The 41,638-nt window shown below is 73.9% G+C and carries 42 protein-coding genes; 19 read left to right on the forward strand and 23 right to left on the reverse strand.

What is annotated here, in order from left to right; genetic code table 11:
• The first annotated feature begins 315 nt into the window (after positions 1 to 315).
• The 4 genes from ACFVXG_RS42735 to ACFVXG_RS42750 all read left to right on the forward strand — a co-directional run bounded on the left by ACFVXG_RS42735 (position 316) and on the right by ACFVXG_RS42750 (position 4,092).
• Positions 316 to 1,485, forward strand: a complete 1,170-nt coding sequence (locus ACFVXG_RS42735; RefSeq protein ID WP_387935906.1) for an aliphatic sulfonate ABC transporter substrate-binding protein — start codon at positions 316 to 318, stop codon at positions 1,483 to 1,485.
• Between the two features lie 162 nt (positions 1,486 to 1,647).
• Positions 1,648 to 2,451 (forward strand): ABC transporter ATP-binding protein, encoded by an 804-nt coding sequence (locus ACFVXG_RS42740; protein WP_387935907.1) that lies wholly within the window; start codon positions 1,648 to 1,650, stop codon positions 2,449 to 2,451.
• Positions 2,438 to 3,352: an ABC transporter permease gene (locus ACFVXG_RS42745; protein WP_387935908.1), complete on the forward strand. Its 915-nt coding sequence runs from the start codon at positions 2,438 to 2,440 to the stop codon at positions 3,350 to 3,352. The genes ACFVXG_RS42740 and ACFVXG_RS42745 overlap by 14 nt, the downstream gene beginning before the upstream one ends.
• Positions 3,353 to 3,363: 11 nt before the next feature.
• Positions 3,364 to 4,092 carry a sirohydrochlorin chelatase gene (locus tag ACFVXG_RS42750; protein WP_387935909.1) on the forward strand — a complete coding sequence of 243 codons (729 nt, stop codon included), beginning with the start codon at positions 3,364 to 3,366 and terminating at the stop codon, positions 4,090 to 4,092.
• A 32-nt stretch (positions 4,093 to 4,124) separates the two neighbouring features.
• Here the strand turns inward: ACFVXG_RS42750 and ACFVXG_RS42755 are convergent, their stop codons facing one another.
• A complete protein-coding gene (locus ACFVXG_RS42755) occupies positions 4,125 to 4,523 on the reverse strand; it encodes a hypothetical protein (protein ID WP_387935910.1) in 399 nt (132 codons plus the stop codon).
• A 164-nt stretch (positions 4,524 to 4,687) separates the two neighbouring features.
• The gene (locus tag ACFVXG_RS42760; RefSeq protein WP_387935911.1) at positions 4,688 to 5,701 is read right to left on the reverse strand and encodes a hypothetical protein; all 1,014 of its coding nucleotides are present in this window, start codon (positions 5,699 to 5,701) and stop codon (positions 4,688 to 4,690) included.
• Positions 5,702 to 5,818: 117 nt separating this feature from the next.
• Between ACFVXG_RS42760 and ACFVXG_RS42765 the strand changes: the two genes are divergently transcribed.
• Positions 5,819 to 6,667, forward strand: coding sequence for a helix-turn-helix transcriptional regulator (locus ACFVXG_RS42765; RefSeq protein WP_387935912.1), 849 nt, complete (start codon positions 5,819 to 5,821; stop codon positions 6,665 to 6,667).
• A gap of 96 nt (positions 6,668 to 6,763) precedes the next feature.
• Here the strand turns inward: ACFVXG_RS42765 and ACFVXG_RS42770 are convergent, their stop codons facing one another.
• From ACFVXG_RS42770 to ACFVXG_RS42785, 4 genes are all read right to left on the reverse strand, one after another.
• Positions 6,764 to 7,477 (reverse strand): ricin-type beta-trefoil lectin domain protein, encoded by a 714-nt coding sequence (locus ACFVXG_RS42770; RefSeq protein ID WP_387935913.1) that lies wholly within the window; start codon positions 7,475 to 7,477, stop codon positions 6,764 to 6,766.
• A gap of 316 nt (positions 7,478 to 7,793) precedes the next feature.
• Entirely contained in the window at positions 7,794 to 9,536 is a 1,743-nt protein-coding gene (locus ACFVXG_RS42775; RefSeq protein WP_387935914.1) for a DEAD/DEAH box helicase, read from the reverse strand.
• Between the two features lie 169 nt (positions 9,537 to 9,705).
• Positions 9,706 to 9,912 carry a cold-shock protein gene (locus ACFVXG_RS42780; protein ID WP_196949043.1) on the reverse strand — a complete coding sequence of 69 codons (207 nt, stop codon included), beginning with the start codon at positions 9,910 to 9,912 and terminating at the stop codon, positions 9,706 to 9,708.
• Between the two features lie 305 nt (positions 9,913 to 10,217).
• On the reverse strand, positions 10,218 to 12,323 hold the full coding sequence (locus ACFVXG_RS42785; protein ID WP_387935915.1) for an MMPL family transporter: 2,106 nt from the start codon (positions 12,321 to 12,323) through the stop codon (positions 10,218 to 10,220).
• Between the two features lie 610 nt (positions 12,324 to 12,933).
• On the opposite strand from ACFVXG_RS42785, the gene ACFVXG_RS42790 reads away from it, so the two are divergent.
• The 3 genes from ACFVXG_RS42790 to ACFVXG_RS42800 all read left to right on the forward strand — a co-directional run bounded on the left by ACFVXG_RS42790 (position 12,934) and on the right by ACFVXG_RS42800 (position 15,875).
• Entirely contained in the window at positions 12,934 to 13,827 is an 894-nt protein-coding gene (locus ACFVXG_RS42790; protein WP_387935916.1) for a phosphotransferase enzyme family protein, read from the forward strand.
• Positions 13,828 to 13,996: 169 nt separating this feature from the next.
• Positions 13,997 to 15,001: a polysaccharide deacetylase family protein gene (locus tag ACFVXG_RS42795; RefSeq protein WP_387935917.1), complete on the forward strand. Its 1,005-nt coding sequence runs from the start codon at positions 13,997 to 13,999 to the stop codon at positions 14,999 to 15,001.
• A gap of 46 nt (positions 15,002 to 15,047) precedes the next feature.
• Entirely contained in the window at positions 15,048 to 15,875 is an 828-nt protein-coding gene (locus ACFVXG_RS42800) for a DUF1963 domain-containing protein (protein ID WP_387935918.1), read from the forward strand.
• Positions 15,876 to 15,879: 4 nt separating this feature from the next.
• On the opposite strand, the gene ACFVXG_RS42805 is transcribed toward ACFVXG_RS42800, so the two are convergent.
• From ACFVXG_RS42805 to ACFVXG_RS42835, 7 genes are all read right to left on the reverse strand, one after another.
• Positions 15,880 to 16,377 carry a GNAT family N-acetyltransferase gene (locus ACFVXG_RS42805; protein ID WP_387935919.1) on the reverse strand — a complete coding sequence of 166 codons (498 nt, stop codon included), beginning with the start codon at positions 16,375 to 16,377 and terminating at the stop codon, positions 15,880 to 15,882.
• Positions 16,374 to 17,156: an exonuclease domain-containing protein gene (locus ACFVXG_RS42810; protein ID WP_387935920.1), complete on the reverse strand. Its 783-nt coding sequence runs from the start codon at positions 17,154 to 17,156 to the stop codon at positions 16,374 to 16,376. The genes ACFVXG_RS42805 and ACFVXG_RS42810 overlap by 4 nt, the downstream gene beginning before the upstream one ends.
• Before the next feature lie 197 nt (positions 17,157 to 17,353).
• Positions 17,354 to 18,592 (reverse strand): Dyp-type peroxidase, encoded by a 1,239-nt coding sequence (locus tag ACFVXG_RS42815; RefSeq protein WP_387935921.1) that lies wholly within the window; start codon positions 18,590 to 18,592, stop codon positions 17,354 to 17,356.
• 147 nt (positions 18,593 to 18,739) lie between these two features.
• Entirely contained in the window at positions 18,740 to 20,686 is a 1,947-nt protein-coding gene (locus tag ACFVXG_RS42820) for an FtsX-like permease family protein (protein WP_387935922.1), read from the reverse strand.
• The gene (locus ACFVXG_RS42825) at positions 20,683 to 21,435 is read right to left on the reverse strand and encodes an ABC transporter ATP-binding protein (RefSeq protein WP_387935960.1); all 753 of its coding nucleotides are present in this window, start codon (positions 21,433 to 21,435) and stop codon (positions 20,683 to 20,685) included. The genes ACFVXG_RS42820 and ACFVXG_RS42825 overlap by 4 nt, the downstream gene beginning before the upstream one ends.
• A 62-nt stretch (positions 21,436 to 21,497) precedes the next feature.
• Positions 21,498 to 22,025, reverse strand: coding sequence for a GNAT family N-acetyltransferase (locus ACFVXG_RS42830; RefSeq protein ID WP_387935923.1), 528 nt, complete (start codon positions 22,023 to 22,025; stop codon positions 21,498 to 21,500).
• Positions 22,026 to 22,086: 61 nt separating this feature from the next.
• A complete protein-coding gene (locus ACFVXG_RS42835) occupies positions 22,087 to 23,361 on the reverse strand; it encodes an SAV2148 family HEPN domain-containing protein (protein WP_387935924.1) in 1,275 nt (424 codons plus the stop codon).
• 402 nt (positions 23,362 to 23,763) lie between these two features.
• Between ACFVXG_RS42835 and glgX the strand changes: the two genes are divergently transcribed.
• The 3 genes from glgX (at position 23,764) to treZ (ending at position 30,189) form a co-directional block, all read left to right on the forward strand.
• Positions 23,764 to 25,911 (forward strand): glycogen debranching protein GlgX, encoded by a 2,148-nt coding sequence (gene glgX, locus ACFVXG_RS42840; RefSeq protein WP_387935925.1) that lies wholly within the window; start codon positions 23,764 to 23,766, stop codon positions 25,909 to 25,911.
• Positions 25,912 to 25,982: 71 nt separating this feature from the next.
• Positions 25,983 to 28,433: a malto-oligosyltrehalose synthase gene (gene treY / locus ACFVXG_RS42845; protein WP_387935926.1), complete on the forward strand. Its 2,451-nt coding sequence runs from the start codon at positions 25,983 to 25,985 to the stop codon at positions 28,431 to 28,433.
• Between the two features lie 19 nt (positions 28,434 to 28,452).
• The gene (gene treZ / locus ACFVXG_RS42850) at positions 28,453 to 30,189 is read left to right on the forward strand and encodes a malto-oligosyltrehalose trehalohydrolase (protein ID WP_387935961.1); all 1,737 of its coding nucleotides are present in this window, start codon (positions 28,453 to 28,455) and stop codon (positions 30,187 to 30,189) included.
• A 49-nt stretch (positions 30,190 to 30,238) separates the two neighbouring features.
• On the opposite strand, the gene ACFVXG_RS42855 is transcribed toward treZ, so the two are convergent.
• Positions 30,239 to 31,132, reverse strand: a complete 894-nt coding sequence (locus tag ACFVXG_RS42855) for a transketolase family protein (RefSeq protein WP_387935927.1) — start codon at positions 31,130 to 31,132, stop codon at positions 30,239 to 30,241.
• Positions 31,133 to 31,269: 137 nt separating this feature from the next.
• Positions 31,270 to 31,983 (reverse strand): transketolase, encoded by a 714-nt coding sequence (locus ACFVXG_RS42860; protein ID WP_387935928.1) that lies wholly within the window; start codon positions 31,981 to 31,983, stop codon positions 31,270 to 31,272.
• A 56-nt stretch (positions 31,984 to 32,039) separates the two neighbouring features.
• Here ACFVXG_RS42860 and soxR point away from each other — a divergent pair, with 56 nt between their 5' ends.
• Together soxR and ACFVXG_RS42870 are read left to right on the forward strand one after the other, a co-directional pair.
• Positions 32,040 to 32,606, forward strand: coding sequence for a redox-sensitive transcriptional activator SoxR (gene soxR, locus ACFVXG_RS42865; RefSeq protein ID WP_387935929.1), 567 nt, complete (start codon positions 32,040 to 32,042; stop codon positions 32,604 to 32,606).
• A gap of 44 nt (positions 32,607 to 32,650) precedes the next feature.
• A complete protein-coding gene (locus ACFVXG_RS42870; RefSeq protein WP_387935930.1) occupies positions 32,651 to 33,574 on the forward strand; it encodes an aminoglycoside phosphotransferase family protein in 924 nt (307 codons plus the stop codon).
• 32 nt (positions 33,575 to 33,606) lie between these two features.
• Here the strand turns inward: ACFVXG_RS42870 and ACFVXG_RS42875 are convergent, their stop codons facing one another.
• From ACFVXG_RS42875 to ACFVXG_RS42885, 3 genes are all read right to left on the reverse strand, one after another.
• Positions 33,607 to 34,128 (reverse strand): GNAT family N-acetyltransferase, encoded by a 522-nt coding sequence (locus tag ACFVXG_RS42875; RefSeq protein WP_387935931.1) that lies wholly within the window; start codon positions 34,126 to 34,128, stop codon positions 33,607 to 33,609.
• A gap of 35 nt (positions 34,129 to 34,163) precedes the next feature.
• Positions 34,164 to 34,823 (reverse strand): formylglycine-generating enzyme family protein, encoded by a 660-nt coding sequence (locus ACFVXG_RS42880; RefSeq protein ID WP_387935932.1) that lies wholly within the window; start codon positions 34,821 to 34,823, stop codon positions 34,164 to 34,166.
• 110 nt (positions 34,824 to 34,933) lie between these two features.
• Positions 34,934 to 35,527: a TetR family transcriptional regulator gene (locus tag ACFVXG_RS42885; protein WP_387935933.1), complete on the reverse strand. Its 594-nt coding sequence runs from the start codon at positions 35,525 to 35,527 to the stop codon at positions 34,934 to 34,936.
• A 61-nt stretch (positions 35,528 to 35,588) separates the two neighbouring features.
• On the opposite strand from ACFVXG_RS42885, the gene ACFVXG_RS42890 reads away from it, so the two are divergent.
• Entirely contained in the window at positions 35,589 to 36,071 is a 483-nt protein-coding gene (locus ACFVXG_RS42890) for an SRPBCC family protein (protein ID WP_387935934.1), read from the forward strand.
• 98 nt (positions 36,072 to 36,169) lie between these two features.
• Positions 36,170 to 36,595: an SRPBCC family protein gene (locus ACFVXG_RS42895; protein WP_387935935.1), complete on the forward strand. Its 426-nt coding sequence runs from the start codon at positions 36,170 to 36,172 to the stop codon at positions 36,593 to 36,595.
• A 112-nt stretch (positions 36,596 to 36,707) separates the two neighbouring features.
• Here the strand turns inward: ACFVXG_RS42895 and ACFVXG_RS42900 are convergent, their stop codons facing one another.
• Positions 36,708 to 37,316, reverse strand: a complete 609-nt coding sequence (locus ACFVXG_RS42900; protein ID WP_387935936.1) for a TetR/AcrR family transcriptional regulator — start codon at positions 37,314 to 37,316, stop codon at positions 36,708 to 36,710.
• A 166-nt stretch (positions 37,317 to 37,482) separates the two neighbouring features.
• On the opposite strand from ACFVXG_RS42900, the gene ACFVXG_RS42905 reads away from it, so the two are divergent.
• On the forward strand, positions 37,483 to 38,184 hold the full coding sequence (locus ACFVXG_RS42905; protein WP_387935937.1) for an SDR family oxidoreductase: 702 nt from the start codon (positions 37,483 to 37,485) through the stop codon (positions 38,182 to 38,184).
• Positions 38,185 to 38,220: 36 nt separating this feature from the next.
• A complete protein-coding gene (locus tag ACFVXG_RS42910; protein ID WP_387935938.1) occupies positions 38,221 to 38,643 on the forward strand; it encodes a tautomerase family protein in 423 nt (140 codons plus the stop codon).
• Between the two features lie 6 nt (positions 38,644 to 38,649).
• Here ACFVXG_RS42910 and ACFVXG_RS42915 read toward each other — a convergent pair whose 3' ends face one another.
• Genes ACFVXG_RS42915 through ACFVXG_RS42930 form a run of 4 tightly spaced genes read right to left on the reverse strand, consistent with a single transcriptional unit; the run spans position 38,650 to position 40,215 of the window.
• The gene (locus ACFVXG_RS42915; RefSeq protein ID WP_387935939.1) at positions 38,650 to 39,096 is read right to left on the reverse strand and encodes a hypothetical protein; all 447 of its coding nucleotides are present in this window, start codon (positions 39,094 to 39,096) and stop codon (positions 38,650 to 38,652) included.
• A 56-nt stretch (positions 39,097 to 39,152) separates the two neighbouring features.
• Entirely contained in the window at positions 39,153 to 39,593 is a 441-nt protein-coding gene (locus tag ACFVXG_RS42920; protein WP_387935940.1) for a hypothetical protein, read from the reverse strand.
• A gap of 56 nt (positions 39,594 to 39,649) precedes the next feature.
• On the reverse strand, positions 39,650 to 39,826 hold the full coding sequence (locus ACFVXG_RS42925) for a hypothetical protein (protein WP_387935941.1): 177 nt from the start codon (positions 39,824 to 39,826) through the stop codon (positions 39,650 to 39,652).
• Positions 39,823 to 40,215, reverse strand: a complete 393-nt coding sequence (locus ACFVXG_RS42930) for an ATP-binding protein (RefSeq protein WP_387935942.1) — start codon at positions 40,213 to 40,215, stop codon at positions 39,823 to 39,825. Before ACFVXG_RS42930 ends, ACFVXG_RS42925 begins: the two co-directional genes overlap by 4 nt.
• Before the next feature lie 247 nt (positions 40,216 to 40,462).
• Between ACFVXG_RS42930 and ACFVXG_RS42935 the strand changes: the two genes are divergently transcribed.
• Both ACFVXG_RS42935 and ACFVXG_RS42940 read left to right on the forward strand, forming a co-directional pair.
• Entirely contained in the window at positions 40,463 to 41,317 is an 855-nt protein-coding gene (locus tag ACFVXG_RS42935; protein ID WP_387935943.1) for a helix-turn-helix domain-containing protein, read from the forward strand.
• On the forward strand, positions 41,314 to 41,523 hold the full coding sequence (locus tag ACFVXG_RS42940) for a DUF397 domain-containing protein (protein ID WP_387935944.1): 210 nt from the start codon (positions 41,314 to 41,316) through the stop codon (positions 41,521 to 41,523). The genes ACFVXG_RS42935 and ACFVXG_RS42940 overlap by 4 nt, the downstream gene beginning before the upstream one ends.
• Positions 41,524 to 41,638: the final 115 nt, after the last annotated feature.

Consider the following 41,638-nt stretch of genomic DNA (forward strand, 5'->3'; position numbering starts at 1 on the left):
GCGGGCGAGGCCTTCGCCACCGTACGCACCGACGGCGCGCCCGACGCGCCCGACGAGGAGGACTGGGTCTGATGCCCAGCGAGGCGTTCTCGGGCATGGACAAGGAAGGCGGCCGCATCGGCAGCGGCGTCCTCGGCAGCGGCCAGGGCGGCCTGACCCGATGTGCGGGCCGACGGGGCTGAGAACGCCCCGTCACCGGGCCGCTCCCCACGGCCGCCCGGCTTGCCCGGCACACCCCCTGCCGCAAGCGCCACCTTCCAACCGTCCGCCCGGGACCGCTTCCTGACGGTCCGTCCGCGAACAGGACCCACCACCATGGCACCGCACCAGGCACCCTCCCGCAGCAATCCCTCCCATCGGCACTCCCGCCCGAACGCCGGCCGGATCAGACGCTCGGCCGCGGCCGCCGCCGCCGGCCTGACCGCCGTCGCCCTGCTGTCGGCCTGCAGCTACGGCTCCAAGGCGGACAACAAGGCCGACACCGCGGCCACCGTGGGGAACTCCGCGTCCGGACCGAAGCTGTCCGCGGACACCGTGAAGATCGGCTACTTCGCCAACCTGACCCACGGCACCCCGCTGGTCGGCCTCCAGGAGGGCCTGTTCCAGAAGGAGTTGGGCGCCACCCAGGTCAAGACCCAGGTCTTCAACGCGGGCCCGGCGGAGATCGAGGCGCTCAACGCCGGATCGATCGACATCGGCTGGATCGGCCCCTCCCCGGCGATCAACGGCTACACCAAGTCCGACGGCAAGTCCCTGAAGATCATCGGCGGTTCGGCCTCCGGCGGGGTCAAGCTGGTGGTCAACCCGGACAGGATCAGCTCGCTGGACGACCTCAAGGGCAAGAAGATCGCCACCCCGCAGCTGGGCAACACCCAGGACGTGGCGCTGCTCAACTACCTGGCCGGCAAGGGCTTCAAGGTGGACGCGGCGTCCGGCGCCGGCGACGTCTCGGTGGTGCGCACCGACAACAAGGTCACCCCCGACGCCTACAAGCAGGGCTCCATCGACGGCGCCTGGGTGCCCGAGCCCACCGCCTCCAAGCTGGTCACCCTCGGCGCGAAGGTCCTGCTCAACGAGAAGGACGTCTGGCCGGACAAGAAGTTCGTGATCACCAACATCATCGTCTCGCAGAAGTTCCTCAAGGAGCACCCGGACGTGGTGGAGGCCGTGCTGCGCGGCTCGGTGAACACCAACGCCTTCATCCAGGCCAGCCCCTACAAGGCCAAGGCCGACGCCAACGCGGCGATCAAGAAGGAGACCGGCACCGCGCTGGAGCCGGCCGTCCTGGACCCGGCCTGGGCCGACATCGACTTCCTGGACGACCCGCTGGCGAACACCCTCCAGGCCGAGGCCGACCACGCCGTGACCGCCGGGCTCCTCAAGAAGCCCAACCTGAACGGCATCTACGACCTCACCCTGCTGAACAAGGTCCTCGCGGCCCAGGGCCAGCCGCCCGTGGCGGACGCCGGACTCGGCGCCAAGTAGTCCGTCCCCCGTAGGCCGTCGCCACGCAGCTCCGCGGTCCGGCCCCCGCCCGCCCGGTCGATCCCCGATCGATGCCCACCGGCCCGGGCGGGGGCCCGGACCCCGGCTCCGACCCGCAGCCCTCGCCAGCTTTGCCAGACCACTCACGCAGGAGGTGCCCGGATGACCCCGGCACTGACCACCTCGGCGGACGCCCCCGGCGCCGACGCCACCGGCGGCGCGCCCGCCGTCCGGATCTCGCACGTGCACAAGTCCTTCGGCCGCGCGGGCTCCCAGACCCACGTGCTGGACGACATCACCCTCGACGTCGCGCCCGGCGAGTTCGTCACCCTGCTCGGCGCCTCGGGCTGCGGCAAGTCCACCCTGCTCAACCTGGTCGCCGGCCTGGACAAGCCCAGCCGCGGCAGCATCGAGGTCCCCGGCGGCCGCCCCGCCCTGATGTTCCAGGAACACGCGCTGTTCCCCTGGCTCACCGCCGGGAAGAACATCGAGCTCGCCCTCAAGCTGGCCGGCGTGCCGCGCCCCGAGCGGCGCGCCGAGGCCGAGCGCCTGCTCGAACTCGTCCGCCTGAACGGCTCCTACGGCAAGCGGGTGCACGAGCTGTCCGGAGGCATGCGCCAGCGCGTCGCGATGGCCCGCGCCCTCGCCCAGGGCAGCAAGGTGCTGCTGATGGACGAGCCCTTCGCGGCCCTCGACGCCATCACCCGGGACGTCCTGCACGACGAGATCACCCGGATCTGGGCCGAGCGGCAGCTGTCCGTCCTGTTCGTCACCCACAACGTGCGCGAGGCGGTGCGGCTGGCCCAGCGCGTCGTCCTGCTCTCCTCCCGCCCCGGCCGGGTCGCCCGCGAGTGGCGGATCGACCTGCCGCAGCCGCGCCGCATCGAGTCCTCGGGCGTCGCCGACCTGTCCATCGAGATCACCGAAGAACTGCGTGGGGAGATCCGTCGCCATGGCCAGCACTGACACCGCTCCCGTCGTCCTGGACAAGGACGCCACCGGCGGCGCCTCCGACACCGCCGACGTCGGCGCCGGCCTGGACGCCCTCGACACCGTCACCGCCCAGCGCGGTTCGCTCGGCGAGGCGCTGCGCACCAAGGCGCTGCCGCCGCTGATCGGCGTGCTGGTGGTGCTCGCGCTCTGGCAGGGCGCGTACAGCCTGCACGTCACCTCCTCGTACAACCTGCCCAGCCCCGCGGACGTGTGGCGCTCCCTCCTGGACCTCTGGTACCAGGGCACGCTGTTCTCGATCATCTGGACCAGCGTGTGGCGCGGCCTGTCCGGCTTCGTGCTCGCGGTCATCATCGGCACCCCGATCGGCCTGGTCGTCGCCCGGGTCAAGCCGGTGCGCACGGCGATCGGCCCGGTGCTCCAGGGCCTCCAGTCGCTGCCCTCGGTCGCCTGGGTGCCGGCCGCCGTCATCTGGCTCGGCATCAACGACCAGATGATGTACACGGTGATCCTGCTCGGCGCCGTCCCGTCCATCGCCAACGGGCTGGTGGCCGGCATCGACCAGGTCCCGCCGCTGTTCCTGCGGGCCGGACGCACCATCGGCGCCACCGGCCTCACCGGCGCCCGGCACGTCCTCATCCCCGCCGCCCTGCCCGGCTACCTGGCCGGCCTCAAGCAGGGCTGGGCGTTCGCCTGGCGCTCCCTGATGGCCGCCGAGCTGGTCGCCTCCTCCCCCGACCTCGGCCGGGGCCTGGGCCGGTTCCTGGAGGACCAGCGCGAGTTCTCCGACATGTCCGGGGTGCTGCTCGGCATCATCCTCATCCTGTTCGTCGGCATCGCCATCGACCTGCTCGTCTTCACCCCGCTCGAGCGACGGGTGCTGCGCAACCGCGGCCTGCTGGCCTCCGGCAAGTGAGGCAGCCGCCGATGCCCGCCCTCCTGCTGATCGCCCACGGCAGCCGCGACCCGCGGCACGCCGCGACCGTGGCCGCGCTGGTCCGGGAGGTGCGGGCGCAGCGGCCCGCCCTGGAGGTCGCCACCGCCTACCTGGACCACTGCGCGCCGCGGATCCCCCAGATGGTCGGCCGGCTGGCGGACGCGGTGGCCGTCCCGCTGCTGCTCAACCGGGCCTTCCACGCCAAGCACGACATCCCCGCCGCCCTGCGCGCGGCCGGCGCCGGGCTGCCGGTCGCCGACGTGCTGGGCCCCTCCCCGCTGCTGCTCGCCGCCCTGGACCGCCGGCTGGCCGCGGCCGGGCTCGACGTCCGCTCGGCGGCGGTCCGCGCCGGTACGGGCGTGGTGCTGGCCGCGGCGGGCTCCTCCGACCCGGCCGCCGACGCGGCCACCCGCCGGGTGGCCGCCGAGTGGCGGCGCACCCGCGGCTGGGCCGCCGTCGAGGTCGCCTACGCCTCGGCGGCCGGCCCGCGGGTGCCCGACGCCCTCGCCGCCCTGCGCGCGGCCGGCGCGGGGCGGACGGCCGTCGCCCCGTACCTGCTGGCCCCGGGCCGGCTGCCGGACCGCATCGCGGCGGCCGCGGCGGGCGCGGACCTGGTCGCCGACGTCCTCGGCGCGGCCCCGGAGCTGGCCGCGCTGCTGCTGGAACGCTACGACCGGGCCCGCCGGGCGGCGACGGCCGTCACGGCGCTGAGCGCCTGAGCTCCTGAGCCGGGCCCGAGCCGGAGCCCGGCTCAGCGGGGTTCCGCTTCATCAGCCCGATGCACGTACGCGGCGATTTCGACCCCTTCCCAGTGCCGCGCCCGCTCGAACTGCCGACCGATCAGGGCCGCACGCTCCCGATGGTGGCGCGCCACGGCGGCGATGATCACGCTCACCGGCACGGTCCCGCCCGGGTCCACGACGGCGGCTTCGACCCATTCCCGGAGGAGGGCGCCCGGCTCGGTCACCCGCTCCCGCGCCCGTCGGCGCACCTCGTCCATCACCGGCTTGGGCAGCCGCAGCCAGGTGGTGATCATCACCGGCTCGCGGCCCGGCGGCTCGGCCGGCTCGGCGCTCATGATCTCCCCCTCGGTCGGTCCGTGCGTCCCGTCATGCTCGGCGATCGCCTCGAGCTCCGGATCGTCGGCCATCCGCCCCTCCCGTCGGGCCACCGGGTCTCTCCCGTCGCCTGGGCCGCAGCGTGCCAGCGGCCCGCACGCCGGACCAGCCGCACCCACTCGAACCGGTGACGGCGTACGGCAGCACCGAGGGCGCGCACGGCCGGTGCCGGGCGCGCCCTCGGGGTGGGGCCGGGTCAGACCCGGCGGAGGGTGAAGGTGTCCCCCGGGTGGCCGGCGTTCGCGTCGGCGAGGCCGCCGGAGAGCTGGTAGAGGGCGCCGCCGGGGCCGGTGGTGACGGCGGTGGGGGTGGCGTCGGCGGAGGGGTGGACGGCGGTGAGGCGGGCGGTGCGCCAGTGGTCGTCGGAGCGCAGTTCGACCTCGGCGTCGTGGCCCGCCCCGTAGAAGGCGTTGGTGACGCCCGCGAGGCTGCCGTCGGGGCGGGCGGAGATGCCGTCGAGGTGGAGCAGGGCGCCGCCGTCGGCGATCTCGACGCGGCGCAGGCCAGCCGGGTCCCGCAGTGGGAGCTGCCACAGGGTGCCGTCGTCCCACTTGCCGAGCAGGAGCCGGCCGTCGCGGTAGGCGATGCCGTTGAGGCCGTAGGCGCCGGGGGCGGGGGCGAGGCGGTCGTCGCGCAGCAGGACGGAGCCGGTGCCGTCCGGGTCGACCCGGTAGACGACGGGGGCGAAGGAGTCGGTGACGTAGGCGGTGCCGTCGGGGGCGACGGCGATGTCGTTGGCCAGGTGGCTGCCGCCGTCCGCGGCGACGGCGGCGAGGTCGGTGTAGTAGAGGCGGCGGCCGGTGTCCAGGTCGTAGGCGGCGATGCCGGCGAGCCGGCCGAGGGTGGCGGGGCCGCTGCGTTCGCCGATGCCGTTGTCGAGGTTGGTGACCAGGATCCGGCGGTGGGCCCGGTCGATCCGCAGGCCGGCGATCTCGGTGAGGGTGCCGGGGTCGTCGATCAGGGTGCGGACGCTGCCGTCGAGGGCGACGGCGGAGACGGTGCCGTGGCGCAGCGAGCCGACCAGGAAGCGGTGGTGGGCCTGGTCCCAGACGGCGGTCTCGGGCACCAGGGTGGGGGCGTGGCCGTTGATCACGGCCGGGGCGGGGCAGTGGGCGGCCGCGGCGGCGGGCAGCGTTCCGGCGCCGGCGAGCAGGGCGGCGGCCGCGAGGGTGGTCACGGCGCGGCGGACGGTACGGTTCCGACGGTTCATCAGGGAGGTTCCTCGGGGTGGCTTCCGGTGTCGTGATCAAGCTTCCATCGGGCGCCGGGGGCGGCGGCAGTGCGTGGCGATACTGGTAGTCGGACCACCAGGGGAAGGACGGGGGAGATGGACGAGTCGGAGGAGCGCCGCACGGAGCTGTCGGGTTTCCTGCGCAGCCGCCGGGCCCGGTTGACGCCGCAGCAGGTGGGTTTGGCGCCGGGGGTGCGGCGGCGCACGCCGGGGCTGCGGCGGGAGGAGTTGGCGCTGCTGGCCGGGGTGGGGGTGACCTGGTACACGTGGTTGGAGCAGGGGCGGGACATCCACCCGTCGCCGGAGGTGCTGGCGAGTCTGGCCCGGACGCTGCGGCTGGACCGGGCGGAGACGGCGTACCTGTTCCGGCTGGCGGGCAGCCACCCGATGGACGGGGAGGTGAGCGCGCCCGCGGAGGTCCCGGCGGCGCTGCTGCGGCTGATGCACGCGCAGTGGCCGGCGCCGGCCTGGGTGATGGACGCCAACTGGGACCTGCGGGCCTGGAATCCGGGCGCCGACGCGCTGTTCGGGCTGTCCGGGCGGCCGCCGCAGGAGTGCAACCTGGCCTGGGTGGTGTTCGGCAACGCCGCGCACCGCGACCGGGTGGAGCACTGGGAGGAGCACGCCCGGCGATTCCTGGCCCAGTTGCGCTCGGCCTACGCGGAGCGCGGCGGCGAGGCCACGGCGGTGGGCCGCCACCTGGGCCGGATGATCCAGCACGTGCGGGAGGAGTATCCGGAGGCGGACCGCTGGCTGGGCGAGCACCAGGTGGCGGAGCGTTCGGGCGCCGAGAAGGTGTTGCGGCACGAGGAGTTGGGCGAGCTTCGGATCGACCAGCACGTGCTGCTGGCCGCCGAGGGGCTGCAGTTGATCGTGATGTCGCCGCGGGACGCGCAGACGGCGGAGCGGCTGCGCCGGCTGGCCCCGACGGCGGCGAGCGTCTAGGGCGGCGGGCCTCCAGGGCGGCGGGCCCCTAGCCCGGAAAAAGGGTCCGCCGCCCGACGGGGGTGCGGGCGGCGGACCGGTTCAGGTGGCGGTCGGTCAGACCGGGAGGTTCCACTTCTGGTTGGCCGCGCCGTTGCAGTCCCAGATGCCGAGCTGGTTGCCGTTGGTGGTGGAGAAGCCGAGGTCGTCCAGGCAGCGGCCGGACTGCGGGTTGTACAGCGAGCCGTCGGAGCGGGCCTGCCACTGCTGGGCGCCGCTGCCGTTGCAGTCGTAGATCTGGACGGGGGTGCCGTTGGTGGTGCCGCCGCCGGAGACGTCCATGCACTTGCCGAGGGCGCGGACGGTGCCGTCGACGCCGATCCGCCACTTCTGCGCCAGGCTGCCGTTGCAGTCGTAGATCTGGACGGCGGTGCCGTTGCCGACGTTGGCGCCCCGCACGTCGGCGCACTTGCCGACGTAGCCGGTGATCTGGCCGGTCGGGCCGGCCGGCGGGGCGGCGCCGAGGATGACGCGCGGGAAGATGACGGTGTCGCCGGCCCCGCAGGACGCGATGACCCGGCCGTCGCCGATCCCGGTGCCGCCGATCGCCGGTCGGGAGAACTGCAGGGTGTGGTCGGCGTTCCAGTAGAAACAGCTGGCGGTGACCGTCCAGGCCTGCATCGGGTCGAGCCCGCTGCAGTTGCCGACCACGCTCCAGCCCACGGCGGAGGCGGTGCAGGCGGGGGCGGCCTGGGCGCTGGTGGCGGGTGCGGCCACGGCGGCGGCCCCTGCGAGCAGGGCGGTGGTGAGCAGAGCGGAGGTTCGGCGCATCGGGACGGTGGTCCTTCCGGGTCGGCGAATCACGTCAACTCAACAGCTGTCGACTCGTGGTGACTGTGCGACAGTTGTGTGGGCCGCGTAAAAGAATCGGGGGTGCGCGGTCGCCCGTCAAGCGCTGGTTCAACGCACGTTACGGCGGATTCACGCCAGCTGCCGACGTCCGCCCCGATCAGGCCGCGCGGGGGCCGTACGGGAACCGGGCTCGTTCCGGTCCGGAAAACGCCGCGGGCCCCGCGAAATCCCCCGGTGACAGGGGGGTTCGCGGGGCCCGCGGGAAGGCCGGTCGGGGCGCGGGGCCCCGGGGCGGTCAGTCGAACTTGCGGCGCTGGCGCCCGGTCCCGTAGTTGGCGCCGGACTGGGAGCCGCTGCCCGGCCGGGCCCGGCCGGAGGAGCGCCCGATGAACCCGGCGGCCTGCGGCCGCTCGCCCTGGGCGGCCCCGCCGACGCGCTGCTTGGGGCGCGGGCGGCGCGGGTTGCCGTTCATGTCGACGTCGGCAGGCAGCCCGGAGCGCTTGGCGGGGCGGCGGCGCGCGTTGCCCGACTTGCCGGCGGCCTTGCCGTCGGCGGAGCCGGCCTGGGCCGCGGGCTGGGCGGTGGCCGGGACGGCCAGGGCGACCGCGACACCGCTGGGGGTGCGGGCGCCGGTGATCCGGGCCAGGTCGGCGTCGCCGGGGCGGATCTTGGTGACGGTCGGGCGGATCCCGGCGACCGTCATCAGCCGGTTGACCTCGCGGCGCTGCTCGGGCAGCACCAGGGTGACGACCGTGCCGGACTCGCCGGCCCGGGCGGTGCGGCCGCCGCGGTGCAGGTAGTCCTTGTGGTCGATCGGCGGGTCGACGTTGACGACCAGGTCCAGGCCGTCGATGTGGATGCCGCGGGCGGCCACGTTGGTGGCGATCAGCGCGGTGACCTCGCCCTCGCGGAACTGGTCCAGGACCCGGTTGCGCTGCGGCTGGGACTTGCCGCCGTGCAGGGCGGCGGCCATCACGCCGGTGGCGCGCAGCTGCTTGGCGAGCCGGTCGGCGCCGTGCTTGGTGTGCACGAACATGATCACCCGGCCGTCGCGGGAGGCGATGTGCGCGGTGGCGGAGGCCTTGTCGGTGGGCTCCAGCTGCAGGACGTGGTGGTCCATGGTGGTGACCGCGCCGGCCGAGGGGTCGACCGAGTGGGTGACCGGGTCGGTCAGGAAGCGCTTGACCAGCCGGTCCACGTTGCGGTCCAGGGTGGCGGAGAACAGCATCCGCTGCCCGCCCTCGGCGACCTGCTCCAGCAGCCGGCTGACCTGCGGGAGGAAGCCCATGTCGGCCATCTGGTCGGCCTCGTCGAGGACCGTGATGGCGACGTCGGACAGGTTGACGTCACCGCGCCCGATCAGGTCGTCCAGTCGGCCGGGGGTGGCGACCAGGACCTCGGTGCCGCGGCGCACCGCGTTGGCCTGCCGGCTGATGCCCATGCCGCCGACGACGGTGGTGATCCGCAGGTTGACGGCGGTGGCGTACGGGGTGAGCGCCTCGGTGACCTGCTGGGCGAGCTCGCGGGTGGGCACCAGGACGAGCGCCAGCGGGTGCCGGGAGTCGGCGCGGCGGCCGGCCGTGCGGGCGAGCAGCGGCAGGCCGAAGGCCAGGGTCTTGCCGGAGCCGGTGCGGCCGCGGCCGAGGACGTCGCGCCCGGCGATCGAGTCGGGCAGGGTGGCGGCCTGGATCGGGAACGGCTCGGTGACGCCCTCGCGGGTGAGCGCGGACAGGAGCGCCTTGGGCATCTCGAGCTCGGCGAAGGTGGCCGCCGGGGGCCGGGCCGGGGTGCCCTCGACGACGGTGAAGTCGGCGGCCTCCGGGACGGCGGTGCGGCCGGTCTTCGGGGCGCCGGTGCGGCCCCGCGGCTTGCGGGCGCGGTCGGCGCCCTCGCCGGTGCGGCGGGCGCGCTCGGGGTTGTCGCCGGTGCGGCGGGGGCGGCCGGTGCGGCCTTCGGCCGTACGGTCGGCCGAGCGCGCGGCGGAACGGTCGGTGGTGCGGTCGCCACGGTCGCGGGGCGTGCGGGCAGGGGTGGTCACGGATTCTCCGTCAGTCGGTCGGCAGCCCGCGCTCGCGGACTGGTCGGCCGTCTGGGTGGAGTGCGCCGCCCCGGCCGTACGGCGGCATGAACAGGGGCCCGCACCGTTGCCGGTGCGGGCCCCTGCCTCACGGGATCACAGGATCACGTGTCAGCGTAGAGGCTGAACGTCAGGCGATGACCTGGATGTTCTCGCCCTGCGGGCCCTTCTGGCCCTGGGTGACGTCGAACTCCACACGCTGGCCCTCGACGAGCTCGCGGAAGCCGTTGGCCTGGATGTTCGAGTAGTGGGCGAAGACGTCCGGGCCGCCGCCGTCCTGCTCGATGAAGCCGAAGCCCTTTTCGCTGTTGAACCACTTCACGGTGCCGGTAGCCATAACCGTCTCCTCATACTTGGGGCATCAGGGATTCACACCTCGTGAATCCCCAAGTAGCCGCGATCCCCATCCGGAGACTGAAACACCGGACAAAACAAATGCGCCTGTTGGTTGGAACCAGCAGGCGCACACAAGCGTTCATGGGAACCAAAACTGCAACTGACTCGACTGTAGCACGGCGACACCCCGATTGACCGGGCACTTTTCTGCTGAACAGATCACGTTTGGCCGCCTTGCAAACAGGGGACGGCGCCCCGCCGGAGCGGGGCGCCGTCTGCTGTCGGACCCGTGGCCGGGCCCCCGGGTCAGTGCCGGCCGGCCGGCTCCGGCAGGCCGTGGGTGCCGGCCAGCGGGGCGTGGCCCTCACCGGGACGGGCGTCACCGCCGTGGCCGGGCCACCAGGCCTTCTGGCCGAGCAGGGCCGTGATGGACGGGGTGAAGAACATCGCCATCACGAAGGCCGCCAGCACGATGCCGAAGGCCAGCGCGAAGCCGAGCTCCATGAAGAGCACGTTGCCCGCGAGCATGAAGGTCCCGAACGAGGCCGCCAGGATGAAGCCGGCCGCCGCGACGGTCGGACCGCCGTGCTTGATGGCCTCGCGGGCCGCCTCGCGCGGGCTGCGGCCCTCGCGGGCCTCCTCCCGCAGACGGGCGATGATCAGGATGTTGTAGTCGGTGCCGATCGCCACCACGAAGAGGTAGATGAAGATCGGCAGCATGAACATCAGCCCCGCCTCACCCTTGATGTTCTGGAACAGCAGGGTGGTGGCGCCGAGGGTGGCGCCGAAGCCGAGGCCGACCGAGGCCATCAGGTACCAGGGCGCGACGATGCTGCGCAGCTGCAGGCCCAGGATGATCATGATCAGCAGGGCCGCGATCGGGAAGACCAGCGAGTAGTCGTGGACCATCGCGGCGTTGATGTCCTTGAAGATGGACGTCATGCCGCCGACCAGGGCCTTGCTGTCGGCCGGGGCCGCGGCGTGCGCGGCGTCGCGCAGCTTCACCACGGTGTCGATCGCCTCGTTGGTGGCCGGGGCGTCCTTCAGCTCCACCGAGAAGTCGGCGGTGGTGCCGTCCTTGCTGATGCCGCGCTCCGCGGTGGGCATGACCACGTTGGCCACCCCGGCGACCCCGCCGAGCTTGTCGCCGAAGGCCTTGAAGTCGCCCTCGTTCAGCTTGGCGCCGTTGGTGCTGGTGAGGAAGACGTGGCTCGGGTCGGTGGCACCGGCCGAGAACGCGTTCATCAGCTTGTCCTGGACGACCATCGACTCCTTGTCCTTGGGCATGGAGCTGCCCGCGAGGTCGTAGGTGCCGGTGTAGTTGACGCCGGCCAGGGCCAGGACGAGCAGCAGGCCGCCGGAGACCAGGGCGACCAGGCCGGGCTTCTTGCCGGTCATCCGGCCGAGCGCGGCGAAGCGGGCGTTCTGGGGCTCCTGCATCCACTTGCGGCCGGGCCAGAACACGGCCCGGGAGGGGATCACGGCGAGCACGGCCGGGGCCAGGGTGAGCATGACGGCCGCGGTGGCGAGGACGGCGATGGCCAGGGCCGGGCCGAGCGCGGTGAACATGCCGAGGCTGGAGAGGATCAGCACCGCGAAGGCGACGGCGACGGCGCCGGCGGCCGAGGCGATCGCCTCGCCGACCCGGCCGACCGCGTTGGCCACGGCCTGCTTGCGGTCGTCACCGGCCCGCAGCCGCTCCCGGTAGCGGAACGCCAGGAAAAGGAAGTAGTCGGTGCCGACGCCGAGCACCACGATGATCAGGATCGCCGAGGTCATCGGCGTGGTCTGCAGGTCGAACGCCTTGACCGCGTCGTTGATCAGGCCCTTGGCGACCGGCATCGCGACCACCAGCGAGAGCAGCACCGGCAGGAGACCGGCCAGGATGCTGCGGAAGATGATGCCGACGATCAGGATGACCAGCACCAGGCCGCCGAGCAGCACGATCGAGTCGGTCGAGCCCGAGGACTCCTTCTGGTCCAGCTGGCTCGCCGCGTCACCGCCGACCTGGAACTTCAGCCCGGTGCCCTCGGCGAGCTTGGTGCCGTCCTCGCGCAGCTTCTTGGCCGCCTCGGCGAACTGCGGGTCCTGCTGCTTGCTCTGGTCCATGGCGACCTGGGACAGCGCGTACTTGCCGTCCTTGGACTTCGACTGCTCCAGGACCGGCAGGACCTGCTGGACCAGCGGGATCTGCGCGTCCGTCAGGCCCTTGACGACCTTGTCCATCGAGGCCTGGTCGTCCTTGGTCAGCTGACCGCCGTCGGTGCGCTCGAAGAGCAGCAGGGCGGACGGCGTGAAGCTGGACGGGAAGGCCCGCCCCTGGAGCTCCGCGGCCTGGATCGACTCGTAATGAGTGGGCAGGAACTTCGACTGGTCGGTCTGGTCGACGACCTTCGCGGCGCTGATGGACACGATGACCGCTCCGACGAGCCATGCGGCGATCACCCACCAAGCGCGGCGAACGACGAATTGTCCTAGTCGGTGGAACATGCTCGATGCCTCCTGGGCATGGTTCACCGCAGCCCTTGGGGGACGGGACGCTGGGCGACGGCAGGACCGGACCGGGGACGCGCGCTGGCGCCCCCTAGCCGGTCGGCAGGTAAGTAGGTCTGGGCGTCATCCTACGAGTACGTGCTCGCCGTGCGGCAAGGAGCCCCCGTGTTCCAACCCCCGTACGGGGCCGCCCCGAACGGCCCCGACCCAGTGTCTCCCGGCCGCAGCCCCCTCTGCCTCGTGCTCCGGGTGGAGACTTCTCCCCCTCAGGGTGGAGTCCACCCCCTACCTCCGAGGAGGAGGACTAAGGGTCCGGGGGTGGGGATAACCCCACCTCACCCCCCGGAGCGGGACCGGGGGCGCGCCCGCCCGCGGCCCGGATCTGCGCCCAACTGCCAGCCCCTCTCTACCAGTTGAGCTACTGTCGGGAAACCCTCCGACGGCCCCGCCGCCCGCGCGCCGCCCGGTGCGCCATGATGATCACCGTCCGGGGTCCCCCGGATGAACGACGGCGGAACGGAGCCCAGCCATGATCCCCTTCGACGAGGGCCGCGCCCGGCTGCTGCTCGCCGGCGCCTGCGCGAGCGCCGGACTGCCCGCCCCGGACGGGGCCCGACTGCTCGCCCTCGGCGAGAACGCCGTCTTCGACCTCGGCGACCCGGCCGTGGTCGCCAAGGTCGGCCGCGGCCCCGAACTGTACGACCGGGCGCAGCGCGAACTGACCGTCGCGCACTGGCTCGCCGGGCAGGGCGTCCCGGTGGTCCGCCCGTACGAGGCGGTGGCGGCCGGGCCGCAGCGGGCGCACGGGCACCCGGTCACCTTCTGGCACCGGCTCGCCCCCGCCGTCCGCCCGGCCCGCCCGGCCGACCTCGCCCCGCTGCTGCGCGCCCTGCACGCGCTGCCGCTGCCGCCGTTCCCGCTCGGCGGGCGCGACCTGCTGGCGCCGGTGGAGCGCTGGCTGGCCTCCGCCGAGGGGCAGGTCGACCCGGCGGACGTCGCCTTCCTGCGCGGGCGCCGGGACGACTTCGCGGCCGCCCTGCCGGGTCTGGCGCCGGACCTGGCCCCCGGGGTGATCCACGGCGACGCGCTGCCGCGCAACGTCCACGTGGGCCCGGACGGGCCGGTGCTGCTGGACCTGGAGACCTTCTCCCAGGACCTGCGGGAGCACGACCTGGTGGTCCTCGCGCTCGCCCACGACCGCTACGGCGTGCCCGAGGACGACTACCGGGCGTTCACCGAGGCGTACGGCCGGGACGTGCGCGACTGGTCCGGCTTCACGGTCCTGCGCGGGGCCCGGGAGACCGCAAGCGCCTCCTGGGTCGCCCAGCAGGCGGCCGGGAGCCCGGCGGCACTGGCGGAGTTCCGGCGCCGGGTGGACTCGCTCCGGGAGGGGGCCACCGGGGTGCGCTGGTACCCGTTCTGACGGCACCACTACCCCCTCCGACCGGCGGACGCCAAACCCCTCGGATGTGAGAAGACTCTTAAGCCGCAACGGTCCGGCGCGCAACCGGGACACGTACGATCGGCGTCCTATCACACAGTCATCCTGACCGAGGGATCGGCCCCCTTCTTGCCCCTCAGGAGCCGCCGCCATGCACCGGACCCCCACCCGTCGCAGCCCCCTCCCCCCGACCCGTGAGGCCACCGGCCGCCGACGGCTGATCGCGGGCTGCATCGCGGTGGCCGCCCTCCTGGGCCTGACCGCGTGCGGCACCGCCAGCGGGGCCCTGCAGCCCACCGCGACCGCCAGCGCCCCCACGCAGCAGCAGCCGACCGGCACCGGGGCCGCCACCATCGCCCCCACCCCCGGCTCGGACGCCGCCGGCTCCGGCCCGGCCGCCCGGCCGGCCGCCACCACGCCGCGCACCCCCGCCGGGTCGACCACCACCGGGTCGGCCACCACCGGGTCGGCCACCACCGGCGGGGCCCAGGGGCAGAGCCAGAGCCAGGCCCCGGCCACCGGCACGCCCGCCGCGCCGCCCGCGCACCCCGGGCCCGCCACCAAGGTGATCGGCTCCACCGCCTCCGGCGGCCGCACGGTCGCCCTCACCTTCGACGACGGCCCCGGCCCGGCCACCGGCCAGATCCTCGACCTGCTCGCCCAGTACCACGTCAAGGCCACCTTCTGCGAGATCGGCCAGAACGCCGCCGCCAACCCGGCCCTGGTCAAGCGGGTGCTGGCCGAGGGCCACCGGCTGTGCGACCACAGCGTCCACCACCCGCAGCCCTTCGAGAAGCTCCCGCACGACAAGGCGGTGTACGAGATCTCCGCCGCCCGCGACATGATCGTCAAGGCCGGCGGGCCCGGCACCCGGATCAGCTGGTTCCGCGCCCCGGGCGGCGGCTTCAACGCCGACAACGAGCACATCGCCGCCGGCCTCGGGATGGACTCGCTCGGCTGGTCCGTCGACCCCCGCGACTGGTCCCGCCCGGGCGTGCCCGCGATCGTCTCCACCGTGCAGAGCCAGCTCAAGCCCGGCGGGGTGATCCTGATGCACGACGGCGGCGGCGACCGCAGCCAGACCGTGGCCGCGCTCAAGCAGCTGCTGCCCTGGCTCGTCACCCAGGGGTACACCTTCGACTTCCCGGCCGCGTAGGGGTGTTGGGCGGCAGGTGGCGGGCCGGGCCGTAGGCTGGGGCGCCGTGACCGACCCCGCACCCGACCCCGCCGACCTCGTCGCCGCCGTCCCCGGCCTGGCCCGCTACCTGCGGCCGGCCACCCTGCTGCACCCGTACGCCGCCCCGCCCGGCGCCGACCTGCCGCTCGCCGACCCGCCCGGCAGCCGGATCGGCGGCCCGGCGCTGTGGCCGGTCGGCGAACCCTGGCCGCACTGCACCGCGCGGCACCCCGAGGAGGAGGACGGCTTCCCCCGTAGGGAGCCCGGACTCCCCGCCCCCGCGACGGCGTTGGTCCCGCTCGCCCGGATCCGCGCCCAGGACGCCCCGCACCTGCCCTGGCCGGCGGCCACCGACCTGCTCCAGGTGCTCTGGTGCCCCAACGACCACGACGACATCCAGGGCGAGCGCTACTACTACGGCCCCGCCGTCGAACTCCACTGGCAGCGCGCCGCCGAGCTCGCCCCCGCCACTCCCCCGGCGCCCCGGCACAGCGCCGAGCCGTACCTGCCGCAGCCGTGCGCGCTGCGCCCCGAGCAGGTCCTCGACCTGCCCGACCGGGACGAGCTGCCCGGGGAACTCGCCCGCGCCGTCGCGGAGTTCGCCGAGCGGCAGGGCCTGGAGTACGAGCGGGACCACGGCCGCGCGGACGGCTGGAAGCTGGGCGGCTGGCCGTCCTGGCACTGCACCGACCTGATCCCGGTCGACTGCCGCTGCGGGGCCCGGATGACGCTGCTGCTCACGGTGGAGAGCGGCGACGACCCCGGCCTGTCGATGGGTCGGCACGGCGAACTGCACGTGTTCGTCTGCCCGGTGGACCTGGCGCACCCGGTGGGTCTGGACATCCAGGGCTGAGGCCTCAGTCGAGGCGCAGCCGGTAGACCTGGCGGGAGCCGCCCTCCGGTCCGGGCCCGGCGGGCTCGGCCGGGGTGAAGCCCAGCCGCTCGTAGAACACCCGGGCGCCGCTGGTCACCGCCCCGGGGTGGTCCGGGCCGAAGGTGACCACCTCGACGGTGGCCGGGGCGCGGACGTGCCGGCGCAGCGCGTCCTCGACCAGCGCCCGGCCCTCGCCGGTGCCCCGGGCGCGCTCGGCGACCACCAGCCAGTGCAGATGGTGCGGCCCGTCCTGGGCGGGGCCGAACAGCAGGCCGCCGAGCAGGCCCCGGTCGTCCTCCGCGACGGTCGCGTTGCCCCGGGCGACGGACTTCTCCACCGCGCGGTGGAAGCCGGGCTCGGCCACCATCGGGCCGAACCAGTGCTCGACCTCGGCGGCGAGGGCGAGGAAGCCGGGCAGGTCCTCGGGTCGGGCCGGGCGCACCCGGTGGGCGGGCCCGGTCGACCCGTCGGGCCCGGTCATCCGGTCGCGGCCGGCCGGTCGGCCGCCCTGTCCGCCGCGTCCACGTCGTCCTCGCCGTCCACGTCGTCCACGCCGGACGGTCTGGACGGCCAGCGCGGGTCGACCACGGCCTGCGGGTCCTTGCCGCGGCGCAGCCAGGCCTGGAGGCCTTCGGCCCACTCCCGGTACCAGCCGATCTGGCGCCGGTGCAGTTCGGCCGGTGCCACCTCCCCGACCTCGGCCGGGTAGCGCCCGGCCAAGGCGACGGCGACCCGTACGGCGGCCAGCGCGTCGCTGCCCGCCTCGTGGGCGTCCGTCAGCTCCACCCCGTACACCTCGCACACCCGCTGCAGGGTGCGTGAGCCCTTGCGGTACTTGTCGACGGCCCGGTCGATCACCAGCGCGTCCAGCACCGGGCCGACCGGGGCGCCGAGGCGCTCGGCGAGCGTGGGCAGGCCGTAGCGGCGCAGCTCGGCGTCGAGCAGCGAGAGGTCGAAGGGCGCGTTGAAGGCGACCACCGGCCGTCCGTCCGCTATCCGCGCGCAGAGCGCCGCGGCTATCTCCTCGACCGCCTCCTTGGCCTGTCGCCCCCTGCTGCGTGCCAGGGCGTCCCCGATCCCGTGGATCGCCTCCGCCTCGGCGGGGATCGGCACGCCGGGATCGAGCAGCCAGTTGGCCGCCTCCACCCGGACGGCGCCGACCGTGTCCACGAGCGCGGCCGTGACGATGCGGTCCACGGCCGGGTCGGTGCCCGTGGTCTCCAGGTCGAAGCCGACCAGTGGCTGCTGCCACCAGCTCATCAGGTGTGTCCTTCCGTCCTCCGGCGAAACAGCCCCCATCATCACCCGCCCCACCGACAACCCGACCGGCAGGGGAGCCGGTGCGGGCGGTCGCGGGCGGGCGGTCGGGGTCGGGGCGCCGCGTCGGGAGGCCGGCTGCGGGCGCCGACGGAGGGTTCAACTCCGCTTCCCTGAAGCCTCGTTGGGCGACCCGCCGGTCAGGGCGCGAGGAGGGTGCGGCCGAGCCAGTCGGTGCTGTCGCGGGCGCCGGGGAGGACGTAGAAGTAGCCGCCGCCGGTGGGGCGGAGGTGGCGGGCGAGGGGTTCGGTGTCGAGGCGGGCCTGGACGGCCTCGAACTGGCGCCGGACGTCCTGCTGGTAGCAGCAGAAGGCGAGGCCGAGGTCGGGTTCGCCGTCGGGGCCGAGGCCGCGGTCGAAGTTGAAGCCGCGGCGCAGGATGCGGCTGGGCCCGGCGGCGTCGGTGCGGGGGTTGGCGCGGCGGATGTGGGAGTCGAGGGGGATGACGGCGCCGTCGGGGTCGTGGGTGTAGTCGGGGATGTCGGTCTCGACGGCGGCGCCGAGCGGGGCGCCGTCGCCCTTGCGGCGGCCGATCGTCCGCTCCTGCTGGTGCAGCGGCACCTCGTCCCAGCCCGCGGCCAGGATGCGGATGGCGCGGACGACCTGGTAGCTGCCGCCGGCGGCCCAGGCGGGTTCGTCGCCGCCGTCGCCGACCCAGACCAGTTCGTCCATCTGCCGGGAGGATCCGGTGTCGGGGTTCTGGATGCCGTCCTTGAAGCCGAGCAGGTTGCGGGCCGAGCCGGTGGGGCGGGGGCGGTTCTGGAAGCCGTCGAGCTGCCAGCGGGGCCCGGCCAGGCCCTTGGTGGCGCGCAGCAGGTCGCGGACGGCGTGCTGGACGGTGTCGCGGCTCTCGGCGCAGATCTGGAGGCAGAGGTCGCCGTGGCATTCGGCGGGGCGCAGGGCGTCGACGGGGAAGGCGGGCATGGCGGTGAGGCGGCGGGGGCACCGGTCGGTGAGGCCGTAGCGGGTGTCGAAGAGCGAGGCGCCGACGGAGACGGTGACGGTGAGGTCGTCGGCGGGCAGGACGGGGCCGAGGGTGCCGCTGTCGGCGGGGGCGGCGTCCGGGCCGGGGTCGGGCGGGGTGCCGCCGGTGGTGAGGAAGCGGATCCGGTCGGTGAGGGTGCGCAGCAGGGTTTCCAGGGCGGCGCGGTCGCGGGCGGTGACGTCGAGGGCGAGGAAGGTGGCGTAGCCGGGGGGCGGGTTGAGGATGCCGGCCTGGTGGACGCCGTGGAACTCGATCCGTCCGCCCGGTGTGCGGGCGGCCGCGGACGGCACGGGCAGGGCGACGAGGGCGGTGGAGGCGCCGAGGGCGGTGCGCAGCAGGCCGCGGCGGGTGGCGTGGGGGTGTTCGGAGCCGGTCGGGTGCGGGCTGTCGATCATGGGATCGGACGCTACGGCGGCTCGGCCCCGGCGCGCTGACGAGCACGCCGGGGCCGAATAGTCCTATCGAATGATTACTAGTGGGTCACCAGCCGTACGGGCTACCCCGGGCGCCACCGGCCCCCGGGCGTACCAGGCCTGGTGGGCCTACCGGGCCGCCGCCCGTCCACTCAGCGCGAGCCGGCTGGACAGCACGCTGGACGCCACCGCGAGCGCCAGGCAGAGCCCCGCGCCCCCGCCCAGCGGCAGCCAGGGCAGCCGCAGCGCGACGCTCGCCTGCCCGGCCAGGATGCGGTGGTTGAGCAGGGCCGTGGTGCCGTACTGGGTCAGCGCGGTGACGGCGAGGGCGAGCGCGGTGGCGGTGGCCACCACCAGGACGGCCTCCAGCGCGACCATCTGCAGCACCTGGCGGCGCACCGTCCCGGCCAGCCGCAGCACGGTGAAGTCGCGGCGCCGGTCGGCGACGCTCATCACCATGGTGTTGACGATGGCGATCAGCGCGTAGAGCAGGGCCGGGCCGAGGATGGTGGTGGTGGCGATCCAGGCGTAGTGGGCGTTCGGGTCGGGCCCCGGGGCCTGGGCGTCGGTGAGGACGCCGCCGAGCCGGTCGGCGGGTTCGGCGCTGAGGTGGACGGCGCCGGGGCGGGCGCCGGCCAGGTGGCCGCTGACGGCGTCGCCGCTGAGCAGGACCTCGTCCAGGCCGAGCTGGGTGCGGTAGACCAGGGCGAGCCGCAGGCCGGTGACGGTGCCGTCGGCCAGGCGCAGGTTGACCTGGTCGCCGAGCTTCCAGCCGTGGCCGCGGACCTGGTCGGTGGAGGCGGCGAGGGTGGCGCCGTGCAGGTCGGCGGCGGAGCCCTCGACGGCGGGCAGGGTCCAGGCGGTGGCGAGGTCGCCGTCCACGACGGTGGCGGCGGACGGAGCGCTGGCGGGCGAGTCCTCGCTGTGGTCGTCGAAGGCGGGCCGCTCGGCGCCGAGGCCCATCACCACGGTGGAGGTGGTCGCGGTGGCGTGCAGGCCGGCCTGGCCGGCGGTGAGCCGCCGGGCGGCGTCGGCGGGCAGCGGGGCGGCGCCGGGGCGCAGCACGTACCGGGCCGCCGCGGTGGCCCTGGCCTGGGCGGTCATGGCGTCGGCGAAGGCGGCGGTGGAGCCGACGGCGGTACCGGCGAGCGCGATGGTGAGGAAGGCCGGGGTGGCGGTGGAGACGGTGCGGCGCACCGCGGTGAGCGCGTTCTGCCGGGCGAGCAGCGGGGCGGCGGCGGTGAGCCGGGCCAGCGGGGCGCTGAGCAGCCGGACCAGCAGCGGCACGACGACGGGCGCGAACAGGGCGATGGTGGTGATGGCGGCCAGGTCGGCGCCCATCACCCACTGGGAGGCCAGCTGGGGGTCGTCCGGCTGGTCGCCGGGGGCGGGCGGCATGCTGGACGCCGCCAGGTAGAAGCCGACGGTGCCGACGAAGCCGACCAGCCCGAGCACGGCGAAGGCCCAGCGCGGCCCGGTCATGACCGCGCGGTCGACGGCGGCGTCGCCGAGCGCCTCCACGGCCCGCACCCGCCCGGCCCGGACGGCGGCGGCGACGGCCCCGAGCAGGGCGACCGCCAGGCCGACGGCGGCGGCCAGCAGCATCGGCCCGACGGCGGGCCGGGCGGTGAACCCCTCGGGGGCGGCGCCGCGGGCCACCAGCCAGGCGGCGAGCGCGGGCGCGCCGGGCAGCGAGAGCAGGCAGCCGCTGACCGCGGAGACGAGGGCGACGACGACGGCCTCGCCGGTGATCAGCTGGACGATCTGGCGGGGCGTCGCGCCGACGGCGCGCAGCATCGCGATCTCCTGGCGGCGCTGGGCGACCGCGAAGGCGAAGGTGCCGGCGACGACGAAGACGGCGACGAAGGCGGCCATCGCCGAGGTGAACTGGAGCACCTTGTGCAGCGAGGGGGCGCCGAGCGGGGAGTCGTCCCCGGCGGTGTCGTTGAGCAGGCTGCCGGTGGTGGCGACCAGGGTGACGCCCAGGGTGAGGGCGACGTAGGAGCCGGCGAAGGCGGCCTTGCGGCGGCGCAGGCTCGCGGCGGCCACGGGCAGCAGGGTGCCGAGCGAAGTCATGCCGCCGTCCCCGTCGTCTCCAGGGCGGTCATCCGCTCGGCGACCTGCTGGGCGCTCGGGTGGGGCAGGTCGTCGACGATCCGGCCGTCGGCCAGGAAGAGCACGCGGTCGGCGTAGGAGGCGGCGACCGGGTCGTGGGTGACCATGACGGTGCTCTGGCCCTCGCGGTCGACCAGGTCGCGCAGCAGGGCGAGCACATCGCGGCTGCTGGAGCTGTCGAGGGCGCCGGTGGGCTCGTCGGCGAACAGCATCCGGGGCTTGGTGATCAGGGCGCGCGCGATGGCGACGCGCTGCTGCTGCCCGCCGGACAGCTGGGAGGGCAGGTGGCCGGCCCGCTCGGCGAGGCCGACCTGGGCGAGCGCGGCCCGGACCTCGGCCCGGTCGGGGCGGCGCCCGGCCAGGCGCAGCGGCAGGCCGACGTTCTGCTCGGCGGTGAGCGAGCCGACCAGGTTGAACGCCTGGAACACGAAGCCGAGTTGCTGCCGGCGCAGGACGGTCAGCTGGGTCTCGCCCAGGCGGGCGAGGTCGGTGCCGTCCAGCACGACCCGGCCGCCGTCGGGGCGGTCCAGGCCGGCGCTGCACTGCAGCAGGGTGCTCTTGCCGGAGCCGGAGGGGCCCATGACGGCGGTGAACGTGCCGCGGTCGAAGGTGACGTCCACCCCCCTGAGCGCCCGCACGGCCTCCGGGCCGGTGCCGTAGGTGCGGTGTACGTCTTCGAGGCGCAGTACGGCCCCGTCATCCCCCGTGATCTTCACGGGGGCTACACCTACCACGGTCACACCCGCCCTGACCAGGGGTGATGGGCGAATCGTTACGGCACGGGAAGGACCCCGGTCAGCCGCCGGGCCTCGGCGCGGACGTCGGCGTCCAACCGCTCCGGGGTGGCCCCGGGGGCCGGGCGGTGCATGGTGACGTCGATCGGGTCCTCGTGGACGACCGTGAAGCCGTGCCGTTCGTACAGCCGTTGGGCGGCGCTGCCCGAGAGGACGACCAGGCGGACGGGCTCGCCCGCGGCGTCGGCCTCGGCGAGGAGGTGGCGCAGGACGGCGGTGCCGAGGCCGCGGCCCTGGAGGCGGGGGGCCAGGTAGAACAGCTCCAGGTGGCGGCCGCCCTGCTCGTCGGGGCGGATCGTGACGGAGCCCGCGAAGGCGCCCTCGACCAGCAGCACCGAGGTGTACCGGGTGGAGAAGGACTTCCGCACGCGTTCCCGGGAGCGGTCCGGGTCCCAGCGCCCGAGGCGTTCCAGGTCGGCGCGCATGACCTGGGCCTTGAGCTCGACGATGGCTTCGAGGTCCTTGGGCCCGGCGGGTTCCAGGGTCCAGGCGGGGAGGCTGTTCACGGCGCGCAGTGTTCCACCGGCGGCGCCGCCCTGACCAGCGGATATCTCAGGATGCGGAACGTCACGACACGTTCCGGGAGTCGGCCCAGACCCCCTCGAACTCCTCGCGGTAGACCTCCAGCAGCCCCGGCTCGGTGCCGCCCGGCTGCTGACCGGCGCCGCCGCGCAGGATCAGCGCCGGGGACTCCATGCCGCGCGAGCGGCGCAGGTAGGGCTGGATGACGCCGAGGTCGCGGCCGCCCCGGCGGCCGGCCACCGGACCGGTGGGGCGGGGGCCCTCGACCAGGTAGGCGGTGAAGCGCGGGGTCTCGTCGAAGACCCGGATCTCGAAGCCGCCCTGGTCCCGCAGCCGGGCCCGGACCCGGCGCACGTGCATGATGTTCATCTCGATCGAGCGGGACAACTCGCCCCGGGAGAGCCCGAGTTCGCGTTCCCGGCGGCGGGTGGCGCTGCTCGCCGGGTTGAGGAACAGCAGCCGGACCCGGCAGCCCTCGCCGGCCAGGCGGACCAGGCGCTTGCCGGTGTAGTTCTGGCAGAGCATGCCGAGGCCGATGCCGAGCGCGTCCAGGCGCCGGGCGCCGTCGAGCAGGTCCTCGACCGGCAGGTCGCGCTGCAGCCGGACCCGGTCGGCGTGCACGGCGACCACGTCGGCGTAGCGTCCGGCGACCAGCGACTCCACCACGTCGGCGGGCACCCCGCCCGCGCCGCCGTCGAGGACGGCGAGCAGCCGGGCCGCGGCGCGCTCGGTCTGGGCCAGCACGGTCTGGGTGAGCACCCGGTTGCGGGAGACCACGTGCCGGGCCACTTCCAGTTCGTCCAGGGCGAGTTCGATCTCGCGCCGGTCGGCGAGGTAGGGCTCGAAGCAGGGCCAGTGCTGGACCATCAGCTCGCGCAGCTGGGGCAGGGTGAGGAAGACCAGCGGGTCGTCGTCGGCGGGGTCGAGGAGGTAGCCCTTGCGGCGGCTGACCTCGCGCACGGCGCCGGCCCGGTGGGCCCACTCCTCGCCGGCCGGGCCGGCCGCGGCGGTGACCCAGTCCTCGCCGTGGGCGGGGGCGTAGATGGGGTGCAGCACCTCGTCGACCAGGGAGCGCAGCCGCTGTTCGACCAGGTTGAGCCAGACGTAGGCGCGGCCGGACAGCCGGACCCGCTGGTAGGACTCCTCCCACTCGCCGGCCGACCAGGCGAGCGCGGGGACCTCCACCGGGCCGCCCTGGGCCGGGACGAGGGCGCGGCCGGTCATGGTGGGGCGCATGACGACCGTGGGCGCCTCGCTGCGGGCGCCGCCCCGGTCGGGGCCGTCGGGCCCGGAGCCACGGCCGCCAGCGGGGAACACCATGCGCCACCTCATCTGCGGCTGACCCCCGCGGGCGCGGGGACCGTTGACGGGCCGTTGACTAGCACCGGTCGGCCGGGGCGGCCGGACGATCAAGGGTACTGCCCGCCGCGAGCCGCCCGCAGCCGGTTGGACGACGGGCCCGCGCGCATCATCGGCCCCACTCTTCACACGAATGCCCGCCGGACACCCGTTCGGACCAACCCCGGCGGTACCTCCCGGCTGCCGGGGAAGGCCTCGGGGAGTATCTCGGGGAGTGCGCGGGCTGTGCCGTGCGTCACGGACCCTCGGGCCGCACATGCCCGGCCGCCCGGCCGGGAAGAGAGCGTCCGGGTCCGGACAGCCGGTCGGCCGAGTGCCGGACTACACGTCAGTTTCCGTATGCCACAAGGAAGTTGAGGACTCATGCAGGTCTGGCCCGGAAAGCCCTACCCGCTCGGCGCCACCTACGACGGGGCCGGCACCAACTTCGCGGTGTTCTCGGAGAGTGCCGACCGGATCGAACTGTGCCTGATCGCCGAGGACGGCTCGGAGACCGCCGTCGAACTGCGCGAGACGGACGCCTTCGTCCGGCACGCCTACCTCCCGGGCGTCCAGCCCGGCCAGCGCTACGGCTTCCGGGTGCACGGCCCGTACAACCCGGGCCTGGGCCAGCGGCACAACAGCGCCAAACTGCTGCTGGACCCGTACGCCAAGGCGATGAGCGGCCACATCGACTGGGACGAGTCCGTCTACGGCTACCACTTCGGCGCGCCCGAGCGCCGCAACGACCTGGACTCCGCCCCGCACACCATGCACTCGGTGGTCATCAACCCGTACTTCGACTGGGGCACCGACCACCCGCCGCGCACCGACTACCACCGCACCGTCATCTACGAGGCCCACGTCAAGGGCCTCACCAGACTGCACCCGGGCATCCCCGAGGAGATCCGCGGCAGCTACGCCGGCCTGGCCCACCCGGCGGTGATCGAGCACCTGGCCAAGCTCGGCGTCACCGCGATCGAGCTGATGCCGGTGCACCAGTTCGTCCGCGACCACCGGCTGCGCGACCTCGGCCTGGCCAACTACTGGGGCTACAACACCATCGGCTTCTTCGCCCCGCACTCCTCCTACTCCTCCACCGGCGACCGCGGCCAGCAGGTGCAGGAGTTCAAGTCGATGGTCAAGGCGCTGCACGCGGCCGGGATCGAGGTGATCCTGGACGTCGTCTACAACCACACCGCCGAGGGCAACCACCTCGGGCCGACGCTGTCGCTGCGCGGCCTGGACAACGTCTCCTACTACCGCCTCGCCCGGGACCAGCGCTTCTACGAGGACACCACCGGCACCGGCAACAGCCTGCTGATGCGCAGCCCCCACGTGCTCCAGCTGATCATGGACTCGCTGCGCTACTGGGTCACCGAGATGCACGTGGACGGCTTCCGCTTCGACCTCGCCGCCACCCTGGCCCGGCAGTTCCACGAGGTCGACCGGCTGTCCTCGTTCTTCGACCTGGTCCAGCAGGACCCGGTGGTCTCCCAGGCCAAGCTGATCGCCGAGCCCTGGGACCTCGGCGAGGGCGGCTACCAGGTCGGCAACTTCCCGCCGCTGTGGACGGAGTGGAACGGCATGTACCGGGACACCGTGCGCGACCTGTGGCGCGGCGAGAACGCCGCCCTCGCCGAGTTCGGCTCCCGGCTCACCGGCTCCTCCGACCTCTACCAGGACGACGGCCGCCGCCCGATCGCCTCCATCAACTTCGTCACCTGCCACGACGGCTTCACCCTGCGCGACCTGGTCTCCTACAACGAGAAGCACAACGAGGCCAACGGCGAGGACAACCGGGACGGCGAGTCCTTCAACCGCTCCTGGAACTGCGGCACCGAGGGCCCCGGCGCCGACCCGGCCGTCGAGGAGCTGCGAGCACGCCAGCAGCGCAACTTCATCGCCACCCTGATGCTCTCCCAGGGCGTGCCGATGCTCTCGCACGGCGACGAGCTCGGCCGCACCCAGGAGGGCAACAACAACGCCTACTGCCAGGACAACGAACTCGCCTGGGTGCACTGGCCGGAGGGCGACGGCCCGGCCGCCCGGCTGCTGGAGTTCACCCAGGGGATGATCTGGCTGCGCCGCGACCACCCGGTGTTCCGCCGGCGCCGGTTCTTCCACGGGCGGCCGGTCTCCGGACGGCCCGGCACGGCCGCCCCCGCCCCGAACGGCTACGACGACCTCACCGACATCGCCTGGTTCACCCCCGCCGGGGAGGAGATGACCAAGCGCAACTGGGGCGCCAGCTACGCCAAGTCGCTGACCGTCTTCCTCAACGGCTACGCCATCTCCGAACCGGACCGGCGCGGCGGGCGGATCGTCGACGACTCCTTCCTGCTGATGTTCAACGCCCACTTCGAGCCGCTGGAGTTCACCGTCCCCGCCGACCACGGGCAGGAGTGGCAGGTCGTGGTCGACACCGCGCAGCCCCGGCTGCCCGCCCCCGGCACCGGGGCGCGGGTCAAGGCCGGGGACGCGCTGTGGCTCACCGACCGCTCGCTGATGGTGCTGCAACGACCCGCATAGGGATCTTGCGATCACCTGTTCGGATCAGCTGCGGGTCTTGGCGGCGGGCCCGGCCGGGTACCTATGGAGCTATGACCTCCGCCGCCGAGCCCGCGCAGCCCCGCCCGGCCGCTACCCCTCCCACCCCCGCCCCCACCGCCTCCTACCGCCTCCAGCTCCAGCCCGGCTTCACCCTGCGCGACGCCACCGCCGCCGTCCCCTACCTGGCCGCCCTCGGCATCTCCCACCTGCACCTGTCCCCGCTGCTGGAGGCCGCCCCCGGCTCCACCCACGGCTACGACACCGTCGACCACACCCGGATCAGCGAACAGCTCGGCGGCGAGGACGCGCTGCGCGCCCTGGCCGCCGAGGCCCGCCGGCACCGCCTGCGGCTGATCGCCGACGTGGTGCCCAACCACATGGCCGTGCCCGTCCCCGAACGGCTCAACGAGCCGCTCCGCCAGGTGCTGCGGGACGGGCCCGACTCGCCGTACGCCCGCTGGTTCGACATCGACTGGACGGCCCAGCCCGGCCCCGCCGACGCCCCGGGACGCGGCCGGGTGCTGCTGCCGCTGCTGGGCGACCGGCTCGGCGCCGTCCTCGACCAGCTGGTGGTGGACGGCGAGGTGCTGCGCTACCACCGGCACGAGCTGCCGCTGCGCCCGGGCACCTCGCGGCTGCCGCTCACCGAGCTGCTGGCCCGCCAGTGGTACCGGCTCGCCTGGTGGCGGCTGGCCCGCACCGAGCTCAACTACCGGCGCTTCTTCACCGTCAACGAGCTGATCGCCGTCCGGGTCGAGGACCCGGAGGTCTTCGCCGCCACCCACGCCGTACTGCTGCGGCTGCACGCCGAGGGCGTCCTGGACGGCTTCCGGATCGACCACCCCGACGGGCTCGCCGACCCGCGCGGCTACCTGCGCCGGCTGGCCGACGCCACCGGCGGGGCCTACGTCGTGGTCGAGAAGATCCTCACCGGCGAGGAGCGGCTGCCCGAAGACTGGCCGGTGGCCGGCACCACCGGCTACGACGCGCTGCGCCGCATCGACGGCGTGCTCACCGACCGCGCCGGCGCCGGCCGGCTCGCCGGGGCGTACGAGGCCTTCCTGCACGACGGGCCGGCCCACGGCCCTGGCCCGGACCCGCAACCGCACCCGCACCCGGCGGTCGCCGCCGCCCGGCGCGGCCGGGCCGAGATGACCGGGCCCGGCGGCGAGCTGACCGCCGAGGTCGACCGGCTGGTCCGGATCGCGCTGCGGATCGGCGCCGCCGAACCCGCGCACGCCGACCACGCGCCCTGGCAGCTGCGCGCGGCGCTGCGCCGGCTGCTCACCGACTACCCGGTGTACCGGCCGTACGCCCGGCCCGGGGAGCCGGCTTCCGACCACCATCTGCGGACGGTCCTGGACACCTCCGGGGATCCCACCGAGCGCCTGGTCGCCGCCCTCGCCCTCGGCGGGCTGGGCCGCAGCGAGGACAAGGACGAGTTCTGCGTGCGCTTCGCCCAGACCGCCGCCGCGGTGGCCGCCAAGGGCGTCGAGGACACCGCCTTCTACCGCTGGAACGCGCTGCCCGGCCTCAACGAGGTCGGCGGCGAGCCCGCCCGGCCCGGGCTGCCCCCGGCCGACTTCCACGACTGGTGCCGCTACCTGGAACGCGCCTGGCCGCACAGCATGACGGTGCTCTCCACCCACGACACCAAGCGCAGCGCCGACGCCCGGGCCCGCCTCGCCGTCCTCGCCGAGCAGCCGGAGGCCTGGGCCGCTGAGGCCGCCGCCTGGTCCACCGCCGCCGGGCCCGCCGCCCCCGGGCTGGACCGCGACGCCGACTGGCTGCTCTGGCACACCCTGGTCGCCGCCTGGCCGATCACCCCCGACCGGCTGGTCGCCGCCCTGCTCAAGGCCGCCCGCGAGGCCAAGCTGCACACCTCCTGGACCGCCCCCGACGCCGGGTACGAGCAGGCCCTGGAGCAACGCGCCCGCGCCGTCCTCGGCGACGCCGCGCTACTCCCCCGGATCGAGGGCCTGGTACGGGCGCACGCCCCGTACGCCCGGGCCAACACCCTCGCCGCGGCCCTCCTGCACCTGACCGTCCCCGGCGTGCCGGACCTCTACCAGGGCAGCGAGGAGCCGCTGTACACCCTGGTCGACCCGGACAACCGGGGCGTGGTGGACCTCGGCGCGCTCGCCGTGCGGCTCACCGACGCGGCCGCCCCGCGCCCCGGCGACCTCGCCCGGGAGAAGCTGCACCTGACCGCCACCGCCCTGCACCTGCGCCGCGCCGGCCCGCTCGGCGCCTACCGGCCGCTGGCCGCCCCCGAGCACCTGCTCGCCTTCGCCCGGGGCGAGGACGTGGTCACCGCCGTCACCCGGCTGCCGTACGGGCTGGCGAGGGCGGGCGGCTGGCGCGACGCCGTGCTGGAGCTGCCGGCCGGCGGCCGCTGGACCGACGAGCTGTCGCTGCGCGACTTCCCCGCCGGGGCGGTGCCGGTGGCCGAGCTGCTGGCGACGTACCCGGTGGCGCTGCTGACGAGGAGGGGCCGATGATGCCGTGGAGGGGACGATGATGCCGCGCTACGAGGTGTGGGCGCCGTACGCGAACCGCCGGGTCGACGTCGAAGTGGACGGCCGCTCCTACGAGTTGGCGCGCCAGCCGGAGCGCGACGGCTGGTGGGGCGGCCAGGCCCCGGCGGGCGACTACGCCTTCCGGCTCGACGGCGGCCCGCCGCTGCCCGACCCGCGCTCGCCCCACCAGCCGTACGGCCCCGACGGCCCCAGCCGGGCGGTGGACCACGCCGGCTTCCGCTGGTCGCGGACCGGCTGGCGCGGCCGCGCGCTGCCCGGCGCGGTGCTCTACGAGCTGCACATCGGCACCTTCACCGCCCGCGGCACCTTCGACGCGGCCGCCGAACAGCTCGACCACCTGGTCGAGTTGGGCGTGGACTTCGTCGAACTGATGCCGGTATGCCCGTTCCCCGGCAAGCACGGCTGGGGCTACGACGGGGTGTCGCTGTGGGCCGTGCACGAGCCCTACGGCGGACCGGAGGGGCTCAAGCGCTTCGTGGACGCCGCGCACCGCAAGGGCCTCGGGGTGGTGCTCGACGTGGTGCACAACCACCTCGGCCCCTCCGGCAACCACCTCCCCGCGTACGGCCCGTACTTCACCGACCGGCACCACACCCCGTGGGGCTCCGCGGTCAACCTGGACGCGCCCGGCTCGGACGAGGTGCGCGCCTATCTGATCGGCAGCGCGCTCGGCTGGCTGCGCGACTACCGGATCGACGGCCTGCGGCTGGACGCGGTGCACGCCCTGGTCGACGACCGGGCCGTCCATTTCCTGGAGGAACTCGTGGGCGAGGTCGAGAAGTTGGCGACCACGTCGAACCGCCCGCTGTTCCTGATCGCCGAATCCGACCTCAATACCCCGCGCACCACCGCCGCCCGCGAGGCCGGCGGCCAGGGCCTCACCGCCCAGTGGAGCGACGACTTCCACCACGCCCTGCACTGCGCGCTCACCGGCGAATCCCAGGGCTACTACGGGGACTTCGCGACCGCGCCGCTCGCCGCCCTGGCCAAGGCGCTGCGCCGCGGCTACTTCCACGACGGCACCTGGTCCTCCTTCCGGGGGCGCAGCCACGGGCGGCCGTTCGGGCCGGGATCGGCGGGCCACCGGCTGCTCGGCTACCTCCAGACCCACGACCAGGTCGGCAACCGGGCGCTCGGGGACCGGATCTCCACCTCGCTGACCCCCGGCCGACTGGCCTGCGGCGCCGCGCTGGTGCTCACCTCGCCGTTCACCCCGATGCTGTTCATGGGCGAGGAGTGGGGCGCCGCCACCCCCTGGCAGTACTTCACCGACCACACCGACCCGGAGCTCGCGGAGGCCGTCCGGCAGGGCCGGCGGCGGGAGTTCACCGGACACGGCTGGGCCGCCGAGGCCGTCCCGGACCCCCAGGAGCCCGCCACCGTGCTGCGGTCGGTGCTCGACTGGACCGAGCCCCGGCGCTCCCCGCACAGCGAACTCCTCGACTGGTACCGGACGTTGATCCGGCTGCGGCGCGAGCGGCCGGAGCTCGCCGAGCCGGACCTCGGCGCGGTGCGGGTCGCCTTCGACGAGGCGGCGGGCTGGCTGGTGGTCCACCGGGGGCCGTACCGGGTCGCGGTCAACCTGGGACCGGCCGAGGCGGTGCTCCCGCTGGGGGGCGCCGCCGGGCAGGAGCTGGTGGCGGCCTTCGGGGCGGCTCTGCTGGAGGACTCGGGGGTGCGGCTGGCGGCGGACGCGGTGGCGGTCGTCCGGGTCTGAGGCCTCACCGTGCGCGTGGTCCGAGACCTCACCAGGGGAATCCGAGGCCTCACCAGAGGAAGGTGCCGATCCGGTCCCGGAGCGAGGCGGCGTCCAGGCCGTAGGCGGCCAGGTGCTCCGGGATCGACCCGTACTGCCGGTGCTCCTCGCGCGGCACGCCCAGGGCCAGCACCCGGTGCGCGCGGTCGCCCAGCGCGGCGTGCGCCTCGTTGGCCGAGGTGCCCGCCAGGTACGGCTCCACCAGCACCACGTCCGCCTTGTCGCCCAGCGCGGCGCGCAGTCCGGCGGCGTCGAAGGGGCGCACCGTCGCCGCGTACAGCACGGTGACGTCCAGGCCCGCGGTGGCCGCGAGCACCGCGTCCAGCATCGGGCCGACGGCCAGCACCACGCCGCGGCCGCCGGTGCGGACGGTGGTGAAGCGGCCGGGCTCGACGGCGACCGGCTCGGCGTTCTGGTGCGCCGAGAGCCGCACGTACACGTTGCGGTCACCGTCCGCGTAGGCGTCGCGCAGCAGCTGCTCGGCCTCGTCCGGGTGGCCGGGGACGTGTACCGTCCAGTCCGGCAGGGTGTCCAACAGGGCGACGTCGCCCGGGGACATGTGGGTACGGCCGCCGGCCGGCCAGTCGTAGGAGCCGGCCGCGCTCACCAGCACCGCGCCGACGCCCTGGTGGACCAGGTCCAACTTGACCTGTTCCCAAGGCCGTTCGATCAGGAAGCTGGCGAAGGTGTGGGCGATCGGGCGCATCCCGGTCAGCGCCAGTCCGCCGGCCGCGCCGATCAGCAGCTGCTCGCGGATGCCGACGTTGACCACCCGGCCGGGGTGGCGCCGTCGGGCCGGCTCGAAGGCGGCGGCGGTGATGTCGGCGAGCACCACGGCCAGTCGGGGGTCCTCGTCCAGCAGCCGGGTGGTGACGTCGACGAAGCGGTCGCGCATGGTGTCCATCGGTGAAGTGCCTTTCGCTGCGCTCTGGTTGGTGTGCTCGGGAGTCCTACGGCCCGGTCAGGGGGGCTACGGCTCGGTCAGGGGTGCGGCGGCGTGGCCAGGGGTCCGGCGGCGCGGTCAGGAGTCCGGCGGCGCGGTCAGGAGTCCTTCGGCTCGACCCGGGCGACCACCGCGTGCGGGCGGCCCGGGTGCTCGGCGGTGTACGCCCGGTACAGCGCCTCGTGGTCGCGGCCGTCGACGGTCTCGGTGGACCACCCCTCGGCGGCGAAGCGCTGGGCGATGCCGCCCCGCCAGCCGTGGGTGGCCGAGGAGTTGTCGATCACCACCACGTGCAGCCGGTCCAGGCCGTACGCACCGGCGAAGGCCACCGCCTCGTGGTTGGAGCCCTCGTCGAACTCGGCGTCGCCGACCAGCACCCACACCGCCGGGTCCGCCAGCCCCTGGGCCCGCAGCCCGAGCGCGGTGCCCACGCCCAGCGGCAGGCCGTGGCCGAGCGAGCCGGAGGCGATCTCCACCCCGCGCAGCAGGGTGCGGTCCGGGTGGTGGCCGAGCGGCGAGTCGTAGCCGCCGAAGCTCGGCAGCACGGCCGGATCGAGGAAGCCCTTGGCCGCGAGTACGGCGTAGTAGGCCATCGGGCCGTGACCCTTGGAGAGCAGGAAGCGGTCACGGTCCTGGGCGTCGGCGGTGTCCGGGGAGACCCGCAGCACCCGGTCGTAGAGGACCCACAGGGCGTCCAGGGTGGAGGTGGCGGCGGGGCCGTGCTTCTCGTCGCCGGTCATCAGGGCCATCAGGCCCGGCAGGTCCGCGAAACGGGCCCGGCTCACGGTTTCCGTACTGGTAGTCGTCGTCATGCGTCGATCGTGCAACTTAAAGCGAACTTGAGGTCAAGCGGCTACAGTGAGTGCCCATGACCGCGATACCCAGCAGCGGCCGCACCGCCGGCCCGCGCCCCGCCGGCCCGCGCTCCGGCGACCTGCTCACCATCGGCCAGCTGGCCGCCCGCAGCGGGCTGGCCCACTCCGCACTGCGCTACTACGAGAGCCTCGGCCTGATCCACGCCACCCGCACCGCCGGCGGCCAGCGCCGCTACCCGCGCGGCACGCTGCGCCGGGTCGCCTTCGTCCGGGCCGCCCAGCGGGTCGGCCTGTCCCTGGACGAGGCCCGGGTCGCCCTCGACCGGCTGCCCGAGCGCCCCGCCCCCAGCGGCACCGAGTGGGACGTCGTCGCCGAGTCCTGGCAGAGCCGGATCGACGAGCAGATCGCCGAACTCGAACGGCTCAAGGCCAAGCTCACCGGCTGCATCGGCTGCGGCTGCCTCTCGCTCACCCGCTGCGCCCTGTACAACGCCGACGACCGCGCCGCCAAGACCGGACCGGGCGCCCGCTACCTGCTCACCCGCGACCCGGACGGCGGGCCGGAGCCGGTCCCGGCGGACCTCCCGAGCGGCTGCGGCACCCGACGCGAAACACGCTGAAAAAGCCTTTGCCACCGGGCCGTTGGTGTGCCTACGGTGCAGGCATGCTGCCCCTGGTGGAGACGGACGAGCAGTGGGCGTCGGTCGTCCCCGACGAGTCGGTGATGCGCCCGGGCGCCGAGGCGCTGTGCGCGCGCCTCGGCGTCGGCGGGCTGCCGCTGGAACGCTTCGCGGAGGGGTCCGTCCCGGTCTACGCGGTGGGCTCCGAGCACGTGCTCAAACTGTTCCCGGCGGCCTCCGCCCGGGACGGCCTGGCCGAGCAGCGCGTCCTGGCCTTCCTGGACGGCGCGCTGCCGATCCCCACCCCCGCGGTCCGGGCAGCCGGCGAGTACGTCAACGGCTGGCGCTACGTGCTGATGTCCCGCCTGCACGGCGAGGGCCTGGCCCCCGCCTGGCCGCGCGTCCCGCAGGCCGGGCGCGAGCGGATCGCCCACGACTGCGGCGAGGCGCTCGCCGCCCTGCACGCCCTGGACGCGGAGCCGCTCGCCGCCGCCCTCGCGCCCGGCGACTGGCCGGCCTTCCTGGCCCGGCAGCGCGCGGGCGCCCTCGCCCGCCAGCGCGAACACGGCCTGCCGGAGGCCTGGTCGGAGCAGATCCCGGACTTCCTGGCCGCCGCCCCGCTCCCGTCCACCCCGCAACGCGCCCTGCTGCACACCGAGTTCATGCGCGAGCACCTGATCACCGACCCGGCCGGCGGCTGGCGGCTCACCGGCCTGATCGACTTCGAGCCCGCGATGGTCGGGGACCCGGCCTACGACCTGGTCGCCGTCGGCCTGTTCACCACCCGCGCCGACCCGCACCTGCTCGGGCGGCTGCTCACCGCCTACGGCCGCCCCTTCGAGCCGCGCCTGCTGATGGCGTACACGCTGCTGCACGTGTACAGCAACCTGCCGTGGTACCTACGGGAGTTGAAGCCCTCGGCGCGGACGCTGGACGACCTCGCCGAGGAGTGGTTCGGGGTCGACTGAGGGGCGACTGAGGGCCGACTGAGGGCCTCGGGTCAGGGCCTCGGGTCGGTGCGCAGCAGGCTGTAGAACACCGCGTCGCGCCACTGCCCGGCGCGGAAGACCATCGACCGGTGGACGCCCTCGCGGGTGAAGCCCAGCTTCTCCAGGACCCGCTGCTCGGCGAGGTTGCCGATGTCGGTGTCCGCCTCCACCCGTACCGCCGTGGTGTGCGCGAACAGGTAGTCCACCAGCAGGCGGTGGGCCTGGGTTCCGACGCCCCGGCCCCGCGCCTGCGGCATCAGCTGCGCGCCGATGCTCCAGTACGGGGTGTTCGGCCGCGCGGCCTTGCGGGTGGCGGCGACGAAGCCGAGGAACTCGCCCTCGGTGGCGACGGCGAAGATCGACTGCTCCTCGCTCAGCAGCCCACACTCGGCCCAGCGGCGGCGGAAGCGCTCCGGGTCCGCCCAGCCGAACCACTGGAACTCGCCCAGTGCCCCGGGGTCGTTCACCATCCCGCCCAGGGCGGTGAGGTCGGCTTCGGTCATCGGGCGGAGGAAGATCTTCTCTGGGTCCATGAAGGCGCCAACGACGGAGATCGTTTGACCGTTCCTCAGGTCGAGGCGACAGGGGAAGCGGTGGAGACGGACCGGGCGAGCCGGAAGCCGACGTCGTCGATCCGCAGGGTCGGGTGGCTGCGGCGGCGGACGGAGGCGCGGCAGCTCCAGTGCTCGTCGAACCAGCCGCCGCCGCGCAGGACGCGGTAACTGCCGTACACCTCGGGGTCGTAGAGGTCCCAGCACCACTCCCACACGTTGCCGAGCAGGTCGTACAGCCCGTAGGCGTTGGGCCGCAGCCCGCCGACCGGGTGCGGGTGCTCGCCGGAGTTGCCGCGATGCCAGGCGATCTCGTCCAGCGGGCCGTAGCGCGGGCCGTCGGTCCCGGCGCGGCAGGCGTGCTCCCATTCGGCCTCGGTCGGCAGCCGGTGGCCGTCGGCGCCACGGTCCCAGACGACGTCCTCGCCGTCCACCACGTAGGCGGGGGCGAGGCCCTCGCGCCGGGAGAGCTCGTTGCAGTACCGGACGGCGTCGAGCCAGGAGACGCTGTGCGCGGGGCGGCGGTCGCCGGTGAGGCCCTCGTACTGCTCGCGGGTGACCGGACAGGGCGCCAGCTCGAAGGGGGCCACCTCGATGCTCCAACTCCGCTGGGTGCGGCGGTCGGAGAGCGTGACGCGGCCGGGCGGAACGACGATCGGTCCGGTACGGGGTTCCATGATCGGCGATCCTACGGGCCAGGGCGTGTCTGACAATTCGCGTCGGATCAGCGCGCGCCCGGCGGGAATTGTCAGACACGCCTCAGGTCCCGCCGCACCGCCCGGCCGCCCTACCGCTCGATTCCGCCCAGCAGGTCGATCGCCCCGCGCTCGGCCAGCTCCTCCGCGTGGGCGGGCAGCGGGGTGCCCGCGTGCAGGTGGCCCCGGACGACGGCGAGCGGCAGGCCGACCACGGCGAGGGTGACCCGGTCGAGGTCCAGCGGCGTCACGGCGCCGAGCCGCTCGGCGAGGCCCTCCACCGCCTGCCGCACCCGCCGCCCGGCCTGCCGTTCGCGCCGCAGCTGCTCCTCCGGCCACTCGGCCCGGCCGAAGGCCTCCGCGCCGTGCAGCAGGACGACGGCCCGCTCCCGGTTCGCCCGGCTCCAGGCGACGACCTGGCGGGCCGCCGCCCCGGCGATCAGCCGCGGCTCGGCGTGCTCGGCGAAGACCGGCAGGTAGCTGTCATGGAACTCCCCCAGCGTCCGCAGCCACAACTCGGCCAGCAGGGCGGAGCGTTGGGGGAAGCGGTGGTAGACGGAGCCGTTGGGCGCGCCGCTCTCGCGGGCCACGGCGGACATCGTGACGGCGGCCGGTCCGCCGACGGCCGCGAGGCGGACGGCGGCGTCGAGGAGGGTGGCTTCGTCGTGGCGGGGTGGCCTGGGCATGCAATGGAGAGTACTCTCCAATTCAATTGGAGGGACCCATCCAAAACCAGGAGGATCCACTGTGGCCGTGCTCAACATCCACGAACGCACCATCCCGGCCCCGGAGTCGACGGTCGGCGCACTCCTCGACGGCCTCGCCGGCCCGGACGACCGGCTCTGGCCCGGCTCCGACTGGCCCCCGCTGCAGCTCGACGGCCCGCTCGCGGTCGGCGCCGCCGGCGGGCACGGGCCGGTCCGCTACCAGGTCGTCGGGTACCAGCCGGGTCGGTGGGTGCGGTTCCGGTTCAGCGGGCCGCGCGGGTTCGACGGGTTCCACGAGTTCACCGTCCAGCCCGCGAGCGGCGGTTCGCTGCTGCGCCACACCATCGCGATGCGGCTGCACGGCGCGGGGCGGCTGAGCTGGCCGCTGGCCTTCCGCTGGCTGCACGACGCCCTGCTCGAGGACTCCCTCGACCGGGCCGTCCGCGCCTGCGGCGCCGCCGTGGAGTCCCCGGCGCGATGGGGCGCCCCCGTACGACTGCTGCGCCGGCTGGCCCACCGCTGACCACGGCACGCCCCCTGGCGTCGGCGCCTGACGCACCGCCAGGATGGTTCCCTACCAACGGGATCAGCGGACGAAGGGCGGCGACGGCCATGGCGGTCATGACGGTCAGCACGGTGGTGGAGGCCCCGGCCGAGCGGGTCTGGGAGCTGGTCGGGGACTTCCACGCCCTCGGCGAGTGGCACCCCCACCTGCCCGCGAGCCGGCTCGGCAACGAGCTGACGGGCAACGCGATCGGCGCGGTCCGGGTGTTCGAGCTGCCCGACGGCGTCGTCCTGCACGAGACGCTGGTCGCCTACGACGACGAGGCCCGCGCCTACACCTACAGCTTCCCCGACGGCACCTTCCACTTCGACCGCTACCGCGCCACCCTGCGGGTCACCCCGGTGACCGAGCTGAACGCCGGTTTCGTGGAGTGGAGCGTCACGTACGACATCGAGGCGGAGCACCGCAAGGAGTCCACCGAGCGCGTGCACGGCGTCTTCACCGCCGGCCTGGCCGCCCTGCGGGAGCGCTTCGCGGGCTGAGCCGGACGGGCGGACGGGCGGCGGACGGGCGGACGACGGACGCCGGGGGCTGCACGAGAAGTCGACCTGGCCGACTTCTCGTGCGCAGGCCCCCGCCCAGCAGGCCCCCGCCCTACGCCGTCGGTGCGTCCCCACCCGGCGAGGTCAGGCGGCGCCGGGCCGCGGCGAGGAGCTCGGCGGACAGGCCCGGATCGTCGCTCGCCCGGGAGAGCATCAGCGCGCCGACCATCGTCGACAGGTCGGCGAGCGCCGCCTCGCGCCCCTCGGGGTCGGGCAGCTGCTGGAAGCCGTCGACCAGGTCGCGCAGTCCGGCCGTGAAGGCGGTGCGCAGCGGGGCGCCGGGTTCGGCGCGGGCCGCGTCGGCGGCCAGCGCGGCGGCGGCGCAGCCCTGGCCGGGGTGGTCGCGGTGGAGGGTGGAGAGGTAGCGAGCGAGGAACTCGGCTCGGGGGGTGCGCTGTTCGCCCGAGGGGTCGTCCATGCGCTGGTCCACGAGGTCGTCCATGGCCTCGCGGCGTTCGGCGAAGGCTGCGGTGAGGGCTTGGGCGACGAGGTCGTCCTTGGATGAGAAGTGCCGGTAGAAGCCGCCGTGGGTGAGCCCGGCCGCGGCCATCGCCTGGGGGACGCTGACCTGCTCGGAGCCCTTCTCCCGGATCAGCCTGGCGGTGTGGTCGATGACGTCCTGACGGTGGCGTTCGGCCTCGGCGCGTGAGACGCGGGGCATGTCCGCGCTCCCTTCGTCGTCCTGTGGTGGTGTCCTGGCGGTCCCCTGGTGGTGCTCCCACTCTCCCATCCGGACCTCCTTGCCCATTTTAGATGATGGCCATAATCTAAAAGCGCGATGACCCGGCAGCGGGGCACCGCCCTTCCCGAGAGCAAGGAACACGCACATGACCGTGATCGAAGGCTCCACCGTCCTGGTCACCGGAGGCCTCCGCGGCCTCGGCCGGGCGTTCGTCGGGGAACTGCTGGCACGCGGCGCGACGAAGGTCTACGCCACCGCCCGCACCCCCTCCCCCAGCGAGGACGCCCGGGTGGAGACCCTCGCCCTGGACGTCACCGACGACGCCTCGGTGGCCGCCCTCGCCGAGCGGGCCCAGGACGTCGACATCGTCTTCAACAACGCCGGCGTCCTGCACCCGGGCGGCCTGCTGACCGCCGACCTGCGGCTCGTCCAGGACACCTTCGACACCAACGTCCTCGGCCCGCTGCGCATCGCCCGCGCCTTCGCGCCCGTCCTGGCCGCCCGCGGCGGCGGGGCGCTGGTCGACATCCACTCCGCGCTGTCCTGGGGCGCGGGCGCGGGCGCGTACGGAGCCTCCAAGGCGGCCCTGTGGTCGCTCACCAACTCCCTGCGCCTGGAGCTCGCCGCCCAGCACACCCAGGTCGTCGGCGTGCACCTGGGCTTCGCTGACACCGAGATGGTGGCTGCTCTGCCCGTCGACAAGCTCCCGGCCGCCGAGGTCGCCCGCATCGTGCTGGACGGCATCGAGCGCGGCGACCGCGAAGTCCTCGTCGACGACATCTCCCGGTCGTTCAAGGCCGCGCTCGCCGGGCCGGTGGAGGGCCTGACCGTCCCCTTCCGCCGCTGAGTCCGGACCCCACCACCTTCACCGAGGAGCACACCCATGCCCCTGTGGCACGTCTACCACCCTCCCGGCACCTACAGCCCCGAGCAGAAGCAGCGGATGGCCGCCGACATCACCGGCATCTACACCCGCTTCGGGCTGCCGAAGTTCTACGTGATGACGCTGTTCCACGAGATCGGCGCCGACGACTTCCACGTCGGCGACCAGCCCACCCAGGACGCGGTACGGATCGTGGTCGAGCACATCGCCCGCCACACCGAGGACCCCGACCTGCGCAAGCGCACCCGGGAGGCGCTCGCCGCCGTCCTCGCGCCCCACACCACCGATCGCGGCCTGTACTGCGAGTTCCACGTCGACGAGACGCCCCGCGACCTGTGGATGATGGACGGGATCTCCCCGCCCCCGTCCAACAGCGAGGCCGAACAGCTGTGGGTCAAGGAGAACCGCCCGATCCCGTACTGACCGACCCTAGGAGTCGCCGCCCGGCACCCGACCGGTGCCGGGCGGCCAGGTGTGGCCGGCCTCGTGCAGCTTCGCCATAGCCAGGTAGTCGTTGCCCAGCATCACCTGGGCGAGCCGGGCCGCCGCCGAAACGACGTCGGGCCAGCCCGGGGCACCCAGGAAGACCTCGTCGGGGGCCTGGGCGCCGACCGCGTCCTGCACCGCGCCGTACGCGGCACCGAGCCGGGCCATCAGCGCGACCTCCTCCTCGGTGCGCAGGCTCAGGCCGAGATGGCGCTCGGGTTCGTCCGCGTCACAGAAGTCGTCGAAGAGCACATGCACGACGTGGTCGAGGTCCTCGAACTGCCCACGGTCGAGCCACACTTCCCGCTGCCAGGTCAGGCTGGCCAGCGAGACGACGGCGGGCACGACATGCAGCCGGAACTGGGGAAAGGCGATTCCATGATCGATCACGGGCCGACGGTACCCACGTAGCGCCCGACCGGGCAGTCATTGAAGAGCGCTGCCCGCTAAAGGGCCAGAACGACCCAGCCGGCCACCGAGACCCCTGCGGCAACCCAGCCGAGGGCGACCGCCGCCCGGCCGTGCTCCGGCCCCCGTGCCCGCTGGAAGGCGGCGATCAGCGCGCTGATCGCCGCTACCGGCATGAACAGGAACGCCAGGAACCAGGCCCATCCGCCCAGCAAGAGCACGGCCAGCAGGCCGAGGATCAGCAACGGCACCCACACACCGGCCACCGTGAACCCGGCCGCCGCACACGCGACCCGGAACCGGTCCTGGCGCCGGTAGAAGACGGGCACTGCGCAGGCCGCGCCGGTCAGCAGTCCGACGGCGGAGAGGAAGAGCCGCAGGCCGACCCCGTACGTCGGCGCGATCAGCACCTGCGGCGCCAGGAACACCACACTCGCCACCCCGGCCAACCACCGCGCACTCGCGGGCACCACTGCCATACCTCCGCCCCTCCTTTGAACGCGTTCAAACGTAACACGCGAGAGGCGTGGGCCAATCAGGAGGATTCAGCGTCCCCGATCGCCGCGAGCAGCTGTCGACGGACGGCAGCAGCGGCACCGGGCAGCCGACAGGCCAGCTCGGCATTGAGACGCCGCCGTTCAGCCCTGAGGAGCCGGGCAACGGGAGCGCGAGAACAGTGCTGGAACCAGAAGTCGCGGAGGACGTCGATCACGCGGCCACCTCGCCCCACACGATCTTGCCGATGGGCCGGCGCGGGCAGCAGCCCCAGCGCTTGGTGAGCGAGTCGACGAGTTGGAGGCCTCGCCCGGTCTCGCCGTCGAGACCGGGCGAGGAGAGGGAGGGGAGGCGGTCACCCCGGGCGTCGTGGACCTCGACGCGGAGACGGGTGGCGTCGACGTCGACGGCGAAGTAGATGAGGTGGCCGATCGGGGTGCCGTGCAGGACGGCGTTGGTCACGAACTCGGTGGTGACGACGAGCCCGGAGTCGAGGAAGCGCTCGCCGTGCGGGGTGGAGGAGAGGAGGGCCGCGAGCCGCTGGCGCGCGATCGCGGGCGAGCGGCGGCTGCGCGGGAGCCAGATGGTGGAGGAGGTTCGAGACATGGCGAAGTCACCTTCCAGGGAGAGGGGTTGAAGCCATGCGACGACCGGGCGGAGGCAAAGGAATGCCCGGCGGTAGACCAGTCGAGATCACCCAGACGACCCGAAGGGCTACTCCCTGTAGCATGCCCTGGCGAAGCAATTGCATGCAACTGCTCGCACCAAGCAATTGCTCGATCATTAACCGAGATTGGACTCCGGGAGTGATGGCAAACTATGCAAGGAAGCGACCGGCCAGGGAGTGTGACGCATGAGCAGTCCGACCGTGCTGCGGCGTAGGCTCGGCGGCGAGCTCGGCAAGTTGCGCGCATCGTGCGAGCTGAACGCCAAGGACGTGGCCGCTGCCCTGGGTTGGTCCGCCTCGAAGCTGAGCCGCATCGAGAGCGGGCTGGTACCACTACAAGAGCGTGACGCCGCGAAGCTCTTGGCCCACTACGGCGTCACTTCGTCCGATGAGGTGAAGCACTTCCTCAGCCTGACGCGCCAGAGCCGCCAGCAAGGTTGGTGGCACGCGTATGGCGAGGCGTTGCCGGATTGGTTCCGCGCCTATGTGGGCTTCGAGTCCGACGCCGCGAAGATCGAGACCTATCAGTGCGAGCTGGTTCCAGGCCTTCTACAGACCGAGGAATATGCGCGGCACGTGATCCGGGCGATGAACCCGACCGAATCCGCCGAAGAAGTGGATCGGCGCGTCGCCCTGCGGATGGATCGCCAGCGGATCCTCGATCGCCGCGAGCCTCCGCAGCTGTGGGCGATCATCGGCGAGGCCGTCATACGGCGCCCGGTCGGCGGCAGTCAGACCATGGCTGAGCAGTTGAATCACCTTGCCGCAATGGCGGATGAGCATCCACACATCACCATTCAGGTCCTGCCGTTCTCCGCAGGTGCACACGCGGCCATGGGCGCTTCGTTCTCCATCCTCTCGTTCAACGACATCCCCGGCAGCGTGGCGTACTCCGAGGCGACCACAAGCAGCATCTACTCGGAACGGCCTCACGAGATCGCCCGCCACGAGGACGCCTTCCACCGCCTCATGGCGTCGTCGGTCCAGCCCGAGAGATCCATCGCATGGTTGAGGGAAGTCGCAGAGGAGTACGCCCCATGAATCACGAATTCCGGAACGCCAGCTGGCGCAAGAGCACTTACAGCAACGGTCAGGGCGACTGCATCGAGATCGCCGACGAGCTCGACAACATAGTCCCGGTCCGCGACAGCAAGGACCCCCACGGCCCGGCCCTCGGCTTCACCCCCGAGGCCTGGCAGGCCTTCGTGGCCGGTATCCGAGCATGCGAGTTCCCGACCACCAACTGACCCAGTACCGTGGGCTGCCCCGCCCGGCGCGGGGCAGCCCCCGCCCCACAGGCAGCACCAGGAGGCGGTGTCGTATAAACAACAGAAGCGGGCGGCGATTTTGGGGGTGTATTTA

The organism is Kitasatospora sp. NPDC058162 (genome assembly GCF_042884005.1).
Taxonomy (GTDB): domain Bacteria; phylum Actinomycetota; class Actinomycetes; order Streptomycetales; family Streptomycetaceae; genus Kitasatospora.

What these genes read in the sequence shown, in the direction of transcription:
- ACFVXG_RS42735 (WP_387935906.1), top strand. Translation starts at nt 316, where the DNA reads ATGGCACCGCACCAGGCACCCTCCCGCAGCAATCCCTCCCATCGGCAC.
- ACFVXG_RS42740 (WP_387935907.1), top strand. Translation starts at nt 1,648, where the DNA reads ATGACCCCGGCACTGACCACCTCGGCGGACGCCCCCGGCGCCGACGCC.
- ACFVXG_RS42745 (WP_387935908.1), top strand. Translation starts at nt 2,438, where the DNA reads ATGGCCAGCACTGACACCGCTCCCGTCGTCCTGGACAAGGACGCCACC.
- ACFVXG_RS42750 (WP_387935909.1), top strand. Translation starts at nt 3,364, where the DNA reads ATGCCCGCCCTCCTGCTGATCGCCCACGGCAGCCGCGACCCGCGGCAC.
- ACFVXG_RS42755 (WP_387935910.1), bottom strand. Translation starts at nt 4,523, where the DNA reads ATGGCCGACGATCCGGAGCTCGAGGCGATCGCCGAGCATGACGGGACG.
- ACFVXG_RS42760 (WP_387935911.1), bottom strand. Translation starts at nt 5,701, where the DNA reads ATGAACCGTCGGAACCGTACCGTCCGCCGCGCCGTGACCACCCTCGCG.
- ACFVXG_RS42765 (WP_387935912.1), top strand. Translation starts at nt 5,819, where the DNA reads ATGGACGAGTCGGAGGAGCGCCGCACGGAGCTGTCGGGTTTCCTGCGC.
- ACFVXG_RS42770 (WP_387935913.1), bottom strand. Translation starts at nt 7,477, where the DNA reads ATGCGCCGAACCTCCGCTCTGCTCACCACCGCCCTGCTCGCAGGGGCC.
- ACFVXG_RS42780 (WP_196949043.1), bottom strand. Translation starts at nt 9,912, where the DNA reads ATGGCTACCGGCACCGTGAAGTGGTTCAACAGCGAAAAGGGCTTCGGC.
- ACFVXG_RS42790 (WP_387935916.1), top strand. Translation starts at nt 12,934, where the DNA reads ATGATCCCCTTCGACGAGGGCCGCGCCCGGCTGCTGCTCGCCGGCGCC.
- ACFVXG_RS42795 (WP_387935917.1), top strand. Translation starts at nt 13,997, where the DNA reads ATGCACCGGACCCCCACCCGTCGCAGCCCCCTCCCCCCGACCCGTGAG.
- ACFVXG_RS42805 (WP_387935919.1), bottom strand. Translation starts at nt 16,377, where the DNA reads ATGACCGGGCCCGACGGGTCGACCGGGCCCGCCCACCGGGTGCGCCCG.
- ACFVXG_RS42810 (WP_387935920.1), bottom strand. Translation starts at nt 17,156, where the DNA reads ATGAGCTGGTGGCAGCAGCCACTGGTCGGCTTCGACCTGGAGACCACG.
- ACFVXG_RS42815 (WP_387935921.1), bottom strand. Translation starts at nt 18,592, where the DNA reads ATGATCGACAGCCCGCACCCGACCGGCTCCGAACACCCCCACGCCACC.
- ACFVXG_RS42820 (WP_387935922.1), bottom strand. Translation starts at nt 20,686, where the DNA reads ATGACTTCGCTCGGCACCCTGCTGCCCGTGGCCGCCGCGAGCCTGCGC.
- ACFVXG_RS42835 (WP_387935924.1), bottom strand. Translation starts at nt 23,361, where the DNA reads ATGGTGTTCCCCGCTGGCGGCCGTGGCTCCGGGCCCGACGGCCCCGAC.
- glgX (WP_387935925.1), top strand. Translation starts at nt 23,764, where the DNA reads ATGCAGGTCTGGCCCGGAAAGCCCTACCCGCTCGGCGCCACCTACGAC.
- treY (WP_387935926.1), top strand. Translation starts at nt 25,983, where the DNA reads ATGACCTCCGCCGCCGAGCCCGCGCAGCCCCGCCCGGCCGCTACCCCT.
- treZ (WP_387935961.1), top strand. Translation starts at nt 28,453, where the DNA reads ATGCCGCGCTACGAGGTGTGGGCGCCGTACGCGAACCGCCGGGTCGAC.
- ACFVXG_RS42855 (WP_387935927.1), bottom strand. Translation starts at nt 31,132, where the DNA reads ATGGACACCATGCGCGACCGCTTCGTCGACGTCACCACCCGGCTGCTG.
- ACFVXG_RS42860 (WP_387935928.1), bottom strand. Translation starts at nt 31,983, where the DNA reads ATGACGACGACTACCAGTACGGAAACCGTGAGCCGGGCCCGTTTCGCG.
- soxR (WP_387935929.1), top strand. Translation starts at nt 32,040, where the DNA reads ATGACCGCGATACCCAGCAGCGGCCGCACCGCCGGCCCGCGCCCCGCC.
- ACFVXG_RS42870 (WP_387935930.1), top strand. Translation starts at nt 32,651, where the DNA reads ATGCTGCCCCTGGTGGAGACGGACGAGCAGTGGGCGTCGGTCGTCCCC.
- ACFVXG_RS42875 (WP_387935931.1), bottom strand. Translation starts at nt 34,128, where the DNA reads ATGGACCCAGAGAAGATCTTCCTCCGCCCGATGACCGAAGCCGACCTC.
- ACFVXG_RS42880 (WP_387935932.1), bottom strand. Translation starts at nt 34,823, where the DNA reads ATGGAACCCCGTACCGGACCGATCGTCGTTCCGCCCGGCCGCGTCACG.
- ACFVXG_RS42885 (WP_387935933.1), bottom strand. Translation starts at nt 35,527, where the DNA reads ATGCCCAGGCCACCCCGCCACGACGAAGCCACCCTCCTCGACGCCGCC.
- ACFVXG_RS42895 (WP_387935935.1), top strand. Translation starts at nt 36,170, where the DNA reads ATGACGGTCAGCACGGTGGTGGAGGCCCCGGCCGAGCGGGTCTGGGAG.
- ACFVXG_RS42900 (WP_387935936.1), bottom strand. Translation starts at nt 37,316, where the DNA reads ATGCCCCGCGTCTCACGCGCCGAGGCCGAACGCCACCGTCAGGACGTC.
- ACFVXG_RS42905 (WP_387935937.1), top strand. Translation starts at nt 37,483, where the DNA reads ATGACCGTGATCGAAGGCTCCACCGTCCTGGTCACCGGAGGCCTCCGC.
- ACFVXG_RS42910 (WP_387935938.1), top strand. Translation starts at nt 38,221, where the DNA reads ATGCCCCTGTGGCACGTCTACCACCCTCCCGGCACCTACAGCCCCGAG.
- ACFVXG_RS42920 (WP_387935940.1), bottom strand. Translation starts at nt 39,593, where the DNA reads ATGGCAGTGGTGCCCGCGAGTGCGCGGTGGTTGGCCGGGGTGGCGAGT.
- ACFVXG_RS42930 (WP_387935942.1), bottom strand. Translation starts at nt 40,215, where the DNA reads ATGTCTCGAACCTCCTCCACCATCTGGCTCCCGCGCAGCCGCCGCTCG.
- ACFVXG_RS42935 (WP_387935943.1), top strand. Translation starts at nt 40,463, where the DNA reads ATGAGCAGTCCGACCGTGCTGCGGCGTAGGCTCGGCGGCGAGCTCGGC.
- ACFVXG_RS42940 (WP_387935944.1), top strand. Translation starts at nt 41,314, where the DNA reads ATGAATCACGAATTCCGGAACGCCAGCTGGCGCAAGAGCACTTACAGC.